Annotated in this window: 37 protein-coding genes (2 of these 37 cut by a window edge); 18 read left to right on the top strand and 19 right to left on the bottom strand. The window is 70.2% G+C overall.

The annotated features are described in order from the left end of the window. The 7 genes from WMF12_RS15355 to WMF12_RS15325 all read right to left on the bottom strand — a co-directional run. Window positions 1-8,544, bottom strand: the 5' portion of a protein-coding gene (locus tag WMF12_RS15355; RefSeq protein ID WP_437872290.1) for a tetratricopeptide repeat protein. The gene continues 2,985 nt to the left of window position 1, outside the view; the window shows 8,544 of its 11,529 coding nt (coding positions 1-8,544); its start codon is at window positions 8,542-8,544; its stop codon lies off the left edge, out of view. Between the two features lie 76 nt (window positions 8,545-8,620). Next, window positions 8,621-9,529 (bottom strand): tetratricopeptide repeat protein, encoded by a 909-nt coding sequence (locus WMF12_RS15350; RefSeq protein ID WP_437552778.1) that lies wholly within the window; start codon window positions 9,527-9,529, stop codon window positions 8,621-8,623. A gap of 592 nt (window positions 9,530-10,121) precedes the next feature. Beyond that, window positions 10,122-12,167 carry an AgmX/PglI C-terminal domain-containing protein gene (locus WMF12_RS15345; protein WP_437552777.1) on the bottom strand — a complete coding sequence of 682 codons (2,046 nt, stop codon included), beginning with the start codon at window positions 12,165-12,167 and terminating at the stop codon, window positions 10,122-10,124. A gap of 90 nt (window positions 12,168-12,257) precedes the next feature. Next, entirely contained in the window at window positions 12,258-12,497 is a 240-nt protein-coding gene (locus WMF12_RS15340; protein ID WP_157906686.1) for a hypothetical protein, read from the bottom strand. Window positions 12,498-13,023: 526 nt separating this feature from the next. Then, entirely contained in the window at window positions 13,024-14,505 is a 1,482-nt protein-coding gene (locus WMF12_RS15335) for a tetratricopeptide repeat protein (RefSeq protein WP_437872289.1), read from the bottom strand. Window positions 14,506-14,516: 11 nt separating this feature from the next. After that, window positions 14,517-18,398 carry a tetratricopeptide repeat protein gene (locus WMF12_RS15330; RefSeq protein WP_437872288.1) on the bottom strand — a complete coding sequence of 1,294 codons (3,882 nt, stop codon included), beginning with the start codon at window positions 18,396-18,398 and terminating at the stop codon, window positions 14,517-14,519. Between the two features lie 91 nt (window positions 18,399-18,489). After that, the gene (locus WMF12_RS15325; protein WP_437872287.1) at window positions 18,490-20,136 is read right to left on the bottom strand and encodes a tetratricopeptide repeat protein; all 1,647 of its coding nucleotides are present in this window, start codon (window positions 20,134-20,136) and stop codon (window positions 18,490-18,492) included. Between the two features lie 670 nt (window positions 20,137-20,806). On the opposite strand from WMF12_RS15325, the gene WMF12_RS15320 reads away from it, so the two are divergent. Both WMF12_RS15320 and WMF12_RS15315 read left to right on the top strand, forming a co-directional pair. Then, a complete protein-coding gene (locus WMF12_RS15320; RefSeq protein ID WP_437872286.1) occupies window positions 20,807-21,652 on the top strand; it encodes a hypothetical protein in 846 nt (281 codons plus the stop codon). A 7-nt stretch (window positions 21,653-21,659) separates the two neighbouring features. Continuing rightward, window positions 21,660-22,217, top strand: coding sequence for a YraN family protein (locus tag WMF12_RS15315; protein ID WP_437872285.1), 558 nt, complete (start codon window positions 21,660-21,662; stop codon window positions 22,215-22,217). Between the two features lie 154 nt (window positions 22,218-22,371). Here the strand turns inward: WMF12_RS15315 and WMF12_RS15310 are convergent, their stop codons facing one another. After that, window positions 22,372-23,241, bottom strand: coding sequence for a HAMP domain-containing protein (locus tag WMF12_RS15310; RefSeq protein ID WP_437872284.1), 870 nt, complete (start codon window positions 23,239-23,241; stop codon window positions 22,372-22,374). A gap of 76 nt (window positions 23,242-23,317) precedes the next feature. After that, window positions 23,318-24,103, bottom strand: coding sequence for a HEAT repeat domain-containing protein (locus WMF12_RS15305; protein ID WP_437872283.1), 786 nt, complete (start codon window positions 24,101-24,103; stop codon window positions 23,318-23,320). A 467-nt stretch (window positions 24,104-24,570) separates the two neighbouring features. Between WMF12_RS15305 and WMF12_RS15300 the strand changes: the two genes are divergently transcribed. The 9 genes from WMF12_RS15300 (at window position 24,571) to WMF12_RS15260 (ending at window position 36,116) form a co-directional block, all read left to right on the top strand. After that, a complete protein-coding gene (locus tag WMF12_RS15300; protein WP_437872282.1) occupies window positions 24,571-26,349 on the top strand; it encodes a carboxypeptidase regulatory-like domain-containing protein in 1,779 nt (592 codons plus the stop codon). A gap of 145 nt (window positions 26,350-26,494) precedes the next feature. Continuing rightward, on the top strand, window positions 26,495-27,853 hold the full coding sequence (gene ftsY, locus WMF12_RS15295) for a signal recognition particle-docking protein FtsY (protein ID WP_437872281.1): 1,359 nt from the start codon (window positions 26,495-26,497) through the stop codon (window positions 27,851-27,853). A gap of 424 nt (window positions 27,854-28,277) precedes the next feature. Continuing rightward, window positions 28,278-29,204: an outer membrane beta-barrel domain-containing protein gene (locus WMF12_RS15290; RefSeq protein WP_437746390.1), complete on the top strand. Its 927-nt coding sequence runs from the start codon at window positions 28,278-28,280 to the stop codon at window positions 29,202-29,204. Between the two features lie 73 nt (window positions 29,205-29,277). Then, window positions 29,278-30,156, top strand: coding sequence for a hypothetical protein (locus tag WMF12_RS15285; protein ID WP_437872280.1), 879 nt, complete (start codon window positions 29,278-29,280; stop codon window positions 30,154-30,156). A gap of 272 nt (window positions 30,157-30,428) precedes the next feature. After that, window positions 30,429-31,190 (top strand): HEAT repeat domain-containing protein, encoded by a 762-nt coding sequence (locus tag WMF12_RS15280; RefSeq protein WP_437552765.1) that lies wholly within the window; start codon window positions 30,429-30,431, stop codon window positions 31,188-31,190. 242 nt (window positions 31,191-31,432) lie between these two features. After that, window positions 31,433-33,094 carry a hypothetical protein gene (locus WMF12_RS15275; protein ID WP_437872279.1) on the top strand — a complete coding sequence of 554 codons (1,662 nt, stop codon included), beginning with the start codon at window positions 31,433-31,435 and terminating at the stop codon, window positions 33,092-33,094. An 11-nt stretch (window positions 33,095-33,105) separates the two neighbouring features. Next, window positions 33,106-34,554 carry a cytochrome c3 family protein gene (locus tag WMF12_RS15270; RefSeq protein WP_437872278.1) on the top strand — a complete coding sequence of 483 codons (1,449 nt, stop codon included), beginning with the start codon at window positions 33,106-33,108 and terminating at the stop codon, window positions 34,552-34,554. Between the two features lie 108 nt (window positions 34,555-34,662). Then, window positions 34,663-34,917 carry a hypothetical protein gene (locus tag WMF12_RS15265; protein WP_437746386.1) on the top strand — a complete coding sequence of 85 codons (255 nt, stop codon included), beginning with the start codon at window positions 34,663-34,665 and terminating at the stop codon, window positions 34,915-34,917. 77 nt (window positions 34,918-34,994) lie between these two features. Continuing rightward, window positions 34,995-36,116 (top strand): hypothetical protein, encoded by a 1,122-nt coding sequence (locus WMF12_RS15260; RefSeq protein ID WP_437872277.1) that lies wholly within the window; start codon window positions 34,995-34,997, stop codon window positions 36,114-36,116. 16 nt (window positions 36,117-36,132) lie between these two features. Here the strand turns inward: WMF12_RS15260 and WMF12_RS15255 are convergent, their stop codons facing one another. Beyond that, window positions 36,133-37,029 (bottom strand): diguanylate cyclase, encoded by an 897-nt coding sequence (locus tag WMF12_RS15255; RefSeq protein WP_437872276.1) that lies wholly within the window; start codon window positions 37,027-37,029, stop codon window positions 36,133-36,135. A 77-nt stretch (window positions 37,030-37,106) separates the two neighbouring features. On the opposite strand from WMF12_RS15255, the gene WMF12_RS15250 reads away from it, so the two are divergent. Both WMF12_RS15250 and WMF12_RS15245 read left to right on the top strand, forming a co-directional pair. Continuing rightward, window positions 37,107-37,874 (top strand): DUF3105 domain-containing protein, encoded by a 768-nt coding sequence (locus WMF12_RS15250; RefSeq protein WP_437872275.1) that lies wholly within the window; start codon window positions 37,107-37,109, stop codon window positions 37,872-37,874. A 41-nt stretch (window positions 37,875-37,915) separates the two neighbouring features. Further along, the gene (locus WMF12_RS15245) at window positions 37,916-42,445 is read left to right on the top strand and encodes a sigma 54-interacting transcriptional regulator (protein ID WP_437872274.1); all 4,530 of its coding nucleotides are present in this window, start codon (window positions 37,916-37,918) and stop codon (window positions 42,443-42,445) included. A gap of 16 nt (window positions 42,446-42,461) precedes the next feature. Here WMF12_RS15245 and WMF12_RS15240 read toward each other — a convergent pair whose 3' ends face one another. From WMF12_RS15240 to WMF12_RS15210, 7 genes are all read right to left on the bottom strand, one after another. Continuing rightward, window positions 42,462-43,196, bottom strand: a complete 735-nt coding sequence (locus WMF12_RS15240) for an SCO family protein (protein WP_437872273.1) — start codon at window positions 43,194-43,196, stop codon at window positions 42,462-42,464. Window positions 43,197-43,248: 52 nt separating this feature from the next. Continuing rightward, window positions 43,249-44,247: a heme o synthase gene (cyoE, locus tag WMF12_RS15235; RefSeq protein WP_437873855.1), complete on the bottom strand. Its 999-nt coding sequence runs from the start codon at window positions 44,245-44,247 to the stop codon at window positions 43,249-43,251. A gap of 364 nt (window positions 44,248-44,611) precedes the next feature. Further along, a complete protein-coding gene (locus WMF12_RS15230) occupies window positions 44,612-45,502 on the bottom strand; it encodes a carboxypeptidase regulatory-like domain-containing protein (RefSeq protein ID WP_437872272.1) in 891 nt (296 codons plus the stop codon). A 196-nt stretch (window positions 45,503-45,698) separates the two neighbouring features. Continuing rightward, the gene (locus WMF12_RS15225; protein WP_437746379.1) at window positions 45,699-46,916 is read right to left on the bottom strand and encodes a hypothetical protein; all 1,218 of its coding nucleotides are present in this window, start codon (window positions 46,914-46,916) and stop codon (window positions 45,699-45,701) included. 19 nt (window positions 46,917-46,935) lie between these two features. Beyond that, a complete protein-coding gene (locus tag WMF12_RS15220; RefSeq protein WP_012235526.1) occupies window positions 46,936-47,439 on the bottom strand; it encodes a T3SS (YopN, CesT) and YbjN peptide-binding chaperone 1 in 504 nt (167 codons plus the stop codon). Between the two features lie 44 nt (window positions 47,440-47,483). Beyond that, the gene (locus WMF12_RS15215; RefSeq protein ID WP_437872271.1) at window positions 47,484-49,247 is read right to left on the bottom strand and encodes a hypothetical protein; all 1,764 of its coding nucleotides are present in this window, start codon (window positions 49,245-49,247) and stop codon (window positions 47,484-47,486) included. Window positions 49,248-49,578: 331 nt separating this feature from the next. After that, on the bottom strand, window positions 49,579-50,424 hold the full coding sequence (locus WMF12_RS15210; protein WP_437746377.1) for an SDR family NAD(P)-dependent oxidoreductase: 846 nt from the start codon (window positions 50,422-50,424) through the stop codon (window positions 49,579-49,581). Between the two features lie 264 nt (window positions 50,425-50,688). Here WMF12_RS15210 and WMF12_RS15205 point away from each other — a divergent pair, with 264 nt between their 5' ends. Beyond that, window positions 50,689-51,459: a J domain-containing protein gene (locus WMF12_RS15205; RefSeq protein WP_437872270.1), complete on the top strand. Its 771-nt coding sequence runs from the start codon at window positions 50,689-50,691 to the stop codon at window positions 51,457-51,459. A gap of 4 nt (window positions 51,460-51,463) precedes the next feature. On the opposite strand, the gene WMF12_RS15200 is transcribed toward WMF12_RS15205, so the two are convergent. Together WMF12_RS15200 and WMF12_RS15195 are read right to left on the bottom strand one after the other, a co-directional pair. Further along, window positions 51,464-52,198, bottom strand: coding sequence for an OAM dimerization domain-containing protein (locus tag WMF12_RS15200; protein WP_437746375.1), 735 nt, complete (start codon window positions 52,196-52,198; stop codon window positions 51,464-51,466). A 307-nt stretch (window positions 52,199-52,505) separates the two neighbouring features. Next, window positions 52,506-54,050 carry a lysine 5,6-aminomutase subunit alpha gene (locus WMF12_RS15195; protein ID WP_437746374.1) on the bottom strand — a complete coding sequence of 515 codons (1,545 nt, stop codon included), beginning with the start codon at window positions 54,048-54,050 and terminating at the stop codon, window positions 52,506-52,508. Window positions 54,051-54,272: 222 nt separating this feature from the next. Here WMF12_RS15195 and WMF12_RS15190 point away from each other — a divergent pair, with 222 nt between their 5' ends. The 4 genes from WMF12_RS15190 to WMF12_RS15175 all read left to right on the top strand — a co-directional run. Continuing rightward, window positions 54,273-54,869, top strand: coding sequence for an FxsA family protein (locus WMF12_RS15190; protein ID WP_437872269.1), 597 nt, complete (start codon window positions 54,273-54,275; stop codon window positions 54,867-54,869). Window positions 54,870-55,344: 475 nt separating this feature from the next. Beyond that, window positions 55,345-55,863, top strand: a complete 519-nt coding sequence (locus WMF12_RS15185) for an NUDIX hydrolase (protein ID WP_437872268.1) — start codon at window positions 55,345-55,347, stop codon at window positions 55,861-55,863. Between the two features lie 408 nt (window positions 55,864-56,271). Next, a complete protein-coding gene (locus WMF12_RS15180; protein ID WP_437299912.1) occupies window positions 56,272-56,964 on the top strand; it encodes an oxidoreductase in 693 nt (230 codons plus the stop codon). A 93-nt stretch (window positions 56,965-57,057) separates the two neighbouring features. Further along, window positions 57,058-57,671: the 5' end (the start) of a RecQ family ATP-dependent DNA helicase gene (locus WMF12_RS15175; protein WP_437872267.1), read on the top strand. It continues 1,561 nt past the right edge of the window; 614 of the gene's 2,175 nt are visible here — the first part of the coding sequence; its start codon is at window positions 57,058-57,060; its stop codon lies off the right edge, out of view.

The following is a 57,671-nucleotide window of genomic DNA, read 5'->3' as shown; positions in this document are numbered from 1 at the left end:
CACGAGATCGGGCCACTGGTGCGTCGCCGTGTAGACGCGCTCGAGCCCCCGCATCGCGAGGAGGTTCGAGGCGTCGATGTCCAGCACCTCGCGGTAGACCGCGCCGGCCTTCTCGATCAGGCCGAGCTTGGACTCGTAGAGGCCGGCCGTGCGCAGCTTCACGGCCGCGACGACGTCGGACTCGTTCACGGCCCGCGCCTTGCGGAGCAGGACGTCGACGAGATCGTTCGACTGATCGCGATCCGTGTAGATCCGCTCCAGCGCCTCGAGGGCCGGCAGGTGCAGCGGATCCACGTCGAGGGCGCGCCGGTAGAAGCTGAGCCCCTGCTCGACCTCGCCCATGTGCTTCTCGAGGACCTCGCCGAGCTCGGTCAGGACCTCCTTCCGATCGACGTCGGTGACCGCGACGTTGAGGGCGCTCGTCAGCATCTGCCCCTGCTGCTGCCACTGGCCGGTCTTCTTGAAGAAGTTCGCCATCTGGCGCAGCACGGCGACGTTGTTCGGGTCGTGCGCGAGGATCTGCTGGTAGTACGGCTGGGCGTACTCGGGGTGACCGAGGTCCTCCGCGTACCACTTGGCGAGGCGCAGGCAGAGCGTGATCTTCTGGAGCGGGGCCGTCTGCTGCTGCAGCCACCCGTTCACCGTCTGCACGAGCTCGGGCCAGCGGTTCGTCGCCTGCGCCATGCGCTCGAGGTAGCGGACCGTGTCCATGTCGGAGAAGTCCATCTCGAACGCCGTGAGCAGCGCGTCGAAGGCCTGCGGCTTGTCCTCGAGCTGCTCCTCGAAGACCCGGGCCACCTTGCGGAGGATGTCGGTCTTGTCGGAGACCTCCTCGCGCGACTCGAGCCGCGCGAGGTAGAGCTCGATGAGCGGCTCGCTCCGCCGGGCCGCGTCGTGGAGCTCCTCGAGCGCCGCGAAGGCCTGGTCGTGCGTCGGCTCGAGCTCCAGGACCTTCTCGTACGCGAGCGTGCCCCGGTCCTTCTCCTCGACCTGGTGCTCCCAGATCTGCGCCACCTCGAGGTACTCGCGCACCTTGTCCGCCGGCGACTCGTAGGCCGCCGCCCGGCCCATCTTCACGTCGATGACCTCGACCCAGCGCCCCTCGGCCCGGAGCAGGTTCTCCAGGGCGGCCATCGCCTCGAAGTCCTTCGGGTCGACCTCGAGCAGCTTCCTCCAGGCGTCGATGGCGTCGTACGCCTGCCCGAGGACGTGCTGGTAGGTCGTCCCGAGCTCGCGGTACAGCGCGATCACGTTCTCGGCCGGCAGCACGTCCCGCGCCCGATCCACCGTCTGGTGGAGAGAGCTCACGATCTGCTCGGGCTCGTTGCGCAGCCGCCAGATCGCCGCGATGGCGTAGAGCGCCTCGAGGTTCGCGTAGTCGATGTCGAGGACGCGCTGGTAGTCGTCGAGCGACGAGTCGTCGCGGCCGAGCTGCTCGTGGAACAGCTTGGCGCGGCGGAGCAGCACCGCGACGCGCGACTCGTCGTCGATCGCGATGTCGTAATGCCGCTCGAGGACGTCGCAGAGCTCGGACCACTGCCCCACGCGCTCATAGAGGTTGGACAGCGCCCCGAGCGCCTCCGGATCCTCGCCCCGGAGGTCGAGGACGCGCTTCCAGGTCTCGACCGCGCCCTGTACGTCGTTCAGCCGATCGGCGAGCAGGTGCGCCATCTTGGCGCGGATGTCGGCCTCCTGGCTGTCGCCCATCGCGTTCTCGAGCTCCCGCTCCAGCACGACCTTGAGCTGGGTCCAGGCCCCCTTGGCCGTGTAGATGCGCTCGAGGGCGCTGATCGCCTGCTCGTTCGTCGTCTCGAGCTCGTCGAAGATGCGCCGGAACGCGCGGATGGCGTCGTCGAGCTGACCGAGCCGCTCCTCGTACGTCTGCCCGAGCCGGAGGTACAGGTCGACGAGCTCCGGGCGATCCTCGGTCGCGCGCACCCGCTGCTCGAGCACGCTCGCGAGCTCCGGGTACTGCTCGAGCTGCGTGTAGATCCGATCGAGGTTCGAGAGCGCCTCGGCCTCGAGCGGCTCGATGCCGAGCACGTACCGGTACGTCTCCTCGGCCTTGGCGACGTCGCTGAGGTCGGTCTCGAAGACCCGCGCGAGCCGCTTGCCGATGCCGGTCTGGACGTCCTTGTCGCTGTGGATGCCCAGCACGTCGGCGTACGCGTTGGCGAGCATCTCCCAGCCGCCGTCGACCGAGCCGGCGAGCCGCTCGACCTCCTCGAGCGTCTTCTCGTCGCCCGGGTACTCCTTCAACGCCCGCATGAAGACGGCGAGGGCCCCGTCCGGCGAGATGAGGCGCTCCTCCTGGAGCTCCCCCAGCCGGTAGTACATCGCCTGCCGCTCCTGCGCCTCGGTGAGGTGGGTGAGCTCCGCCTCGAGCACCCCGCCGAGCTTCTCCCACTCCGCCGCCGCCTGGTAGAGCGGCTCCAGGATGGCGCCGATCTCGATCTGCTTGATCCCGGCCGCGAAGAGCCCCTCGAGGGCCTCGAGCGTGGGCGAGTGCTCGGGCGCCGCCGTGAGCACCTCGCGGTACGCCCCGATGGCCGCGGGCAGGTCGTTGAGACGCGTTTGATAGACCACGCCGAGCCGGTACTTGAACTCGAGGATCTCGTCCGGCGGCTGCGCGATCTCCGACTCGCGCGACAGGATGGTGACGAGATCGCCCCACCGCTCGGTCGCGGTGAACAGGCGATCGAGCGACGCGATCGCGGTCTGGTTCTCCGGCTCGACCTCGAGCACGCGCCGGTAGCGCGCGACGGCGCTGTCGATGTCGTCGAGCTGCGTCTCGAAGATCTGCGCGAGCCGAAGCCCGAGCTCCACGAAGCGCGCCGGCTCCTCGCCGAGCCGGCCGAGCTCGGTGTCGTACAGCGCGGCCACCTGCGGCCAGCGGTTCACCATCATCGCGAGCCGCTCCAGGTTCGAGAGCGACTCCTCGTTGCCGATATCGCACGTCACCGCCCGCGCGTACGTCTCGAACGCGGTGACGTGGTCGCTCAGCATCTCCTCCGAGAGGCGCGCGATGCGGTGGAGCAGATCGACCCTCTCGTACGGGTCCTCGGCCACCTTGACCCGGACCTCGAGCACGCTGATCAGCTTCTGCCACTCGCCGGACGCGTCGTAGATCGGCTCGAGCACCAGCGCGGCGCCGAGCGGCTCGCGGCTGCCGTCCTTGATCTGCTCGAGCGCCCGCAGCGTCGGCTCGTGATCGGGCATCTGCTGCAAGAGATCGCGGTAGAGCTCGATCGCGCGGGACACGTCGTCGAGGTGCTTCTCGTAGAGCTCCGCGATCCGGTACTGGTAGCTGATGCCCTCCGCCGGATCCGCGGTGATCTCCGCCTCGTGCTGGAGCACGCTGAGCAGCTCGAGCCAGTTCTGCGACGTCTGGTAGAGCACGTCGAGCCGCCCGAGCGCCTGGAGATCGTCCGGATCGATCTCGAGCACGCGCTGGTACGTGTCGATCGCGCTCGCGACGTTGCCGAGCTCGCGCTCGTACACCGCGCCGATCTGGTAGTAGATGCGCTTCTTCTCGTTCGAATCGAGGACGAGATCGGCCTTCTTCGCGTAGACCGAGAGGAGCTCCTGCCAGCGTGAGAGGCTGAGGTAGAGCTTCGTCAGCGCGTCGATCGCCCGCAGATCCTCGGCGTCGAGCTCGAGCACCTTGCCATAGACGGCGATGGCCTGATCGTGCCGCTCGAGCACCTCCTCCTCGAGGCTCGCGGCCTGGAAGAGGGCGAGCTTCTTCTCGCTCAGGTCGTCGAGGATGTCCGCCTTCTGCTGGAGGATCTGCGACAGCTCGTTGTAGCGCTCCGAGGTCCTGAACAGCCGCTCGAGCGACTCGGCGGCGTGCAGGTTGCGCGGATCGATCTCGAGCACGCGCCGGTAGTGCCCGACGGCGCTGTCCATGTCGCCGAGGTCTCCCTCGTAGATCCGAGCGCTCATCGTGTAGAGCGAGCTCGCGAGCTCCGCGTCGGTCTGCTGCGCCGCCAGCGTCTCGAACACGCGCGCCAGGTCGGCGAAGCGACCGGTCGCGCGCGCGAGCCGGTCGAGCCCCTCCTGCGTCGACTCCGAGGCCGGATCCTGGCTCAGCGCCCGCGCGTAGGTGTCGAAGGCTGAGCTGAGGTCGCTGCCCGCGTCCTCGTAGAGCACGGCGATCTGGTGGAGCAGCTCGACGCGACGGGTCACGTCGTCGCTGCGCCGCACCTGCACCTCGTGCACCCCGATGAGCTTCTGGAAGTCGCCCGACTGGCGGTACAGCGGCTCGAGGATCTCCGCGATCGCGAGCTCGTGCTCGGCGACCTTCCCGAGGCGCTCGAGCGCCCCGAGCGCCTCGACGTTGGTCGGCTCGCGCTCGAGCACCTGCCGGTAGATGTCGATCGCCGAGTCGACGAGCCGCATCCGCGACTCCCGCAGCGCGGCGAGCCGGAGCATCAGCCGGATCTGCGCCTCCTCCTCGACCGCGATGCCGAGCTGCGCCTCGAGGTTGTCCGCCAGCTCTTCCCACATGCCCTGGCGGCTGAAGAGCCCGTCGAGCGCCGCAAGCGCCACCAGGCTCGTGTTGTCGATGGAGAGGACCTCGCGGTACGCGGCGATCGCCTCCTCCGGCTGCCCGAGCCGCTGCTCGTAGACCTCGGCCATCTGCGCATAGAGGCCCTCGCGCTCGGACGGCTCGTGCACGAGCTCGATGCGGCGCCGGTAGACGCCGATGAGATCGCCCCAGCGCTCGGTGCGCCGGTAGAGCTCGTCCATCGCCTCCAGCGCCTCCGAGTCGGCGGGATCGATCGAGAGCACGCGGAGGTAGCCGTTCGCCGCCTCCTCGACCTTTCCGAGCCGCTCGTGGATGCTACCGAGGCGCATCCAGTATTCGCGGCTCAGCCGCGCGTCGCTCAGCGAATCGGCGATCTCGCTGAAGATGACGTCGAGCCTGTCCCAGGCGCCCGCCTGCGCGGCGAGCGACTCGAGCTCCGCCCGCGTCTCGGCGTGCGACGGGTCGTCCTTGAGCGCCCGCGACTGCGCGTCGAACGCGCGGCCCAGGTCGCTCAGGCTCTCGGCCGCCGTCCGCGCCACCTTCCGGAGCAGCGCGACGCGGGTCGCCGTGTCGCCCTCGGCCGCGGCGAGGATCTCCAGCGCCTGGATCAGCTTCTCCCAGTCGCCGCGCCCCTCGTAGATCTCCTGCAGGATGGCCGCCGCCTCGGCCCGCAGGGACTCGTTCGAGAGCAGCGCCTCGAGCGCGAGGCGCGCCGCGTCGTTGCCCGGATCGAGGATCAGGATTTCCTTGTAGTTCTCGAGCGCTCCGGCCGCATCGTTCAGGTGCTTCTCGAGGGTGCTCCCGAGCCGGAACTTGAGGTCGATGAGCGCCTGCTCGTCGAGCGGAGAGTCGATCCGCTTGCGGAGCACGTCGACGTAGGACTCCCAGTCCTGCTGCTCGCGGTAGAGCTTGTCGAGCGCCGCGAGCGCCTGCGGGTCCGTCGGCTCGTCGTCGAGCACCTGGCGGTACGTCCCGATCGCCTGCGCCGCGTCGCGCAGCTCCCCTTCGTAGAGCTCCGCGATCGCGTAGAGGATCTGCTTGCGCTCCTCCGGCTCGGTGACGATGCCGAGCTTCTTCTCGTAGATGCCGAGCAGCTCGCCGAACCGGCCCGTCTCGCGGTAGAGCCGCTCCAGCGCGCCGATCGCGGCCTGGTTCTCGCCGTCCGCCTCGTACACGGCGCGGAACTGCGAGAGCGCCTCGTCGATGCGCTTCACCTCGTCGAGCAACACCCGCCCGAGCCGGAGCCGGAGATCGACCCCGAGCGCGATGTCCCCCTCGCCCTCGGCGCGCGCGATCGCCGACGAGTAGGCCTGGATCAGGGCGTCCCACCCCTCCGTCGAGCGCGCGGCGCGCTCGACGTCATCGATGCACTGCTCGTCCTGCGGGGCGATCTGGAAGGCCGAGAGGTAACGCTCGAACGCCCGCTGCGGCTCCTTGAGGCGCGTCTCGTAGAGCGCCGCGACCTGCCGGTAGAGGTCGAGCCGGGAGACGTCGTCCTGGTCGTGCGAGAGCTTCACCTCGATGGCGCCGGCGAGCCCCTTCGGGTTGTTCGCCTGCGTGTAGATCGGGATGAGCGCCTCGGCCGCGGCGAGGTGCGAGCCGTCGATCGAGAGCACCTTCTCGTAGGCGCGCGCGGCGCGATCCGCCTTCTGCTTCTGGACCATCCAGAGCTCGGCGATCTTGACCAGCAGGCTGATCTTGGCCGCGTCGTCGGTCTCCTTGGCCTCCTGCGACTCGAGGACCCGGATGAACTCGTCCCACTTGCCGCTCTCGGCGTAGAACACCTCGAGGTCATCCCAGCGCTGCAGCTGGAGGTACGCCTTCTTGAGCGCCTCCTGGGCCTTGCGGTCCTGGGGGTTCAGCGCGATCACCTCTTGCCAGGCCTTGACGGCCGCCTCGTCGTCCTTGAGGCGCTCGCCGTAGAGCTGCGCGAGCTTGCTGAGGAGCGCGAGCTTCTGGGTGCTGTCGAAGGTCGTGTCGACCTGCTTCTGCAGCACCCTCGCGAACGCCTGGTAGTCCTTGTTCTTCTCGTAGAGCCCGGCCAGCGCGTTCAGCGCCTCGGGGTTCTCCGGGTCGTTCGCGAGGACCTCGTCCCAGAGCTCGATGCAGAAGTCGACCTTCTTCACCCGCTCCGACGCGAGCTTCGCGATCTCGAGGTACTTCGCGGCGCGATCGCCGCCCTCCGGGAGCGCCGCGGCCTCGCGGCGGAGCAGCCCGATGAGCTTCTCCCAGTCGCGCCGCTTCTCGTAGCTCTGGCGGAGGAAGTCGATCGCCTGCGCGTGCTCGCCGTCGATCGCGAGGATCGCCTCGTAGCACTTCACCGCCTCGGCCGCGTTCGAGAACTTGCCCGAGTAGAGCTCCGCCGCCTTCGCGTAGTTGTCGATCTTCTCGGCAGGATCCGAGACCGCCTCGGCGATCTCGATCAGCGTCTTGACGTACTCGTTGTACCGCTTGGCCTGCTCCTGCTTCTGGGCCTTGGCCTTGAGCTCCTCGACGCGGCCCGCGACCTCCGCGCCGGGAGGCGGCGGCGCTGTCGGCCGCCGGCCGACCTCCGAATCCGCAGGCCTGCTCTCGGCGGGAGCCCGCGCGGGAGGCGGCGGCGCGATGTCGGCCACCGAGGATCTCGCGTCGCGCTCGTCCACCGACGAGGCGTCCACAGGAGCGCTCGCGGGCGCGCTCGCCCTGCCGCTCACCGGGGCCGGCGCGCTCACCGGGGCTGGCGTGCTGAGCGGGGCCGGCGCGCTGACGGGCGCAGGCGCGCTCGTGGGAAGCGGCGTGGCGTCCGCAGGCGCGACGGCCACGGGCGCAGGCGCGGCCGGCGCGACGACGACAGGTGCGGGCGCGACGACAACGGGCGCGGGCGCGGCAGCAGCCGGGGGAGGCGCGGACGGCGCGACAGGAGCGGCCGTGAGGCGCTCGCCGATCTGCGCTTCGAACGCGCTCACGCTCGGGTGCGTCGGGGCGACCGCCGAGAGCCTCTCGAACCAGCTCCTGGCCCGGATGAGGTTGCCGAGCTGGCGCCAGGCGATGCCGCCCGCCTGCGCGATCATGTACGGGGAGCTGCCGTTCTGGTTGGCAGCGCTCTCCGCCAGCGACGCGACGCGCTCCCAGTTGCCCTCCTTCGTCCCCCAGAGCTCGCGCAGGTAGGCGAACGCAGCCTCGTTCGAGGGGTCGAACCGGAGCGATTCCTCGAGGAGCTTCGATCCGATCTCGACGTTCTGGTGCCGCGTGGCCCAGCGGACGCCGAATTTGAACGCCGCCTCTCCGCGCGCCACGCCGGCGCGCGCGTCGAGGATGCGTCGCTGCGTCTCCACGATCGCCTGCGGCCGCTCCGCCTCGACGAGGAGCCCCTCGAACATCGTCGCGGCCTGCTTGTCGGAAGGCGCCGTCTCGTACGCCCTCCGGAGCAGGTCCTCGAGCTGACCGCGATCGAAGCGCTTCGCGAGGCGCGCCGCGCGGAGCAGCAGCCGCTTGCGCTCGTCGGTGCTCGCGGCCGCGTCGGCCGCATCCACCAGCTCCGCCATGCGCGCCGACCACGACGACTGATCGACCTGCATGTCGAAGAGGCAGGCCCGCGCCTCCTCGCTCGTCCCGCCGGACGCGGCGAGGCCTTTCGCGTACATCTCCGTCGCGCGCTCGAAATCGCCCGCGTCGCAGAGCACGTCGCCGAGCTCCACGCGAAGCTCGGCGGCCGCGGTACCCTCGGGGGCGTTCCTCAGCTCGAGCTCCAGGAGCTTCTGGACCATGTTGGTCTTGCCGAGGTCCCAGTAGATGGAACGAGCCGACTCCAGCGCCTCTAACAGCGCTGGATTCAGCTTGTAGGCGTCCTGGAAGTGCTTCAGCGCCTTGACGGCCTGAAGGAACTTCTCCTCGAGCAGCCGCCCGAGCTTCAGGTGATATGCCGCCTTCCGGGTCGCGTCCCCTTCGGCCGCAATCCCCTTCTCGAGCTCCTCGACGAGCCCTTGCCAGTCATGAACCGACTCGAGATGATTGAGACGCTGCGCAAGATCCATTGATTATCGACCCTCGGCCCCGACCTTCGAACGAATTGAAACGCTTACGTGCCCCGTGCCGCGCGCGGCATCACGGCTATTGACCGCCGAGCCGCGCGACGAGCGTGTTCGCCGTCTCGCACTCGGTCTTGAAGCTCGCCGCCTTCGATCCCTTGCAGGCGCGCGTGGTGAACCCCTTGAGCATCTGGATTGCCTCCTGCTTGCGCGGCGGATCCAGGGTCGCGTAGGTGCTCCCTAGACTCCAGAGAATCTGCACCGACTCGGGACCATCCGTGGGCGCCACCGCCTTGGCGGCCTCGAGCTCGGACACCATCTCCGCCGTGGACCCCCGGTCCTGGTAGACCGACGCGAGCAGGCTGTGGACGCCGAAGAGGTACTTGTCCCCCGGCTTCGCGAACGACTTCGCCTCCTTGAGCACCTGCTCGGCCTCCTTCGTGTACCCGAGACGGGTGTACAGGTCGGCGAGCGCCGCGTAGTAGCGGATTTCGTTCGGATTGTGCTCGATCGCCTTGGTGAGGTTCTCGAGCGCCTTCTGCTCGTCGTCCGTCCAGAGGTAGACGTTCCCGAGCTGGGAGTAGCAATCCGCGAAGTTGGGGTCGTTCTCGATACACTTCTGGTACGGCTCTTTGGCCTCTTCGTACGAGATCGTCTTTTTCTTCGCTTGCTGCTCGAGCGCCCACCCCCGTTCGAACCAGTAGTTGGCGAACTTCGGGGCGATCTGCGTGGCGCGAGCCAGCGTCGATGCGACCTTGTCCCACGACTCCGACTTCTTGTGTGCCATCGCCAGCTTGAAGAAGATGCGGTGGTTGTTCGGGTCGAGCTTGGTCGCCTGCTCGTACTTGTTGGCCGCACCGTCGGGGTTGACGGCGACCTCCTTGTCGGCCTGATTCGCCAGGATGACGGCCTCCTGGCGGTGTCGGCTGCAGCCCAGGCCTGCCGCGCTCGCCGCGACCAGGCCAACCATCAAGAATGCCCCAAGCTTCATCTCGCTCACCTTTCGAATGGCCCCGGCATCGCCGGCCTCTGAGTGACCTGGGCGTCGCGTCGCCCCTCTTCAAAACGTCCCGGAGTCGGCTGCGCCGCTCCTTCAGCGTCCCGGAGCCGGCTGCGCCGCTCCGTCCCCAATCCCGGAGACGGCTGCGCCGCTCCTTCCAGCGTCCCGGAGTCGGCTGCGCCGCTCCGTCCCCAATCCCGGAGTCGGCTGCGCCGCTCCTTCCAGCGTCCCGGAGACGGCTGCGCCGCTCCGTCAGCAATCTAGGAGACGGGCTGCCCCGCTCCGTGTGGCACCGTCACAAGCGTCCCGAGGTGGCGCGCGTTGAACCTCGCGCGGCGACGCGAGAATAGGCGGAGGCAACCGCGGAAGTCCAGGGCTTCAAACCCCGCGCATGCGCCTCGCTGCAGCGCCTTCACGCGGGGCCCCCGCCCTACCCCGCGCGACGGACGCCGAGCTGGCCACCCCACAGCGCTCGCCGCAGACCCCTGGCCGCGCCTGGCGCCGGCCGCATCCAGCGCTGAAACGGAAAACGCCCCGCACTTCGCGTGCGGGGCGTTCGCTCGAACCGAGCGGCGAGGCGGGCTCAGCCGCCGGGGCTGAGCATGATCGGGTAGACGACGGTGACGATACCGCCCTCGGGCTGCGGGAACGACAGGCCGTAGAACGCCCGAACGACGCAGGAAACCACGCCGTTATCGGGCAGATCCGAACCGCCGTTACCCACGTTGGAGACCGCGCCGTCGCGCCCGATGACGAAGCGCACCGCGACACGGCCCTGGAGATTCGGGTTGTTCCTGAGCCCGTTCTCGTAGCAGAGCCGGAATCGACCGAAGTTCTGGCGGACGATACGCTGGATGACCTCGGGGGGCAGACGGCCGCTCACGCTGGTAGCACCCATGCGCACCTGCGGCGGCTTGGTGCGATGCGACCCTCCGAGGCGGCCATGGCCGGAGCCGAAGCCCTGGCCGGTGCCGGTGCCGGCGCCGTGCCCGATGGTGCCGATCGAGCCGAGGCCGATGCCCTCGCCGCGCCCGCCGCCGCCCTCGCCGATGCCGGAGAGGCCGAGGCCGCCAGCGCCGAACGAGTCGCCGATCTGATCGCCCCACATGTTGCCGCGGGCGCTCAGCGGATCGTTCCCGAGCGAATCGTCGCGTCCCCACGGCGCGGTCGGCGCGTTCGGATCGCCGCCGGCGCCGGCGTTCAGCAGCCCGATCATGCCGAACTCCGCGGCGTCGCGGAGCGCGGCCTGGCGGGCGATGTGCGGATCCGGGTTGTCGGCGGGCCCCTGGACGCCGTAGCGGTTGCCGGTGGCCTTGGTGTTCGGGTTACCCATTGAACCCTCCTCACCCTTGGCGCGTGTACCGGTGCCGCCCTCCTTGTTGTCCGCCGCGTTGTCGGCGACCTGCTCGGTCTCCTTCTCCTCCATCTCCTTCTCGGCGGCCGCCGCGAGGTACTGCTGGATGAGGAACTGCTGGTCAGCGGAGATCCCGTCCTCGCCCGTATCGCCGAGGGGCGGCATGAAGAAGGCCATCGCCGCGAGCAGCCCGAGGTGAACCGCCATCGAGAGGCCCGTGTACAGCAGGCTCTGCGTGTCCAGCTGGAGGTGGCCGGCCACGACCTTGCCTGCGTTCACGGCGGACACCTGGAAGACGATGCCGTCGAGCTCGACCTTCGCCTTCCCGCCCGACGGAAGCGCCATCTGATAGGCGCCAGAGAGCTCGGAACACGGCTGCGTGAGGCCCTGATCGATCGCCTGCTGCACCGTCATCTTCGGCCTACCCGGGATCTCGATGGTGCCGGTCGCGCGGGGCAGGAGCACCACGGAGACCGAGCCGGAGCGATCCGCGAGGATGATGGGCGCCCGCGTCGTGCCAAGCTTCTCCGAGGGGATGAAGTAGTCGCACTTGAAGTTCTTCCCCGCCTCCTCACCCACGTAGAAGGAGCGCGGCGGCGTGAGGTGCTCGACGTGGAGCACCGCGGCATCCCACAGAATCATGACCTCGACCGAGGCCGCCGGGACCTCGGTTTCGTCGCTCGGCACGTCCGGCCCGTTCTTCACGAGCGTGTACGTGTAGGAGCCCTCGGGCGCGTCCGGGGGCACCTCGTCGACGGCCGGCGCCGACTGCGCGAACGGGTTGTTGTAGGAGAACGGGTCCGCGCCGCCCGCGGAGGCCGCGGCAAACGGGTTCCCAGGCGGCGCGGCCGCGAACGGATTCCCGGGCGCCGCAGCGCCGAACGGGCTCCCACCAGGCGCTGCCGCAAACGGGTTGGCGGGAACCGGCTTCGCAGGGCCCGCGGCCGCGGCGACCGCCACCGGCTCCGCGCGCTCCAGCATGATCTTCGTGCCGCCGATCTGGAGCTGATCGCCTGGGCTGATCTTGCACTTGTTGACGCGCGCCCCGTTCACCATCGTGCCCGGCTCGTTGCCGAGATCGATGAGCGTGATGTCCTGCGGGGAGGCGACCTCGATGACCGCGTGCATGCGCGAGGCAAGCTCGTCATCGACACGCAGATGGCTCTTCGCGTCCTTGCCTACCTTGACGATATCCTGGGTGATCGTCTCCCGGCGGACGAGCGCCTCGTTTTGGTAGAGCGCAAATGTGAGAGCGACCCTTTGCTTGCCTTCCATCTCCGCCAGCCTTCCCTATGCGCCGCGCGGCGCACGCCCCCAGCACCGGGGGGTAAATCGATAGGGCAGGTGCCAAACCTGCCCGTCACATCAGAGGTTCTCGACCGACTTGAGCATCTCCGGAACGAACGAGGTGCGGGGCCTGATCAGCGTCGTCCGGACAGGGCCGGGCCGCACACGGATGGTGGCGTCGTTGGGGCCGAACCCGCCGGCGTTCAGCGGATCGTCCGAGAACTCGTACCCGTACCCCTCGTCCTTCTTCCCACCACCAGGAGCCGCTCCCTGCGCGAACGCCGATGAGGCGACCACGCTCGTAAGAACGGCAGCCACGACTCCCGCACCCAATCGGGTCAACCCTCTCATTCCAGCCTCCTCACAATGTTTCGACTCGGTTACAGTGCCATTGTACCGCCTTCCGCGGCGGCCGGTCAACCAGCTTCGCATGCTATCGAGGCGTCGGAGAGCACGACCCACACACGCCTCGACAACCGATTCTACCCAAGGTTCCCAGAGAGCTGCGACGAAGACGAAAAGAGCGAGCCCCCTTCTCCTTGATGCAGCTTCGTGCAGCGAGAGAAGGGGGCTCCAGGTGCCGTTGTCTGTCGCACCGCCACGCGGTCCGCCCCGCCCGTCGAGCTCGCCCGGAATACTACCGTATCCCTCGCGCACCCTCGTTGCGACCCGGACCGAGCGGGACGTCCGCTGTGGCGGGGCACATCTTCGTGCGCGACGGGCTCATCCGCGTCGTTCGGCTCGCTGCGGCGTACCTTGTACGCCTCACTTGCCTGCCTAGCGGCTGAGCCCGTGTCACACGAACCTGCACCCCGCCATCGACAGCGCGCAGGACGAGGCTCCGCTACTGGGCAGGAGCCGGGGCCGGGGTCGTCGCTTCGCCCCCTTCGCCCTCGCTCCCGGCAGCTGCCTCCTGCTCGGCTTCCTTCGTCTTCATGTCGGCCTCGGCCGCCTTCCGCTCGGCCTCGGTCTGCTTGTTGAAGGCGATGATCTGGTCGATCTCGCTCATACGCTCCTTCGACCGCTTCACCGCGTCGGCGAACTCGGTGCTAGCGCCCGCCTTCTGGATGAACTGACCGAACAGCCCCTTCGCCGACATGAGGGCGCCCTCGGCCCCCTTGCCGCCCGACTTCGCCTTGTACTCCTGGGTCAGGATCGCCTCGTTATAGTAGGTCTCGGCGCGCTCGGGGGCGACCTTCTTGGCGGCGTCGAGCTCAGCGCTGGCGGCCGCCACCATGCTGTCGAAGTTCGCGTCATCGATCTGACCGCGCAGGGCGAGCGCGAGGCCCAGATGAGCGTCGTAGTCGTTCGGACGCATCTTCAGGGCCGCGCGGTACGCCTCGTCCGCCTGCTGGAACCCGCGGAACTGGAGGTTCACCGCCGCGTAGTTCATCTGCGCCTCGTAGAAGGTCGGATCGAGCCTCCTCGCGAGGTTGAACTCCTGCACGGCGCCGTTCAGGTTCGCGAGCTCGACCTGGATCATCCCCGCGGTGTTGTGGATCGGCGCGTAGTTGGGGTTCTTGCGGATGGCCTGGGAGCAGACCAGCGCCGCGAGCTCCAGCGCCTGGGTGTCGACCTTCTTCTGCTTGCTGACGTTGGTCGCGACCGCCTTGCCCGTCTTCCTGCCCGCCTTCTGCTTCGCCGTCTCCAGGTAGTAGATCGCGAGCTGGTTGAACGCGGGCATGAAGGCGTCATCGACGGCCAGCGCGCTCTGGATGTACCGCTTCGCGCGCTGGAAGTCGTTGGGGCCATCGTTGTCCGCGACCTGGTTGCCGCGCTTCATGTACAGGAGCGCGAGGTGCACGAGCGCCTCGACGTTCTTGTACTGAGCATCGACGACGGCGGCCTGGCGCATCTCGCTGATCGCCGCGTCGAGGTTCCTCTCGCCCGACTCCGCCAGGTTGTAGAGCGCCACCTGGACCCGCGCGGGGTGGAACTTCGGATTCTTCTGAAGCGCTTGCGTGAAGTACTTCTTCGCCTCCGAGTCCTTCTTGCAACGCTGGTACGCGAGCCCCGCGTTGTAGATGGCCTCGGCGAACGTCGTGTCCCCTTGCTCGTCCGCCGCGTCCAGGAACAGCTGGGCCGTCGAGCTGCAAGTCGCCTCGGACCAGTCCCCAGCCTTGTCGTGCTGGACCATGGTGTCCATGGCGGTCTTGAACTTGTTGGCCGCCTCGACCGACACGGCCTGACCCTTGCTGTCCGTGATCGTCTTGCCCGTCGTCGGGTCCTTCGCCCCGTGAGCCGTACCGCCGGTGCTGCCGCCGCCACAACCCGTCGCGGCCAGAAGGAGCACCGCAACCGCTGCCAATGAGGTGATGCTTCTCATGTTTCGCTCCATCACTTCCTGGGTCGGGTCGTGGCCCGATCGAGCGCCGAGCCTTCCTTGGACGCACCAGCCGCCGCCGGCGCCGCCTTCTTGTCCTCGCCCGCCTTCTTGTCCTCGCCCGCCTTCTTGTCCTCGCCCTCTTCCTTGTCCTTGCTCGCAGCCGGCTTGTCGGTTGCGGTCAGCGCTTCTCGGAAGGGGGTCCCGTCGAGGTTCAGCGGCGCAGGGCGTTCGCTCATGCCGGAGTTGACCCGCGACGGCGAGCCGCGGAATTCGTCGATGAGGTGGTACTCGGCGCCGTAGTTCTTCGACAGCCACACCTCGCAGGTACGGGAGTAGTCGTCGAAGTACTGGTACTTCACGGACAGGTCGAGGCAGGTCTTGAACGCGCCCTTCGCCATCTGCTTCTGCGGCTCGCTCGCCTCGTCGAGGCGTGAGTAGTACTCACCCCGGATCTCGTCGTACGAGACGTCGGTGCCCGGGACCATGCCGTGCCCCTTCCATTCCTTCGGGATGGGCGCGGCCCGGAACTCGGCGACGAACTTGCCCCACATCTGACCGACGCGCGCGCCGGCCGCGATGACCCACTTCGGCGGAGGCGTCGGCTCCAGCTTGAGGATCTTCTGGTACTCGACGTCGGCCGCCTCGATCGCCGGGCGCTTCTTCTTCACCCAGTCGGCGACCTTGGTGTTGATGTGCTTGAGGACGTCCTCGCGGTTCCCGGAGCCCTTGTACTCGGGGAACTTGATCTTATCGACGTCCTTCCGCTTCTGCTCGGCGAAGTGGAAGTAGGCCTCGCCGACCGCGGTCAGCACCTTGCCGAGCCGGCGCAGCTTCTCCGGCTCCTCGCCGCCGATCGCGTCGAGCTTCTTGAGCGCGGCCGCAGGGTCCTTCCAGTAGCCGCGGACCTTGTTGTACTCGCCGTTCGCCGGGGTCACGCTCTTCGTCTGCAGCAGGACGCGCGCGTACATCGCGTGCGCCTGCACCTGAACGTCGAACGTCGCGTTGCGATCGATCTGCGGCATCGCCGTCGACAGCCGCCGGCGCGCCTGATCCCAGTCCTCGCGATCGATGTAGTGCGCGCCGATCGCGAACGCGATCTGCGCCGTCTGCGCCGGCTTCGCCTTGCCGTAGTTCTTGTTGAAGAGGTCGGCGTCCTTGATCGCCTGGTCCTCCTGACCGAGGCCGAGCCGCAGCACGACCGCGTCCTGGAGCGCCTCGGCGGCCTTCTCCCCCTTCGGGTTCTCGCGGGCGTAGCGCTCGTACCAGTTCGCCGCCTCGTCGTAGACCGCGATCGCCTGGTAGTTGCCGCCGATCTCGTAGATCGACGTCTTCGCCAGCTCGGTGTTGTGGAGGTTGTACCGCGGATCGAGCAGGATCTTGCGGGCCGAGATCGACTTGGCGATGAGGCGGGCGGCCTGGAACGCCTTCGCGGCGTTGTAGAGGACCTCCTCGCTCTTCTCGCACGCGGGCTGCTTCGCCTCGCAGGCGGCCTCGCCGTACTTCTTCCACATATCCATGTAGGCGACGGCGGCCTTCTCATAGTTCTTGAGGGCCTCGACGCCACCGGCCGCGTCAGCAGCCTCGACGAGCTTCTGCGCGCGCAGGCGCTCGATGTCGCGCTGGATGCGGATCAGGATGCCGCACTGCTCGGCGTTCTCCTTCTCCTTGCCGCCCTTGCAGTAGAGATCGATGAACTTGGGCACATCCGCGGCCATGTCGTCGTAACAAGACGGACGCGGCGGGTCCATGTTCGCGCCGAGGACGTTGAGCGACTCGAGGTAGAGCTGCGACGCGTAGATGCCGACTTCCTTGTCGGCGTGGTTCAGCGCCACGTCGCGGAACGCGAGCGCGGCCTCCTCCCAGTGCTGCGCCTCGAAGTACGTGCGGCCGCGCGCGTACTTCACCTCGACGTACTGCTCCTGGGCCTCCTTGTCGTTCGCCGCGGGCTTGATGTAGCAGACGTACCGGTTGAAGGCGGTGATCATGCCCTTCTGGCTGTCACTGAAGTCCTTCGGCTGGAACTTCGCCTTCTCCGCCTTCTTGTCGCCCTTCTTGCCCGTCCCGCCGTCGGGGAGGTTGCCGGACCCCTTCAAGTGGGAGCCGTCCTTGTGGGTCTCGGTGTAGATGTTCTGGTAGCAGAGCACCGAGGCGTACGCGGCCTCAGCCGCCTGCGGGCCGTTCGGATCCTCGGCCACGACCGAGTCGAACGCGGGACCGCACTTGGCCCAGTCCTTCTGGAAGTACAGAAGGTCGGCCATCGCGTACTTGATCTTGAAGATGTTCGGCCAGTCCTCCTTCAGGATGCGGGGGAACTCGAACTTGGCGAACTGCTCCTGCTTGAAGTTGTTGACGACCTTGTCGTAGAGCTGCGCGGCGAGCTGCATCGTCTTCTTGTCGCCGGTGCCGCGCACGCCGCCCGAGCCCACCGCCTCGAGGTGCCAGGCCATCGCCGTCTCGGTCAGCAGACCGGCGGTGATGTTCGAGCACTTCAGCTTGGCGTCCGCCGGGTGCCCCTCGCCCTGGAACTTGTTGTGGACGTCGAGCTGGCGCCCGAGCTCGCCCATGATCTGGTCCTTGTTGCCAGACTTCATGGCGAGCGTCGCCTCCGCGATGTGCCCCTGGTAGACGCAGTACCTCGGGCCCCGATCGCGGGTCATCAGGTCGGTGTAGAGCTCGATGCCCTCCTTGTAGTGACCGGTGTCGAGGTAGTTCTGCCCGAGGTCGTCCATCATCTTGAACGTCTTCTCGGAGCTGCCGCCCGTGTCGCCGCTGAGCGGCCGGAGGAAGTCGTGCGACTTGCGCGGGTCGCCCGCGAGCGCGTAGACGGGGATGATGTCGCGCCGCGCCGAGACCGCGAGCTGCGCCGCGTTCGGCATCTGCTGGAACTGCTGCCCGTACTCGATCGTCTTCTTGAACTCGCTGATGGCGCGGGCGAAGTCGCCCTTGTTCCAGTAGACGTACCCGAGCTTGTAGTGGGCGTAGCCCCAGACCTTGTTCTCGGGCGGCGGGTACTGGGTGACCTTGACGTACGACTGCTCCGCCAGGTCCCACTTGGACGGGTCGCCCTGCGCCTCGTTGAAGAAGAGCTCACCGAAGGCGAGGTACGCGTTCGGGATGTACTTCGAGTTCGGCCAGTTCTTGATGAGCTCGAAGTAGACCTTGCGAGCGTCCTCGAGCTGCTGGGCCTGCTCGTACTCATAGGCGAGGTAGTAAAGGACCTCGTCCGTGCAGCCCGTGCTCTTCGCGGGGTCGGCCGCGTTGGTGCTCTGGCAGTACTTCGGATACTGCGTCTTCAGGTCCGTGTAGTACTTGATCGCCTGCTTTCGCGCGAGGGCGAGGATCTTGTCGGCCTTGGCGATCTCGGTCCGGAGTCCGGCGACCGCCTTCGGGTTCTTCCGCTTGGCCTCGTCCGCCTTGATCTGCCCCTCGGTCTTGTCGCGGAACGCCGCCGACTCGAGCTCGACGTAGCCCTCGGCGAGGCGCCGCATCAGCTTCGGCCGGTCCGGCGCGTTCTTCGGCGTCGAGGAGTACAGGCCCTCGAGCCCCTGGATCTCCGTCACGAGCAGGCTCCTCACCTTCGGGGCGAGGCGATTGCGCCGCTCGTCGCGCTGCGCCGAGGCCTGTGACGCGGTCGGATTGGCCGGCTTCGTCAAGTCCTCGCGCTTCTTCAGCTGGATCCCCTGCGGGGCTGACTTGAAGCTGACCTGCGGCTTCTTGCCCGCCGACACCTGGAGCTTGCCGCCCGGACAGGCGGCGATCGCATCCTTCGCCGGCTGCGTGATGCACGCGTCGGCCGCCGACGCGGGGCTCGTTGTGACCGCGCACGCCGCCACGGCCAACGTACCCGCCGCCGCGCGGAGCGCATGCAGTACACCGAACTTCGACTGCTTCATCTCCATCTCCGTCCCTCCGCCACGGACCCCCGTGAGGAAGCGCTGCCTGCCCCGCGACCTCTGGCCGCGGGGCCAACCATGATGAAATCGCTCACTTGCTGCACTTCGACGTCACGACCTGCCGGTAGAAGCCGAGCTCGTCGCGCCAGTATTCGCCGTCGAACGGCCAGAGCACGTGCTCGTCGTCGGGCTTGACGACGCCGTACGTGAGCGCGTCCTCCTTCGACAGCTGGCCGCTGACGACCTGCTGATCGAGCTTGTTCCTCTCGGCCGCGGTGATGTCGATGAGGATCTTCGACGAGTCGCGGAGGTGCTCGTTGAGCTCGTCGAGGTTGCGCTGGTAGCGCTCCCGGCCGAGCGTGCCGGCGTTCCGGATCGCGAGGCTCCTCGCGAACTCGAGCGCGTCGGTCACGTCGCTGCCGACCGGAGAGTTGCGGAAGTTGGCGGGCGCCTTCTTGAACCGATCCGCCTCCTCATCGAGGATGCGCACGTACTCCATGTTGCGGCGGAGCTGGCGGTCGGAGAGCGCGTTCTCGACGATCGGCCGGACCCTCGGCGGGATGTCGCCCTTGCCGGCGCCCACGTCCTTCAGGAACTGGAAGAAGCGCTCCTCGTTCCCCTCCCCCTGGTACCGCACCAGGATCGACTCGAGGTCCTTCTTGATCGGCTCGTACTTCTTCTTCATCTTCGCGACGATCGTGGTCGCGTCGCCGTACTGGCAGATCGTGAACGAGACGACGGCCTTCAGGATGTCGGCCTCGGGATAGAACGAGTTCGGGAAGTAGGGCGACTCGATCGTGTGGATGTTGCCGAGCGCCTGCGGGTACAGCCCGGCCATGAAGTACGCCCAGGACTGCTCGAAGAGGCTGTCCAGCCAGTACTCGCTCGCGACGTCGACGCGGTTCCAGTACTTGACGGCGGCCGAGAGCTTCGCGGCGTCGATCGTCGGAACGTTGTTGTCGTCGAGGCGGACGGAGGCCGAGTAGTAGGTGCGCGCCATCGAGAGGAACGCGAGGTCGCGCATGCGCGCCTCGTCCTCGAGGCCCTCGACGCCCTCGTCGATCGCCTGGACGATGCGCTGGAACGACTTGACAGCCGGCACCGACTTGCGCAGCTGCACGTACGAGATGCCGCTGAAGAACTGGGCCTGGACGTAGTACTTGCTGTTCGGGTCGACCTTGGCGAAGAGGCTGATGGCCTCCTCGTAGTTCCGGTTCCGGTACTTGTAGCGGCCGAGCAGGTAGTTGAGCTGCCAGTAGAGGTCGCGCTGCTGGGGGTTGTTGAACCGCGCGATCTGCTCGGTCTTGTACTTGCCGACGCGCTCGATGATGTCCGCCGGCTCCGGGAGCTGCGTCGCGAGCTTGGACAGCCAGAGCAGCGTCTCGTTGAACTTGAGGTGGTTCGGCTTGTCGGCGATCTGCGAGAAGATCGCATAGCTCGCCTGGTAGAACTGCAGGCGGTAGAGCGCGATCGCGAGGTGGTACTGGGCGATCTGCTTGTTGCCATCGTCATCGCCGGTGTCGCCGTCGACGACGCGCTTCAGCTGCCGCGCGGCGTCGCTCCACCGCTCGCTGTCGAAGAGCCGCTTGCCCTGCGCCGCCTCCTCCGTCATCTGGCCCGCGGTCACGGGGCCCGCATCCTCGTCGGCGCTGACCTCTTTGCTGGGCTTCTTCTCGCCCTTGGCGTCCGCCTTTTCAGCCGCGACGGGCTTACCTTTGCCGGGCTGCGCATGCCCCACGGCGGGGGATAGCAACAGGGCAGAAGCTACAAGGCAGATACTCGCCACCCGGTTCCGCATCGTCGTTCCTCGCTTTCGGCGACGTAAAGATCGTGGCCCCTTCGCCCCGTTCGCGGCTCCACACACGGAGAACGCGCGCCGTAGACCCCCGAGGCAGCTCGGTCAGGAACCAAAAAGTTCAATGAGAATCAACGGATACTTGCGTGTGGCGGGGGATGGTAGGATTGTGGCGCGCAGCTTGTCAAGCGATGCCGGGCGAGGGGGCCCCTCTTGCATTCCCGTCCTGAGACACCGGGCGCCGGGTCGACCTTGGGGTTGCGCACTGCGTAGGAGTCGACGGTGGAATTATCGAACGGAGGCGCGCTCGCTTCCTTAAGTGCGATCGTCGCGCGGTCGCCGCACTGTTGCCGCCCAGGCGGCAGCCTGACCGTCCGCTGCCAAGGGACCAGCGCGCTCAGGGTCGAACGCCTCGCACCGGCGGCGCCCGCCCACCTCGGCGACGTGGACGGGCGCGCCCCATCCGGCTGTTGACGCTCGAGGCGCGCTTCGTCTAGGGTCCAACCGCTGACGTTGTGCCTTTGAGCACCTCGACTTGAGCGTTTTCTTGCCTCCCGTCCGCGCGCCTCTGCCGAAGCGGTGGCGCGCACCGCCGCCGAAGGAGCACGTTCTGATGACCCGTTCCATTCTGTCCGGCCTGCTCGGCCTGCTCAGCGTCGTCGCAATGGCGAGCCTGCCCTCCGCGTGCGAGAGCGGCGGCGTCGGCGACCCGTGTCTGCCTGAAGATGAGTACGATCCGCAGTTCGCTGGCTTCAAGGTGACGGAAGAGAACATCGAATCGCGATCCTTCCAGTGCCAGACGCGGATCTGCCTGGTGAACCACTTCCAGGGGCGCGTGAGCTGCCCGCTCGGCCAGGAGGCGCTTCCGGCCTGCACGCCCGAGTGCAGCAAGTGCGTGCAGTCGGGGACGTACGCGCCCGACTGCGAACCGACGAGGCCGGACGGCGGAAAGAGCCAGTGCCTCAGCGGCGTCTGCGACCCCGCGGGCGCCTTCTGTCGCTGCAACGGCGACCCGGACTGCCCCGGCGACGGCTGGAAGTGCGAGGATGGCGTCTGCAATCTCTACCTCTGCCACGACAACTTCAAGGGCTGCCAGGACCCGACCAAGTCGGCAGCGGAGAACGAAGGCCTGTCCTGCTGCGTGCCAGGGACCGACGACCAGCCCGTCGCGTCGCCCGTGTGCGGCCAGTGCGCCGCCAACTCGAACCGGAACGCGCAGCAGGCGGTGTACTGCTCGTGCCGGTGCGGCGTGGCCGACGGCGAGCCGGACGACCCGAACTTCAACTTCTGCGAGTGCCCGCAGGGCTTCACCTGCTCGGAGATCCGGCCGAACGTCGGCCTCGGGGACCCGAACATCACCGGCAAGTACTGCATCAAGCAGAACACGGGGTTCGAGAACGAGGGGGCCTGCGGCGACGTGCAGGGCCGCGCCAACTCGGACCAGTGCGAAGGCTTCTAGGCGTCGGGTGACCGGCCGTCGCGGTTCGCGAAGCCCTCGCCCGACGACGGCCGATCTGTCCGGCACCTCCCTCTCCCTCCCTCCCAGCGACGATTCGGGCTCACACGACGGCCGTCCGCCCGGGCGCGCCGCCACGCGCAGCGCGCCGGCGGCTTCGGCGACGAGCCGGACCGCGTTCGGGCCCGCTGGCGCTCCGGCGGCCGACGCGCGGCGAGCGCTCGGTGCGCGCGCGGAGGACGCGGTCGTCGCTCACCTCGCCGCGCAGGGCGTGGAGATCGTCGCGCGCAACGCGCGTGTGGGGCGGCTGGAGATCGACGTGGTCGCGCGCGACGGCCCCGTCATCGTGATCATCGAGGTGCGGACGCGCGGCGCCGGCTCGTACGTCCGCGCCCTCGACAGCATCGACGCGAGCAAGCGCGCCCGCGTGCGGCGAGCGGGCGAGCGGCTCTGGCGCGCCACGTTCTCGCGCGTGCGCGGCGTGGAGCGGATGCGCTTCGACGCCGCGTCCGTGACGTTCCTCCCGAGCGGAGAAGCGATCGTCGAGATCATCAAGGCCGCCTTCTAGCGCGGTGCTCGCGCGGCGACGGTAGGGCCCGAGGGACCCGCCTGGCGACGGCGAGGCCGTGCGGGAGCGCGCGGCCTGATGTCTTCTTATTTTTGGCTTGATCTCGGGAGGGATTCGGACAGCGCGTACGTCGTTCGACCGCGCGCGGGGTCGATCACGCGTCGAGCTGCTCCTGCATCTCGCTGCGGAGTCGCTTCAGCTGGGAGAGGCCCTCGGGGTCGATCTCCATCGTCCCCTTCTGGGCGCGCGCCCCCGCCTCGAGCTTCTCGAGGATCGCATCCATCTTCGCGATCTTGCCCTGCTGGCGCGCCCTCAGGTCCTCGACCATCTTCTCGAACGCCTCGAAGAAGTGCTGGAGCTCGTCGCCCTTCCGGAGCTTCTCGCGCACGATCAGCTTGCCCTCGCCGACCTGACGGAGCAGCCGCTTCATCTTGAAGATCGGCCCGGCGATCTTGTGCGTGAAGACGATGCCCGCGATGCCGACGCCGAGGACGAGCAACGACAGGAGCGCGACGATGAGGCGGAGCAGCATCTGCTGGTTGTTCGCTACGTCGGCGGCCTGCCGCTCGAGCGCCTCCGCCCGCTGCTGCAGCGTGGCAGCGTCGCGCTCGAGCCGCGACTGCTCGTCCTTGAGCTTGCTCTCGTCGCGCTGCGCCGCCTCGCCGAACGTCTTCGCGAGCTCGGGGTCGTCCTTGTACTCCTTCGCGATGTTCATCGCGACGACCTCGCTGACCCGACGGCTCTGGACGAGCACCTCCTGGCCGCGCTTGACGGTCTCCTGACCCTGACGGACGGTCTCCTGCCCCTGCTGCACGGCGCTGCGGCTCTGCTCGATGATCTTCGAGCTCGCGTTCCAGAGGAGGATCCCGAGCGCCACGGAGAGCGCAAGGCTGATCCCCACGAGGAACCCCGTGTATTTCAGCTGGAAGTTCTGGTCGAGCAGGTAGTTCCGCGCGCTCCGCTGGTAGCGCGCTCTGACCTCCGGCGCGGAGGTCTGCGGGGCCGTGCTGGAAGCGTCGCTCATGGGATCCTCGAAGCTGGCTGGGGATGACAAGGGTCGTGATGCACTGGAAAAGCCAATATCGAGCAGCGAAGGTGCGTCACAGCGAGGCGACGACCTTGTGGAAGGTCTCGACCGCGTTCTCGACGCACATCTTCATCAGGATGTTCTCGCTCTGGACGTCTTTCTTCGGGGTGCCGCTCTGCGTGAGCTTCGGCGCGAACTCACCCTGGAGCGACTTGGACGGATAGGTCCACATGCTGACGCGGACCACCTGGGTGAGGTTGCCGCCCTGGTACACGGCGGGCTCGACCGTGGCGAGGAGATAGAAGCCCTTCAGCTTCTTGCCGTTCAGAATCTTCTTGCCTTGCGCCACCGTCTCGCCCTTGGGGGCCACCGCGTAGCCGGCCTTCGCGAGGATCTTCGACTGTATCGCGGCGCGCACGAGCGGCTCGATCTCGGACTCGGGGCGGCCGCTCTTGTTCGTGATCTCGATGGCGACGTAGTACTTCGTGTCCGCGCCCGGAGGCGGCGGCGCCGCCGAGCCGCCCCCGCCGCCGGCGGACAGCGCCGCGATCGACTTCTGCATCTGCGACTTGACGGCCGGCGTCTGCTCGCGCCCCTCGGCGCGCTCCAGGCACGCGAGCCCCGCGGTCTTGCCGAGCTTGCCGAGCGCCGCGGCCGCCGCGACCTTGACGGACGCGTTGCTGTCCGTGAGCGCGTCGCAGAGCGGCCTCGTGGCGGCGTCGTCTCCCGACGCGCCGAGCGCGAGCGCCGCTTGCGTGCGGACGCGATAGTCCTCGTTGGTCCTGAGCTGGTCGGCGAGGTAGCTCGTGCGCTGATCCGCGTAAAGCCTCGTGGGTATCAGCGAGAGTACAAGCGTCACAACCAGCAACACGAGCACTGAAAAGGGCCGACGCATTCCACGTCCGACGATACACGAGCGCATCGCCGCAGTGGCGATCGGATCAGCGGGTCTACACCCGAAAATTGGTGCGCACACGCTCGCACTTTTGCCTTGCATTCGCTCGCTCCTCGCTGCGACCAGACTGGACGGTTTGACGCGGCCTGCCCGCGGCGCTTCAACGCGTGAACCATGTTGGGCTCACGGCGAACACGGCTTCACCATCCGCTTATCTACCCACCCGCTGCCGCCATCGATCCGACGCGCTGCCGCGAGCTCGCGTGCACGTCCGCTCACGTCCGCTTACGTCCGCACTCGCCGCTTGCTCGCTCGCGCCGGGCGAGCGCGAGCTCGGCACGGCTTCGGATCGGCTTCCCCTTGCCCGTGCCGCGTCGGCGTGACGGATAATGCGCGACCATGACGAGGAGCTCGCCGGAGGCCTTCGGGAGATGCGCGGACTGAGACGATGCCTGCCGTGGGCGCTCCTCGCGGCCACGGCGCTCGCGGCGGCGCCCGCGGCGCACGCGCAGACGCAAGGTGCGCCGCTCCGCATCCATGTGCGCGGAAGCGCGCAGATCGAGGCGGTCGCATGGACCGAGCCCGACGGGTTCGTCGTGCGCGGAAGCGTGCTCGACGACGCGCGGAGCGCTATCGCGGAGGCGCCGCTCTCCATCGATGCCCTCACGAGCGCCGGCGCCCCCGCGGTCCTGCCGGCGGTCGACGGGTGCGCGGCCGACGGCGCGGCGCGCGCCCGCGAGCCCCGCCCCTCGCAAGGCGGCTACGTGATCGCGACAGACGAGCGCGGCGGGTTCTGCCTCCGCGGGCGCGCGCCGCTCGCGGACGCCACGCTGCGCATCCGGTTCGCAGGGGGAAAGCTCTACGACGCGGTCGAGGCGAAGATCCCGCTCGAGGCGCACGCGGCCCCGCTCGCGCCGGTGATCCTCCGGTTCGATCCGCCGGTCGACGCGGTCGATCTCGATCGCCCGACGGTGAACGTCACCGTGGCGCTCCGGCTCGATCGCAGCGGCGCGCGCGGCGTCGGGAGCGGCGCGCCGTTCGAGCGCGAACGCCTCCCGGTCGTGCTCGAGGACGAGCGCGGCGCGCGGCTCGCGGAGGCTCCGACCGGCGGCGACGGCCGCGCGCGCTTCGAGCTCCCGACCGAGCGCCTCGACGGCGCCGGCCAGGGCGTGCTGCGCGCGCGCTTCGATGGAACCGCCACGCTCGCGAAGGCGAGCGTCAGCCAGAGCGTCGTCCGGTACGCGCAGGTCACGCTCGATCTGTCGCATCCTGTCGAGCCGGCGCGCGCGGAGGACGGCGTGCCGATCGACGTCGAGGTGCGCTCGTCCCGCGGCCCGGTCGAGGGCGGCGTGGTCGAGGCGCTGCGCGCGGGCGAGCCGGTCGGGGCGGCCACCGTGACCGGCGGCAAGGCGCGGGTGATCGCCGCGTTCACCGCCGAGCGAGAGGGGACGGTCCCGATCTCGCTCCGCTACGTGCCCGCGTCTCCGTGGTGGATCCCCGGCGCGGAGCTCGCGATCGACGTGCCCGTCGCGGGCCCAGGGGCGTGGCGGCAGATCGCGCTCGGCGCCGCCGTCCTCGCCATCGCGGGCTGGGTGCTCGGCGGCTGGCGGCGGGCGCCGAAGCGCGCCGCAACAACGCGCGCGGGCGACGAGCGGCCCGTCGCGCCGCCCGGCCGCGCCGGCGTGCGCGTCATGGGACCGCTCGAGGGCGCGACCGGCTGGCGTGGCGCCGTCGCCGACGCGCATGACGGAACGCCCATCGCGCGCGCCGAGCTCGTGATCGTCGTCCCCGCCTTCGACGGCAGCGGCGTCATCGCCCGCGCGCTGACCGACGACGTCGGCGAGTTCTCGATCGAGGCGCCGTACCGGAGCGACGCGAGGCTCGTGGTCCGCGCGCCGATGCACAGCAGCCATGAGCAGGCGCTCCCGTCGCCGAGCAAGCTGGGCATCGCGCTGGTCACGCGGCGCCGCGCCGTCCTCGATCGCCTCGTCCGCTGGGCGCGGCGCCAGGGAGCCCCCTTCGAGGGGCCGCCGGAGCCGACGCCCGGGCACGTGCGCCGGGTGGCGAGCAGGGTTCAGCAGCGCGAGGTCGAGCTCTGGGCGAACCGGATCGAGCACGCCGCCTTCGGTCCCGATCCCGTGGACGAGCGGATCGAGCAGGACCTCGGGGCGTCGGAGCCCAAGCCGGGCGCCTCGCCGCTGGCCCCGTGAGCCAGGCGCACGGGGCCCGCGGAGCGCCGGCCCCGTCGCCGCGCCGATCTGCCGTTTCGCTGGCCGGATCGCGCCCCCGCGCGACCGCACGTTGACGTATGGGGTGCGTCCCATATAGTCGGCTCCCTCGCCGGAGAACGCCAACGTGGAAATCGCCCTAATTATCGTCGGCCTCGTCGTGGTGGCGGCGATCGTCTACTTCGTCACGAAGAAGGCGCCGCCACCGGAGATCGCAGCGCCCCCCGAACCGAAGAAGCTCCAGGAGAAGGCGAAGCAGCCCTCCGAGAAGCCGGCGGACAAGCCGACCGAGAAGCCGCGTGCCCCGAAGAAGCCTCCGGCGGAGGAAGCTCCTCCGGCGAAGGCGAAGGAGCCCGCGCCGCAGGAGGAGCCGCCCGCGGCGGCGCCCGCCCCTGTCGAGGCGCCCGTCGCGCCGCCGCCCGCCATCGAGCCGGCGGCGACCGCGGTCACGGAGGCGCCCATCGCGCCCGCGATCGAGGCGCCGGCCGTCAAGCCGGCCGCCAGGCCAGCGCGGGAGACCGCGCCTCCGGCCGCGCGCAAGCGCGACATCGAGGGGCTCCGCAAAGGCCTCACGAAGGTGCGGGAGAGCGAGGGGTTCTTCGGCCGGCTGAAGGCGCTGTTCGCCGGCAAGAAGGAGATCGATCCCAACGTCGTCGAGCAGATCGAAGAGGTGCTGCTCACCTCGGACGTCGGCGTGAAGACGACAGAGCTCCTCCTCGACGAAATCCGGTCGGCGCTCAGCAGGAACGAGCTCGCCGACACCGACAAGGTCTGGGACGCGCTGCGCGAGCACGCGAAGCGGATCCTGCGCGTCGGCGCCGGCGGCGGGCTGCCGCTGAAGGCGCAGCCCACCGTGGTGATGGTGGTCGGCGTGAACGGCGTGGGAAAGACGACCACGATCGGCAAGCTCGCGACGCAGCTCAAGGCCGAGGGCCGGACGGTGGTGCTCGCGGCGGGCGACACGTTCCGGGCAGCGGCGGTGCAGCAGCTCAACGTCTGGGGCAAGCGCGTCGGCTGCGAGGTCGTGCGCGGCAAGGACGGCGCGAACCCCGGCGCGGTGATCTTCGACGCGATCCAGAAGGCGAAGGACACCGGCGCCGACGTCGTGCTCGCCGACACGGCCGGCAGGCTGCACACGAAGACGAACCTCATGGAGGAGCTGTCCCGGGTCGCGCGCACCATGAACAAGGCGCTCGAGGGTGCGCCTCACGAGACGCTGCTCGTGCTCGACGCGACGAACGGCCAGAACGCCATGCAGCAGGCCGCGCTCTTCAAGGAGGCGCTGCCGATCACCGGCATCGTGCTGACGAAGCTCGACGGCACCGCCAAGGGCGGCGTCATCCTCGGCATCTGCGCCGAGCATGGGCTGCCCGTCCGGTACGTCGGCATCGGCGAGCGCGCGGAAGACCTCCGCGAGTTCGAGTCCGACGAGTTCGTTGAGGCGATGCTCGGCCGCGCCAGCGGCTCCGAAGACGCGGCCGCCTGACGCGCGGTCCGCGGCGTGAGCGTCGGCGGCGCTCGATCTCTCCTCACCACCCAATCGCGCGGCTCGACACCGGTCCAACCAACGGGCGATGGCTCCGATGTCTCAGCACGCCGCGCCTCTGCCGCTGAACCCGTCAGGCGTCACCATCGTCGCGCCCTCGGCGCCAGCACACCGGCGATCCGAGCCCGCGGTGATTGTGCAGCGAGTCTGCCGCTCGCCGCGTGTCCACCCGCCGGGCCCCCTCTGCGAAGCCGCCGGTCGTCCGTGGCAAAAGGATTTGGTTGTTGATCCTTTTATTTTCGACGTGATATAGTCCGTCGGGCTTGGCGGTTGACCGAATTATTTAATGAATTCGAGTAGTTAGGAAGCTGTACTACCTGGGCGATCGATCGCTCGCATCGCACGGACTTTGGAAGGGATGGCGATGAACCAGGCTCGCGTGGGGCTTCTCGTTGCGGCTGCGCTGGTCGCGATGCCGCTTACGGCGTTGGCTCAGCCAAAAGAGCAACCCAAGGAAATCAACCTCGACGAGCCAGAGACTCCTGCCGAGGGCACGGAGCCGGTGGAGGCGCCTGCGGCCCCTGGCGAGGGCGGCGAGACGACAGGGCTTGGGGACATCTGTGCGATCGACCCGACGGCGTGTCCCACGATCAATTTGGAGAAGGAGGCCGCGAAGGATCTCAAGAACGAGACCTACGCGGTGCAGCAGATCTACGCGCTGCGCTACCACCGCTTCGAGGTGAACCCGTACTTCGGGCTGACGATGAACGATCAGTTCGTCGGCCACAACGGGCCGGGGCTCGCGGTCAACTGGTACCTCACCAACGTCCTCGCGATCGGGGTCAACGGCAACTGGTACGGTGCCCTCAACACGCCGTCGGACTTCAACTTCCAGACGAGCAGGGCGGCGCGTATCGGCGAGCCGATCACCGAGTATCAGTGGAACGCGAATGCGAACTTCACGTACGTCCCCGCGTACGGCAAATTCGCCGGGTTCAGCGACTTCATCTTCCACTACGACTTCTTCGTGCTGGGCGGTGTCGGCGCGATCTCGACGAGGCCCATGGCCGTCGTCGATCCCGACAACCGCACCTTCGACTGGAAGCCGAAGCTCTCGTTTCACGTCGGCGGTGGCCTCCGCATCTTCTTCAACCGCTGGTTTGCGGCGATGTTCGAGGTCAGCGACTACATCTTCTTCGACGAGCTCGAGAACCCCAGCGTCGACACAAACAACCCTCAGGACAAGAGCACCTGGCTCGCCGAGGGGAAGAGCTTCACCAACAACGTACAGGCGCAGGTCGGGCTGTCGGTCTTCCTGCCGTTCTCCTGGGAATACCGGCTGCCGAAGTGAGGACTTTGGACGCGGGGACGCGCAGACGCCGAGCGCGAGACATAGGATGATTCAGCCAAAGACGGGGACAGGCATGATGCGTCGATTCGTCCAGAGCCTCTGCACCGTGGTGGCAGGGCTTACCGGCTGTGCACTTCTGATGACGGCTGCGCCCGCGGAGGCGCAGGAGATCCAGCTCACGGGCCCTCTGGCCGGCGCGCCGGCCGTGCGGAAGCTCCGGCTCCACCGTGACGGGCGGTTCGAGGTGGCTCCAGGCGCATCGTTCACGCTGCTGGACGAGTACCGGCGGACGATCATGCCGGGCCTGCGGCTCACCTACCACTTCACGGACTGGCTCGGCTTCGGCGCCTGGGGCGGGTACGGGTTTCAGTACAACACCGGGTTGACGGACGAGCTCCAGCGCGTCGCGATCGACGGGCGTAACTGCGACACCCAGCCGTTCACCAAGGCGTGCCAGCTGACCAGGGTCAACCTGACCAAGGGCGACCTGACGAAGGATCAGCTCGGACAGATCCAGTGGGTCGCAGCGCCACAGGTCACGGTCGTTCCCTTCCGCGGAAAGCTGGCGCTGTTCGCCGAGCTCTTCGTTGACACCGACGTGAGCTTCTTCGCGGGAGCCGCGGCGATCGGCGTGAAGGAGCGCAAGGAGTGCGGCACGACCAACCAGAACGCCTGCGCGGACACCTTCGGGCTCGAGAGCCGCATGGCCTTCGCGCCGACGTTCGGCCTCGGCTGGAACTTCTACCCGTCGGACTTCATCGGCTTCGGCGCGGAGTGGCGCGCCCTGCCGTTCGCATGGAATACTTCGGGCTTCGACAACCACGGGCTCGGAACGGACGAGGCGTTCCCTGACCGCAAGGTGGACGACAAAGACCGCGAATTCCACTTCACGAGCATGGTCACCGTGAGCCTGAGTATTCAACTCCCCACCGGCATCAAGACGACGGAGTAGACGGCTGCGCCGGCTCGCGGTGACCGAGCCGGTCCGCCCGGGGTAGCTCGGGCGGGAAGCACCCTCTGCAGGGAGCCACTCTAGCGGGGTGCAGGTTCGTGTGATACGGGCTCAGCCGCTAGGCAGGCGCGCGAGGCGTACGGGAGTACGCCGCAGCGAGCCGAACGACGCGGATGAGCCTGTAGCTCACGAAGATGCGCCCCGCTATAGATCCGGCGACGATCGCCGGGTAGCTCGGACCGGGCGGCGGGGACAGCCAGCAGAGGTCAGCGTTGGGTATTTTCGATTTTCTCCGCAAAAGCAATCCCCCTGCCGGGGGCGCCCCCTCCGACAAGAAGGTGGCCGGGCCTGCGAAGGTCGTCGCAGACAAGCGCGCTCAGACGTACGACCGCCTCGACGCCATCCAGTCGCTCGCCGCGATGAAGAGCGCGGATGCGGCGGCGGCGCTCCTCAGGCGCTTCACGTTCTCGATCGACCCCTCCATCACGGATCAAGAGGAGAAGGATCTGGCTTTCCGGGGGATCGTCGATGCGGGCAAGGACGCGGTGCCTGCCGTGGTCGAGTTCTGCATCAAGGCCGAGGCGCTCACCTGGCCGCTCAAGATCCTGCGGGCGCTGCTCGACGACACCGGGTACCGGACCGAGCTCGTCCAGCTGCTCGACCGCTTCGACACGGAGTATGCGCGCAACGTCGAGCCGAAGCAGCAGCTCATCATGGCGCTGGGCGACATCAAGGGCGACGACGTGCGGGTGGCGGTCGAGCGGTTCCTCGACGACGTCAACGAGACGGTCCGTTTCCACGCCGTGCAGACCATCTTTTCCCAGGGCGATGAGGCGAGCGTGCCAGCGCTGGTGAAGATGCTCGCGACCGAGGAATCGGTCCGGGTGAAGAACAAGGTCGCCGAGGGGCTGATGACCCGGGGCTGGACGGTGCCGGCCGAGCTGCGGAGCAGCGCGAGCCAGGCGCTCCAGGACTCGAACGGCTTCAGCGTGGGCTCGGACGGCAAGCTCCGGAAGGGCGCTGGATACAGCTGACCCGGCGCGCATCGTGACAAGTCCGTTCGTCCTGCGATCGGGTTGACAGCATCACCGCACGTGGACGAAACTCCACGCCATGCTTGTTCAGCCCTCGGCGGTAGCTGAGAGCGAAGCCGCGCAGACCGGCCCGCACAAGACGAAAGCGAGCGCAGTCCGTGATTGAGCACCGCTCATGGATGGCGGAGCTTCCGTCACGACCTCGTCCCCGTCGCTCCAGCGCCGCGCGCCCAGGCACGCTCGTGGGGAGCGCCCGTCGCGTCCCCCTCCGTCGCCTCCCCCTGTCACGCGCGCTGGCCGCGGCGTGCCTGCTGCCTTGCGCGCTCGCCGCGCGCAGCGCGGCCGCAGCCGACTTCGAGGTCGAGTCGACGACCGGCGTCCAGGCCTACGAGGTCGCGGGCCCCTGGGGCGACACGAACATCGAGCGGCGGCGGCTCCTTCAGACGCTGGGGCTCGCCGTCTACAACCTGCAGGGCGACTCCGCCCCAGGCGAGGCCGACTACTCGGCGACCGTGCGGCTCCGGCTCGACGCGGACTTCGGGATGAATGGCCACCTCGACGGCGCGCAGCGGGGCGGCGAGACCGACTACAGCGTCGATGGCGGCTCGCGCTACATCCCGGGGCTGCGCGAGGCGCCCCTCGATCTGATGTACGCGTACGTCGAAGGGCGGAACGTCGCCAGCGGGTGGCTCGGCTTCCGGGTCGGCCGCCAGTACGTGAGCGACGTGCTCGGGTGGTGGTCGTTCGACGGCGCGCTCGTCCGGGTGACGACGCCCTACTACGTTCAACTCGAGGCGTACGGCGGGCTCGAGCAGCGCGGCGGCCTGCCGCTCTCCACATCGCGCTTCGAGCAGCAGGGGATCTGGCGCGGCAGCCACCGGGGATTCGGTGACGACCGGACTCAACCCGGGAGCGCAGCCGATTTCCCGTCGTATCAGGAGGCCGATCTGGCGCCGGCGTTCGGCGTCGCGCTCGAGAGCGCCGGCCCGAACTACATCCACGGTCGCCTGACCTACCGCCGCGTTTACAACCTGGGAACCTCTGTCACCCAGCAGTTCCCGGATCCGGACGGAGGCGTCCGGACGTCCGATGGGTCGCGCATCTCGCAGGATCGCCTCGGGTACGCCGCCAACATCAGCAAGCCGGATCTCGGTGGCATCAAGGGCGGAGTGACCTACGACTTCTACAACCAGCTCGTCGGCTCGTTCTACGGCGGCCTGGAGGTGTACGCCGGGAGCCGCGTCACGCTGGGGGCGGACGTCGACTACTTCGTTCCGACGTTCGACGCTGACTCGATCTGGAACTGGTTCACCCACGATCCCATCACCACGATCACCGGACGGGCGGCGGTGGACATCACCCGCGAGATCGATGTCGCGGCCTGGGGCGGCACGCGGATGTGGATCGCCGAAGGCAACCCGGAGGAGTTCGGCGCTGGCCAGTGCGAGGCGGTGGAGCGACCAGGCTGCGTCGGCGCGACGTCGCTCGATCCGAATGACGGCGATCTCCGCGACTACGCGCGCGACGAGAAGAACCGCGCCGCGACGATCTCGACCGATGTGCTCGCGAACCTCGCGGGCCGCTACCGCACGCGCACGACGTCGGTCGAGCTCCGCGGGATGCTGCAGACGGGGGAGCGCGGGCGGCGGACGGGGGCCGATCTCGCGGGAGAGAAGCGGCTGAGCGGGCAGCGCTACGCGCTCGGAGCGCGGATGTCGCTGTACAACTGGGAGGATCCGCTCAGGCCGGACCGGGGCGCGACGTCGTTCGGATATGTCCTCGGGGCCGGGTATCGGCCGGGCGAGGCCGCGGATTTCAAGATCGAGTGGGAGCACGACATGAACCGGCTTGTGGGCCAGCGCTTCCGGGTCGTCGGCCTCGTGAACCTGCGGGTGGCGCCGTGAGCGAGGATCGCATGGACGCAAGACAGGACGGACGCCGCCGCGCTCGGCGAGACGAGGCGAGGTTCGTCCCTGGGTGGGTCGCGATCGTCGCATGCCTGGGCGCGCTGGCGCTCGCGATCGTGGGCCCCGAGGCGGCTGCCCAGCCGAAGCCGCCGGCGGCAGCGGGAGACGACGGCGCCGAGGCGGCAGATGATGACGCGGAGGAAGGTGACGCCGAGGGAGAGGCGCCCGCCAAGGCGCCGCGCGGCGGGTACACGTCGGGCCTCCACCCGATGCCCGCCGACGCGGAGGTGCCGCTGGCGTGGATGCCGCCTGGGACGAGCGCGACCCCGGTCCCGAGCGACGAGATCTACCCCCCGCAGACGCTGACGATCCGGTTCAACCACAAGAAGCACGTCAAGGGGCTCAAGCAGACGTGCAAATCGTGCCACGGCGCGGCCTACACGAGCGGCGCGGTGACGGACCGGCTGCTGCCGAAGCCGAGCGAGACGTGCGACAACTGTCATGATGTCGATCACTCCGACCTCACCCAGGTGAAGGCGGGGACGAACGAGAACGGACAGTGTGTGTACTGCCATATCGGGGAGAACGCTGGCAGCGACGGAAAGGTGGCGCCGCTCGTGCTGCCGCACGCGAACCTCCGCTTCCCTCATGCGAAGCACGTGAGCCGGAACATCAAGTGCAGCCAGTGCCACGGCCGCGTCGACCGGATCGAGCTCGCTACCCGAGATCAGCTGCCGCGCATGGCCGGCTGCTTCACGTGCCACAACATGAGCGGCGCGGCCCAGGGTGAGGCGAAGAGCGACTGCGACGTCTGCCACCTGACGCGCCCCGACGGGCGGCTCGTGACCGCGTTCGCCACGGGCGATCTGCTGCCGCCTGCGTGGCTGCACAGCGCGGGGCACACGCCCGACTGGCTCGAGCGGCACAAGCAGGTCGCCGCGAACGACAGCGCCTTCTGCGGGTCATGCCACAGCGCGAACTACTGCACCGACTGCCACGACGGGAAGATCCGTCCGCGCAACGTCCACCCGAACGACTTCCTCTCGATGCACCCGCAAGCGGCCCGGCAGGACAATCCTCGCTGCGTGAGCTGCCATCAGGAGCAGACGTTCTGTGCGGACTGTCACCGGCGGACGGGCGTGGCGCGCGACGCGCCGAGCGCAGCGCGGCCTGCGGGGCGCCGCTTCCATCCCCCGCCGGCGGAGTGGACCACAGCGCCGCGCAGCGCGAAGCACCACGCCTGGGAAGCCGAGCGAAACCTGAATGCGTGCGTTTCCTGCCACACCGAGCGGGACTGCGCGACCTGCCACGCGACGCGCGGGGCGTCAGGCGGGCAAGGGCTGAACCCGCACCCGCTCGGGTTCGAGAGCAAGTGCAAGACGGCGTTCTCCCGGAACCCGCGTCCGTGCCTGGTGTGCCATCAGTCGAGCGACAGGTTCGTGCAGCGGTGCCAATGAAAAGTCAAAATCCGTCAGTATATTCCTTGCCCTGGCCTTCCGGCGACGGGTATAGCGAAGTGCGCGCGGCTTCCCTAACGATCGCCGCGAACGCCAAGGAGAACGGGCGTGAAGGAGCTGATCAAGTACCTGATCGACAACCTCTATCTCGATTTCCAGGGGGAAATCACGCTGGAGACAGTGCGGGGCTTCCTCCGCGAGGACGACGGACGGGATGCACGCCAACTTTTGTCGAAGCTCATCGAGGAGAAAGGGGTAGACGACATGCTGATCACGCTGGCCGACTGTCTCAAGGAGCACATTCAGTCCGGGGTAAACGAGAAGGTCGTCCGCGAGCAGCTCTCGCTCTACTCCGAGAGCTGAGCACGCTAGCTCGCGCGACGCGCCTCGCCCCCCTCCCCCTCTGCCTGCAGGCGGCCCTCGCGACGGCCGGCTGCGACGTGGGGGAGGCCACGCTCCAGCCGATCGACGCCCCTCCTGTCCAGCTGATCGAGGCGCGCGCCACGACCAGCCTCGACCAGAACTACCAGCCCGTCCGCACCGCGCTCGATCCCGCCGGCACGACCGAGGTCCTGTCGACCGCGAGCTTCGTGCTGAAGTTCGATCGTTACCTGCTGCCGAGCTCGGTGAGCGCCACGGTCGGTGCCGAATCCGTGTGTGTCTCGGGCGATCTGGCCACGGTCCAGACCTACGCGGACTGCGTCAATCCGATCGCCCTGGCGCCCACGTACAACCCTGTCCAGCGCGAGGTCATCTTCCGCCAGATCGAGGGCATGCCGGGCCTGGTTCCCGGGACCCGGTATGCGCTGACGGTCTTCAAGCCGGCGGACGAGGCTGCGCTGTCCGGCATCCGCGCGTTCGACGGCGCGTCCCTCGGCGGCAACACGCGCATCGAGTTCTCCGTCGCGGCGACGAACCCGCCTCAGGCGATGCCGGAGCGCCCGCCGAGCGGCGACTTCTACTGCCAGCGAGACCTCGAGTGCGTCGCGGAGATGTGCGCGGACGATCCGGTGTGCAGCGTCTGCGTGAAGGGGGCCGCGTACTTCCTCTCCACCTGCGTGGGGTGCCACTTCGACGGAAGCGCCGCCGCAGGGCTGAACCTGAACCTGGGGGGGCCGATGTTCAACCGGATCGATGCGCTCCTCGACACCGCCATCGGGCGCACCGCGCACCAGACCCAGATGGGCGAGAAGGCGCACATGGGGGAGGCATCCCCGGAGCGCTTCGGCAGGGCCATGCCGCTCATCGATCCGGGAAACCCGGGGAACAGCTACCTGCTCTACAAGATCCTCATCGGGCAGAGCGCGTCCGACCCCTCCTTGTCCGCCGATGCGGCGGAGAAGCTCCGCCAGGAGACCGAGCGGCTGCAGGCGGCGTTCGTGGTGGGGATGCCGATGCCTCCCCCGCCTTCAAACCCCGTGTTCTGGTTTCACCCCCAGAACCCCGAGACGCCGGACGATCCGGACGTCACGCCGTACGTGGACGGCATCGATATCCTGTCCGCGTGGATCCTCAACGGCGCCGCGCCGCGAGACTGCTCCGCCCCGGTTGCCTCGCCCTGACGGCGCCTGCGCGCCGTCACATCACGCGATTCCGCCCGGCCTTCTTCGCACGATAGAGCCGCTCGTCGGCGCGGCGGTAGAGCTCCATCGGCGAGACTGGCGCGTCCGGCGTGACGCCGGCGACCCCGAAGCTCGCGGTGACGGCGACCTCGCCGTCCTCGAAGCGGAACGGCGTGCGCTCCACGAGCGCGCGCAGCTTCTCGGCGACCAGACGGGCGCTGTCGAGGGCGATCTCCGGCACGAGCAGGGCGAACTCCTCCCCGCCGACGCGCGCGAGGATGTCGTCGCGGCGGACGTTCGCAGCGGCGAGCGCGGCCATCTGGCGGAGCACGGCGTCGCCCGTGAGGTGCCCGCGGGTGTCGTTGATGTTCTTGAAGTGATCGATGTCGAACATGATGAGCGCGAGGTGGCGATGGTAGCGACAAGCCCGCGATACCTCGCGCTCCAGCGCGACCTCGAAGGAGCGCTTGTTGTGGACCTGCGTCAGACCGTCGAAGGTCATCAGCCGGTAGATCTCCTCGTGATACGAGAGCTCGACGTTCCCACCCTGGATGAACTTGAAGATCGTCCGGCCGATCTTCACCTGGTCACCGTCCTTGAGGGCGCGCTCATCGACGGAGACGTCGTTCACGTAGGTGCCATTGGTCGAGCCGAGATCGCGGACAACGTAGCTCATCCCCGTCCAGGAGATGCGCGCATGACGCCGGCTCACCGCGTCGTCGTCGAGCGGGATATCGGTCTGTATCGCGCGCCCACACTCGATCGCCCCGGTCCCTAGCGCGATGCGGCGTCCGAGCTCGGTGCCGTAGATCACCACCAGGCACGCGGTGCCCGGCGCCACCGGCAGCACCGGCGGGGCGATCGCGGTGCAGGTGACGAGCGTCTGCCGATGATCGTTCTCTTGCTTCGCCACGCTAGGGGACCCAAGTACACCAGAGCCGACGTGCCAGGGCAACGCGCGTCGCGCGTCGGACATGGTAGGCTTCGGCCATGAAACACTGCGGTTTCGCGCAGATGTGTGTCGCTGCCACGATGGTCGCCGGGCTCGCCGTTCCGCTGAGCGGGTGTGGCACGAGCTCGCCCCCGATCGACGAGGGCGACGCCGCGCCCGCGCCGCAACAACCCGAGACCGTCACGAGCTTTCCGGATGCTCCGCCGCTCCCGGGCGAGACCGAGTGCAAGGTCGTCGTCAAGACGGGGATCCCCGTCACGTCGGCGCAACACGTGGCCACGTGCGCGCCTGTCCAGTACGCGACCAACCCGCCGAGCGGCGGAGATCACTGGGGCCTGTGGGCCGAGTACAAGCGCTTCGAGTCCGAGGTCCCGCGCGAGATGTACGTCCACAACCTCGAGCACGGCGCGATCGTCCTCGCGTACCGGTGCGCTCCGTCCGGCTGCGCAGAGGTGAAGGCGGTGCTGGACGAGGTGCGGGCCGAGGCCGCCTCCGATCCGAAGTGCCTCCTGGTGCCGGGAGGGCCGGAGGCGCGGCTCGTGATGACGCCCGACAGCGCGCTGGACACCCCGGTCGCGGCCGCGGCCTGGGGCGCGACGTACACCGCGACGTGCCTCGACAAAACGTCGCTCGCGCGCTTCGTGGCGGACCACTACGGCATGGGCCCGGAAGACACGTGCAGCGACGCGGGGGCCGTCGATATCGATCTGCCAGATGGCGGCGCGCCGATCTGCGGCGAGGGGTCAGGCGGCGGCGGCGGCGGAGGCGGGGCAGGCGCGGCGGGGGGCGCTCCGCCGGATCCGTAACCGGGTTGACAGGTGGCTCCTCGCCCGGGAGCATTCCGGGGATGAGCGAGCCGTCGACCGTGACACCTCGGTTGGCAGAGCGCTTCCGGCTGCTGGACGTCGCGGGGTCCGGCGGGTCGGCCGAGGTCTGGAGGGCCGTCGATCAGGAGCGCGGCGGCGTGGTGGCGCTCAAGATCGAGCCGCGCGAGCGCGGAGCGTCCGCGGCGCAGCGCGCCTCCGTGCGGCGGGTGCTCGGCCGCGAGGCGCTGCACGCGGCGCTGGCGCTCTCGCCGCGGCTGCCGGAGCTCGTCGACGTCGGCTGGCTCGCGGCGCCGTCTGGCGTCGCGCGCGTCGCGCGCGTCGAGGGCGCCCCCGGCGAGGAGGGGCGCGCGTTCGTTGCGATGCGCTGGATCGAAGGGCGAGCCGTCGCCGACGCCCTGCGCGGGCTGCCCCCTGGCGAGCGCGCGGCGCTCGCGCTCGCCGCCGCGCGCGACGCGGGCGAGGCGCTCGCCGACCTGCATGGCATCGGCCTGGCGCACGGAGATCTCAAGCCGGAGAACCTGATCCTGACGCCGGAGGGGCGGATCGCGGTGATCGACCTGGGGCTCGCCTGCTCGATCCACGAGACGTCCGTGGACGGGGCGACGCTGCGGTACATCGCGCGCGGGGACGCGGAGCTCGGAGACGCGCGGGCGAGGGATCTGCTCGCGCTGGGGACGCTGCTCGCCGAGATCGCCTTCCCCGGCGTGGCGGACGCGGACGATCCCATCGGAGCGGCGCGGGCCGCGGCGGCCGCGGAGAGCGCGGCCGGGCCGCCGATCGACGCGATCTGCCGGGCGCTCCTCTCCCCCTCACCCGCGGCGCGCCCGTCGTCCGCGTGGGTCACCGAGTCGGCCCGCGCCGCGATCGCCGGCGCGCAGCGCGCGCGGCCCTCGTTCGCCTCGCCCCCCGCGGGGCGCGCCGGCCGCGATGCGGGGGCGCCCGGCGCAGAGCGCGATCGAGAGGACCGCGACGCGCGCCGCGTGCGCGCCGCCTACCTGCGCCTGCGGCGACACGAGCTCGAGGCGGCGCTCGGGGTGCGCGACGATGTCGCCCCCTGGCTCGTGGACGCGTTCGCGGTGGTCGAGCGGGTGCGCGCGCTCTCCGGCGCGTCGCTCCGCGCGGGCGACGGCGCGGCGCGCGTGGGCCCGCCGCAGAGCGACGCGGCGTGGCTGGGGCGGCTCGGGCCGGACCGCGTCGCGCGGTGGCTCACCGCGCTCGCGGGGACGAGCGCGGCGGCGTGGCCGATGGGGCCGCTCGCGTCTGCGCCGGAGAGGGCGCTCGCGGACGCGCTCGTCGCGCTCGCGCGGCAGGTCCCGCCGCGCGCCTGGACGTTCGCGGACGTCGAGGCGGCCGTGCTGGGAACCCCGGGGAGCGGCGCGCGGCGGCGGGCGAGCGCGGCGCCGAAGGACCGCGGAGCGGCCGAGGGCGCCGCCGAAGCGCACGCCATCGGCGCGGCGGAGGCGGCGGCGCTGGCGCTCGCGATCGCGCGTGTGCCGCCAGATCCGCTCGCGCTCGAGGCGATCGAGCAGCGCGACGACGCGCCGGCCAGCCTGGTCGTCGCGGCGGCCAACGCGCTCCGGCTGCACGGCGACGCCGGGCGCGCGCGGAGCCTGATGCTGCGCTCGTGCGTGCGAGGCGCAACGGAGGCCGCGGCGCTCGCGGCCGAGGTGCTGCGGCGCGCCGGCGATCGCGCCCTCGCGGAGGAGCGCGCGCGCGCCGCGATCGACGCCGGCGCGGACCCGGAGGGGCGCGCGCGCGCGGTGCTCGCGCGCGTCGCGATCGACGCGGGGGCGCTGGAGGCGGCCGACGCGCTTGCCGGGGAGGCGGTCACGGCGCCGCTCTGCGAGGTGCGCGCGTTGCTCGCCGTGCTGCGCGGCGACACCGCGCGGGCGCTGTCGGAGGTGGCGCGCGGCGAGGCGCTCGCGAGCTCCGTGGAGGAGCTGGCGCGGATGGCCGCCGTGCGCGGCTACGCGTGGCACGCGAGCGATCCGGAGCGCGCGCACGCGTCGTTCAGCGCCGCCGTCGACTACGCCGTCCGCGCCGGCGCGGTGGTCGAGGAGGCGACCTACCGGACCGGCGAGGCCGCGGCGGCGGTGGATCTCGGCGATCTCGACGGCGCGATCGCGACCTCGACCCGCGCGGCGCTGCTCTGGGAGCACCTCGGCCGGCCGGCGCAGGGCGCCCGGGCGCTGCTCGCCTGCGCCGCCGCCTACGCCACCGCGGGCCTGGTGCACGAGACCTGCCGGACCGCCGAGGACGCCATCGCACGGGCCCGCGACGCGGGCGACGCGAAGGCGGAGGCCTACGCGCTCTGGGCCATCGCCGACGTGGTCGCCGCGCGGGGCGACGGCGTCGTAAGCGCGGACGTCGGATCGCACGTCGACCCGCGCGCGGCGGCGGCGCGCGCGGCGGCGCTCGTCGCCGGAGGCTCCGCGGACGACACGCTCCGGGCGGCCGCGCGGCTCCTCCGCCACGGCGCGGGCGAGCTCGATGGAGCCCGCGTCGAGGAGCTCGACGAGCTCGCGAACGGCCCGGAGCCCGGGGCGGCCTCGCGGCTCGACTGGTGGGGTGCGCGCGCCGCGATCGCGCTCGCCGCGGACGACGTCGGCGCCACGATCGCGCTCGCCGCGGACGACGTCAGCGCCGCGCTCGCCGCGGACGACGCGCCGCGCGGCCCGGCGGGCGCGTCGGCGTGGCGCGGCCGCAGCGACCGCGTCCTCCCAGCGATCGCCGCGCTCGCGGGCGCCCGCGCCCCGATCGCGGCGCGCGGCCCGGCGCTGGCCGCGGCGCACGCGCTGGCCGTCAGGGCCGGGCAGACGGACGTCGCGCACCGGGTGCTCGCGGCGCTCGCCGACGCCGCGCGCGAGCTCTGTGGGCGCACCGCGGGCGCAGGCTCGGCGGGCGCCTCCGCTGCCTCACCAGGGGCGTCGGCGCTCTCCGGCGCGGTTCGGTCGCTCCCGTGGGTGGTCCGCGCGCGGGCGATGCCGGAGAGCGGGCTTCGGCCCGAGCAGGCGCGCGATCTGGAGGCCCTCGTCGGCGCGCTCGGCGAGCGCGAGCGGCTCGCGCCGCTGCTCGACCGGGTCGTCGACGCGCTCGTGCTCTGGACGGGGGTCGAGCGGGGGCTCCTGCTTTTGCGCGCCCCGAACGGGCGCCTCGTCCCGCGGGCCGCGCGCAACCTGGCGCGCTCGCGCCTCGGCGCGGAGCAGCTCGCGCTGTCGGAGACGCTCGCGCGCCGCGCCCTGGAGGCGCGCGAGCCGGTGGTCGCGGTCGACGCGGCGGGGGAGCTGCCGAGCGTGCACCACAGCGTGCACGCGCTGAAGCTGCGGAGCGTGCTGGCCGTCCCGCTCGTGGCGCGCGGCGAGGCGCTCGGCGTCGTCTACCTCGACGACCGCGTGCGCCGCGGCGCGTTCGGCGCGCAGGAGCTGCGGTGGGCGCGTGCCATCGCGTCGGTCGCGGCGCTGGCGATCTCCGACGCGCGCGCGCAGGTCGAGCTGCGCCGCGCCGCGCGCCGCGCGGAGCGCGCCTCGTCGCGCCTCGCCGAGGAGCTCGCGCGGCGCGAGGCGGAGCTCGACGCCGCGGCGCTCGAGCTCGCCAGGGCGCGCGGCGGCCGCGACACGCGCTACCGGTACGACGCCATCATCGGCGAGAGCGATCCGCTGCGCGCGATGCTGCGCCTCGTCGATCGGGTGACCGCCTCCGAGGTGCCGGTGCTCGTATGCGGCGAGTCCGGCAGCGGCAAGGAGCTCGTGGCGCGGGCCATCCACCACAACGGCCCGCGCGCCGCGCACGCGTTCGTGAGCGAGAACTGCGGCGCGATCCCCGAAGGGCTCCTCGAGTCGGCGCTCTTCGGGCACGTGCGCGGCGCGTTCACGGGCGCGGATCGCCCGCGCGCCGGGCTCTTCGAGGTGGCCGATCGGGGCACGCTGTTCCTCGACGAGATCGGCGAGATGAGCCTCGCGATGCAGACGAAGCTGCTGCGGGTCATCGAGGACGGCCTCGTGAGGCCGATCGGCTCGGAGCGGGCGCGCAAGGTCGACGTGCGCGTCATCGCCGCGACCCACCGGGATCTGGAGGCGCTCGTCCGGGCCCGCGCATTCCGGGAGGATCTGCTCTACAGGCTGAACATCATCACGATCCGGGTGCCGCCGCTGCGCGAGCGCGCGACGGACGTGCCGCTCATCGTCCAGCACTTCGTCGAGAAGCACAGCCGCGGCCCGGTCCGGGTCACGCGCGGGGCCATGGAGCGGCTCTCGGCCTGCGCGTGGCCGGGCAACGTGCGCCAGCTGGAGAACGAGATCCGGCGGGCGATCGTGCTCTGCGACGGGACCATCGATCGGGAGCACCTCTCACCGGAGATCGCGCACGGCGGCACCGCGACGCCCCGCGAGCTCGGCCTCAACGTCCGAGCGAGGATCGACGCGCTGGAGACGGAGCTCGTGCGCGACGCGCTCGAGCGCACGCGCGGGAACCAGACGCAGGCCGCCAAGCTGCTGGGCCTGTCCAGGTTCGGCCTTCAGAAGATGATCAAGCGGCTCTCCATCGAGGCGTGAGGAGGGCCCGAGCGGGTCACCTCGACTTCACGAGGGCGCCCGCGTCGCGCAGGACCGCGTCGATCCCGTCGTCGTTCGCCTCGTAGTAGCCGCGGATCACGCCCTGCTGGTCGACCAGCACGAGGCGCTCGCCATGGAAGATGCTGAAGAGGCCAGGGCTCGACTCCTTCTTGCCCATGGCGATCTTGAAGCCGTCGAGGACCGTCGATTCTATCTGATCGAGGGGGCCTGTCAGGAACGTCCAGCGCTCGAGCGGGAGCCGCTGCGACGCCGTGTAGGCCGCGAGCACCGCCGGGGTGTCGTTCTCCGGATCGACGGTGAATGTCACGAGATGGAGCGCGTCACCGAGATCGCGGCCTCGGCGCTCGATCTCGCTCATGCGCTGCGTGAGCTTGGGACAGACGGTCGGGCAGGTCGTGAAGATGAAGTCCGCGATCCACACGCGGCCCCGGAGCTGCTCCAGCCCGAACCGCGCGCCCCGCTGATCCGTGAGCTCGAAGGCGGGCAGAGGGATGCGGATCGCGGGCGTCTCCGCGGCCTGACCGTGGAGCGCGCGCCCGGCGATCCCGATGGTGACGAGCACCACGAGCCCGACCAGCGCGAGGAGCGCGGCCCAGAACACCGGTGTGCCCACGAGCCCGCCGCGCCGGGGCCTCCCCATGTCGCCGCGGTCGGACGGAAATGATTGGCCGGTCGGCTCCGCAGGCGGCAGAGCGCCGCTCGCGTGGCGCGTGGGCTCCGTTGAGACCATCCGGTGACGCTTAAGGGCCTGTCGCCAGCGAGTCAAGGCGACGAGGCGCCGCTCAGGCGCCGATCATCAGCGCAGCGAAGAGGAGCACCAGGTAAACCATGGAGGCGAAGAAGACCTGACGCGCCCAGCGAGCGCCGGTGCCCGCGCGGAGACCGTAGACGCCGAGCCCGAAGAACGCGCCGCCGAGGAGGACCGCGGCGCCGAGGTAGACAGGGCCCGCCACGCCGAACGGGACGAACAGCACCGAGGACAGCACGAGCAGCGCGAGGTAGCCGACGATGTGGCGCCGTGTCGTGAGATCGCCCTTCTCGAGCGGCAGCACCTTGAGCCCCGCGCGCTGGTACTCGTCCTGACGGAAGAGCGATATCGCGAGGAAATGCGGGATCTGCCAGAGGAACATGACAGCGAAGAGCAGGAAGCCGGGCGCGTCGATCTGCCCTGTGACGCTCGTCCACCCGAGCAGCGGCGGGATGGCGCCGGGGATCGCGCCGATCGGCAGCGACAGCGTCGTCCTGCGCTTGAGCGGGGTATAGACGAGGACGTAGCTGAGCAGCGCCGCCGCGGCGAGCACGCCCGTGGTCGCGTTCACCCCGACGAGCAGCACCGGAATCGAGGCGGCCGAGAGCGCGATCCCGAACCAGAGCGCCAGCTCCGGCGAAAGCCGCCGCGCCGGCAAGGGACGGCTCCGCGTCCGCTCCATCAGCAGATCGGTGTCGCGCTCGATGTACATGTTGAGCGCGTTGGCGCCGGACACGACGAGCACCGTCCCCAGCAACGCCAGCGCAAGCTGCGCCGGCGGCACCGCCGCGCGCTCGATCGCGGCCTCTCCCGCCAGTCCGGCGCGGAGATAACGGCTCGCGACCCACATGCCGCCGAGCATCGTCGCGACCACCATCCTCGTGATGCGCGGCTTGGTGAGGCTCACGAGATCGGCCGCTCCCTTGAGCAGCGAGCGCGCGCTCGTGGGGACCGCACAGCCGCCGCCCTCGGACGGCTCGGCCTGGCGAACGTAAGGGACCGGGGCGCGCTCGGCGGCCTGCTCGACGCTCATGGTCACGCGCGCACCTCGCTGCTGTGCCCGGCGCCCGCGCCGCGCGCTCGCGCGACATCCCCGAGGATCCCTGGTCTCGGGACAGCTACACTGAAAAACGACGTCATCACCGGAGCGCGGGAGGCGGGAGAAAACAGCATCGGGGCCGGGAGACTAGCGCGCACAACACGGCTCGGGGAGTCGAGTTCGTCAGTTGTCGCCCGCCTCCCTTTAGGGCACGAGTCGCCTTGCGGCAACCGTCGTGGCGTGCTCATCCGTTCTTTGCGCGTCGAGCGAGCCTGGAAAGGTCGCTCCACCGCGCAGCTCGCCGCCAGCCGGGCGGTCGGGGGCGGGTCGACGCCTGCTGCAGGCGCTGCCATGGATCTCACCAAAGGCCCTTGAGCTCGTCCTTGTTTTCCGCCGGCTCAGGCTCGGTGCCGGTGTACGTGAACGCGACCTGGGCGGGCTTGTCGTCCGCGACCGTGACGTCGGTCGTCTTCAGGCCATGGTGGGGGTGCCACGCCTCGAGCTTGTACTTGCCGGCAGGGACCTTCTCGATCGTGAACGAGCCGTCATCGCCGCTCACGGCGAAGAACGGGTGATCCGTCACCACGACAAAGCCGCGCATCCACGGGTGGACGTCGCAGGTGAGCTTGATGATGCCGTCCTTCCACGCCTTCGTGAGCGGCGCGGCGCCCCCCGGCTGCGCCTGGTTGAACAGCGTCTCAGAGCCCTTGTAGGTGTGCACGTTGTGCAGCGTCCGGTCGCTGTTCTTGATGTCGACCTGCTGCTCGGAGACCACGCCCTGGATGCGCGGCACATACATGCAGTCCTGCTGGTCGACCACCGCGTGCGCGTCGGGCGCCTTCCAGCTGCCCGGCACGCCTCCGACCGCGATGCGGACGAAGGTGTCCTTGAGCTTGCCATCGTTGACGACAACAGCGTTGTACAGGACATCTTTGTCCTGGCAGACCGGGGCGTCCTTGCGCGCGGTGGGGACCTTCATCTCGACCGGCTTGCCGGTGAACCTGACGACCCCCTTGATGATCCCCTTGCCCGCGGGGGCAGCCGGGGCGGCCTCCTGCGCCGTGGCCTTCGGCGCTTCAGACCCCTGCGGGGCCGCGGCGGGCTTCTCGACCGAGGCCACCGGGGGCGCCGCCGTGGTGGCGGTCGCGGCCGTGCCGCCGCTGGGCCTCGAGGGCTCCTCGGGGCACCCTGCGAGCGCCAGCGCGGTGAGCGCGAGAGCAGAGAGCGAGGCGAGATCGCGACGATGCATGAGGACTCTCCCGCGCCCGCGGCGCGCCACGCGAGCCTGGTTCGCGCCCCTCCGAGCCTGACCTGGCCTCTTTAAGGAGGGACCGTCTGGACCGGGCGGCGGCTCCCCCCGCGTCCTTCTGGCGAGCAGCGGGTGGCATGCCACGCGCTGTTCTTCCGCACAGCGAGGGCGTGCTTAACGAGTGTCGTCGCTCGCGTCAACCTGACGCGCCGCCGGTGATGTCCGGTTTCCCGGCGCCCGGGAGCGAGCTCGAGGTGCGCTCGCGCTCGTTCGCGAGCATGGCCGCCCAGAAGCCGCGCTCGTCGCGGGCAACGAGCGCGATGCAGAGGGCGGCGATCACCAGCGACAGCGCGCCGAGCGGCACCTCCGGGGCGCTGCCCGCGACGAGCAGCAACGCGAGCGCGCCGCCCAGCGCCGGCAGCCGCGGCGGGGCGACGATCGCGAGCGCGACGACCACCACCGAGAGGGCGGCGACGAAGAGCTGCATCGAGAGCGGCACGACCGGAGCGGGGCGGGTGAGCAGCCGGTCGAGCGCGCGGCGGAAGAGCGCCTCGACGATGGATGCGTCGTCGGCGGCGCCCGCGAGCGCCGCCCGCGTGGCGAACAGCGCCGACGCGAGTGCCACCAGCGAGAGCGGGCTCACGAGGCGCGGCCGCGGCGGCTCGGCGTCACGCGGCCGCGCCTCGCGGCCCGCGCCGAGCGCCACCGTCGCCGCGAGGACGGCCAGCGCATCGAGCGCGAACGCGGCGGTCGCGACAGAGCTCGTCGCGCCGGCGAGCGCCTTCGAGCCGCGGTCGTTCGCCCAGACGGCCAGGAGGACGCCGGCGAGCCGCACGAGCGCGGAGGCGCCGACGAGCCCGAGCGCGGCCGCGACCGGCCGCACGAACGGGACGCGGAGCGCCTCCCACGCGCTGCCGAGCGCGAGGATCGCGGCGCTCACGCCGATGAGCGCGGCGGACAGATCGGGCACGCGCTGCACGGTCGCGTGCAGCACGACCAGGATGACGAAGCTGCCCGCGACGATCGCGCCGATCCGCAGCGCGTACGGGACGCGGCTCCGCACGACCGCGCTGATCAGCGCCATCGCGACCACGATGGCGCCGATCGCGAAGAGCTGCGAGGCGCCGGCGCCGGCGAGCTCGATCGTGTGGACAGCGCGCTCGATGCCCACCGCCAGGCCGACCATCGCCGGCGCGACCATGCGGCCGAGGATCATCGCGAGCAGGGCGAGGACGGCGAGCGGCCGGATGAGAGCGAGCACAGGCAGGCCGGCGAGCGGAGGCCGCCCGGCGGCGGAGGACCGGCGCTCTGCGGGCGGAGGCTCGCCGCCCTCCTCGCGACGGGGCGAGGCAGCGGTGTCCGGCGCGGCGGAGGGAGGAGGGCCTTTGGGTGGGAGATCGATGGTGAGGAGCATGAAGAACAGCGCCCGTCGCTCAGCCCTTGTCCCAGGCGCGGGGGGCTTCGAGATCCGTGAAGACCGCGGCGGTCGCCGAGGCGTCGATCAGGTCCTGCATCCGCTGGCCGCCGGCCTCCTCGACGATGCGATCGTCGTACTCGTCCGCGAGCACGGACAGATCCCGGAGGGCGACCAGGATCTCGTCGGCGTCGAGCGTCTCGCCGCCGAGGAGCGTGTGGACGATGACCACACACGAGCCCTGCGCGACGTAACCGAAGGCGCCGAAGCGGATGCGCGCGTTCAGGCGGAGCAGCTTCATCGCGAGGTCCGGCGTCATCTCGACGCCGCGGGCGAGCTGCGCGACGAGCCGCACGAGCGCGCGATCGGGCGCCCAGGGAAGGACATGAAGGTAGACGTACGCGGTCCCCTGGCGAACGACGTAGAACTGCGGCTCGACTCGGGTGAACGCCGGGGAATCCGCGAGCGCCGCCTCGATGCGCGCGTTGGTCACTCGAACGGCCTCGTCGGAATCCTTCGGCATGACGCGGAGAATACATCGCCGCGGTCCCGGTGCAGAGCCGGGACCTAACGCCTGAGCGGAAGCAGCGGACCTGGCGGCGCTGGCGCCCCCTCGTCGCCCGGGACGGGGCGCGGCCCCTTGCGCACAGGCGCCGGCTCGATCGGGGCGGCGCCGGAGGGCGCCTTCAGCAGGAACGGGCGGGCGTTGCGGGTCGAGCACGCGTCGTACGGATCCCGGTGGAACTCCCAGTGAAGGTACACGTTGCCGTCCGGCGAGACGATCGCGTCCGGCGCCTTGCCGAACGGCGACGCGCGGTGCACCGAGTTCAGCGCGACGATGTCGAAGGCCGTCATCCCGCTCGGCCTCGTGACCCCGAGACGCACGACGCTGCCGCTGTCCTTGTTCAGGACGATCTCCACGTGCGTGACCCGGTTCTGGTTGAACGCGTGCCCGGAGGGCAAGCTCTCGAGCGACGCCAGGAACTCCTCCGCGAAGATCGGGTGGAGCCGGTTGTGGATCATGTTGATGTACGTCGCGAACGGCACCCGCGCGGCGTTGAGCGAGGTCTGGTTGCCGGGCTTGACCGAGGGATCGTAGTTCTCGATCGCGGCACGCCATTTCTTCCACTTGTCCGTCGTCTCCCACGAGCCCCGGTGCGCGCTCCTGCGGGAGGCGCCGTCCGAGGCCCGCTCCGCCCTGAGCTTCTCGTTGCCGACGGCCGCCTGCACGCCGGCCATGTCCAGGTTGAGGTTGGCCCCGCCGGGGAGCCCCGGCGCACCGAGGCCGATCGAGCCGACACGGACCGGGCTCTGGTAGGGCTGCGGCGTCGCCTTCTTGCCGGCCACGCGGCTCTTGCCGTCGCCGCCCGGGTTCGCCGGATTGAGGGTATAGCCGCCGCGCGCGCCGTCGATCACCTCGGGCGACGCCGGGCCGGAGCCGCCCGCGGCGCCCTTCTCCGGCGGCGGAAGCGCGGGAGAGGCTTGCGCGACGCGAGCGCCGCCGCTCGCGCCCGGCACGCTCGGGGGGGACGCCGCCCGGGAGGCCTGCGCTGCCTGCGCCGGCGACGCCGGGCTGTGGTGCTCCGCGCTCTCGCTCTCGGGGTTCCCCTCGCCGGGCGCGTGCTGCTCGTTGCCGGCGCGCTCCTCGCTGTGGCCGCTGTGATCGTGGTCGCTGTCGCCGCCCCTGTCCGTCGGCGCCTTCGGCCCCGACGGCGTCCCGGGCGTCGGCTCGGGATCGTCCTGATCCTTCGAGCGGATCTGCGCCATGGTCTCCTCGTCGACCTTGTTGGCGTCGTCCGCGATCCGGTTCGCCTCGGGGTTGTCCTGCTGGTCCTTCTGGACGTGCTGGCGGACGGCGATCCGTTGATCCGCCGGCGGCAGCGGCGGCGGCGGCGCCGGCTGGACCGGTACGATCTTGGCCACCTCTTCCTTGGGCGGCTCAGGCTTTGGCGGCGCGGGCGGAGGCGCCTTCGCCTGGCGCGGTGGCTCAGCCTTTGGCGGCTTCCGCGGCGGGATCGTCGCCGCCTTGGTCGGCTCGGGCTTCGGCTGCTGCGGATCGGGCGTCGCGTCCTTGTCCGGCTCGCTGTCCGACGGTCGCTCGGGCGGCGCGAGCGGGGCGGGGGGCGGCGTGAGCGCCGCGCCGTCGGTCAGGATCTCGAACGTCGTGTCACCCGGCCGGAGGCCATCCCTCACCGCGTGGACCATCTGGCGGAGCTGGGCGCGATCCTCGATGACCTGCGCCACCTCGACGGCGCCGCCGCCGCCCGCCATGTGCGCCACGATCGCCGCGCAGATCCACAGGGCGAGCGGGATGTGGGCGTCACGCGACACGGCGCTCAACGCCTCCGCGCTGCAGAGGCCGCACCGCGCGACATGGCGCAGGCGTAACAGCAGCGAAAGACGGTCACCGGTGGCACCTCCAGACTCCGCGTGAACGACCTGCTCGAACAGTGCGCCGATGCGCCAAACGTACCCCGGAAGCGGTTCGAACCTAGCATCCAGGGATCAGCGCAGCAACGGTCGGCTCGCGCGCAGCCACATCGTCCGCGCCGCGCCGCGCGTGCGACGCGGTCCGCGGGAAGCAGCCCAGGGCGGGCGCGCCGGCGCCCCGGCCGCGCCCGCCCTCGGCGAGCCGCCCTGCGCCGTCGCGCCGGCGCCACGATCAGAGCTTGATGATCGCGTCCCAGTGATCCGCGATCTCCTGCGCCGTCCAGACGCCGCCCTCGTCCTTGAACTTCCCGGGGCTCTGGACGACCTTGTAAATGTACATCTGCGCACCGGCGACGGCGAGGACGTTGCCGGTCTTGTCGGCGCACAGGTCGGACGCGAGGAACAGCGCCGCAGGCGCCACGTGCGCCGGCGTCAGCGTGTCACCCGCCGATTGGAACATGGGCAGATCCTCCGTCAACCGGGTCTTGGCGATGGGCGCGATCGCGTTGACGGTGATCCGTTGCTTCTGCAGCTCGATCGCGGCGGTGCGGGTGATGCCGTAGATGCCGGCCTTGGCAGCCGCGTAGTTGGCCTGCCCGAAGTTGCCGAGCATCCCGGAGACGCTCGTTGTGTTGACGATCCGCCCTCCCCCGCCCTGCGCGACCATCTGCTTCGCAGCGGCCTGCGTGCAAAGGAACGTCCCCTTCAGGTGAACGGCGATGACGGCGTCCCACATGCCCTCATCCATCTTGAGGAGCGTCTTGTCGCGGACGATTCCCGCGTTGTTCACCAGGATGTCGACCCGGCCGAACGCATCGACAGCGGTCTTCACGATCTTCGCCGCGCCCTCGGGGGTCGCCACGCTGTCGAAGCTCGGCGCGGCCTGCCCGCCCGCGGCCTTGATCTCCTCCGCGACCTGCGCCGCCATCGCGTCGCTCGAGCCCGATCCGTCGCGCGTCCCGCCGAGGTCGTTGACGACGACCTTCGCGCCCTCCCGGGCGAACAGCAGCGCTTCCTCGCGGCCGATCCCGCCGCCGGCTCCCGTGATGATCGCGACCTTTCCGTCGAGCAAGCCCATCGCAGATTCCTCCTGATCCGCGCGCCGGCGCGGTGCGCCGTGCCGTTTTCGCGCGGAGCTTCGCACGGCGGGCCTCGGCCCGGGCACACATTCGTGCGCGCAGGCGCGCGCAACGCAATCGAGCGAGGGCCGAGCGAGCGCCGAGCGAGCGCCGAGCGACGGGGCGCGCGAGCGGGCCCGTCCGACCAGGGCGACGGCCGCTTGCCCGAGCGCCCGCGCCGCTTCTTTGGCCGATCGAGCGCGGCAGTGATAACGCCGCCTTCGATGCAACTGCCCAGCCGCCTTTCCACGTCGACCCTGGGAGACCTGCTCGGCGCGCTGCACCGCGAGAAGACCACCGGGCTCCTGGAGCTCTGCGAGCTCCGGACGCCGAGCGGCTCGACGGTGCCGGGCCGCCAGCACCGGATCCAGCTCTTCTCCGGCCTCGTCACGGCCGTCGAGACGCCGCTCCGGGTGCCCCGCCTCGGCGAGATCCTCGCGAAGGAGGGCTCCGCGCCCGAGCCGTCGATCCAGCGGCTCGCCGCGCTCGTCGCCGCGCACCGAGGGCGCCGGACCGGCGAGGTGCTCGTGGCAGCGGGGCTCATCCCGGCGACCGCGGTCGACCGCGCGCTCCGGATCCAGCTCCGCGCGCGCCTCGAGGCGCTCTTCAGCATCGAGGAGGCGACCATCTGCTTCCACACGGCGAGGCCCCTCGCCGGGTCGCTGCGGCAGACCGGCCCGCTCCCGCCGAGCGATTTCCTCCACGGCCGCCCGCGCGCGCGGGATCGGCAGCGGCGCGCCGGCTCGTCGGCGCGCGCCGCGCACAGCGGGCCGGCGGGCGCGCCGCCGCGCGCCGCTCGGGCGGACGAGCCGCGCCGCCGGGCGCTCGACGTGCTGGGCCTGCGCGAGGGCGCGACCGAGGCCGAGATCCGCCGCGCATTCCGCCGCCTGGCCGCGTCCCTGCACCCCGACCGCGCCGCGCACGCCGGCGACGGCGCCCAGCGCACCGCGCGGTTCGCCGAGCTCTCGGCCGCCTACCACCTGCTCGTCGCCTGACCGCCTACGCCCGGCCCACGAGGCGCTCGATCAGGAACGACGCCACAGTGATCGGCTTGGTGCCCGGGCCGAAGCCAGCGTCGAAGCCGAGCTCGACGGCCAGGTTGTGATCGATGCGCGGGCCGCCGAGCAGCAGGATCACCTTGTCCCGGAAGCCCTGGCGCGTCGCCAGGTCGACGAGCGCCGCCGCGTTCTCCTTGTGGCAGTTCCGCTGGGTGATCACCTGCGAGACCAGGATCGCGTCCGCGCCGAGCGCCTTGGCCTTCTCGCAGAGCTCGGCGTTCTCGACCTGCGCGCCGAGGTTGTGGGCGTCGAAGCACTTGAAGCTCTCGAGCCCCTTCTCGCCGGCAAACCCCTTGTAGTTCAGGATCGCGTCGATGCCGACCGTGTGCGCGTCGCTGCCGGTGCACGCCCCGACGACCACGATCTTCCGGCCGAGCTTCTTGGCCTGCGCCTCGATGTCGTCCCGCGTGAGCGGCTGAGCGGCGAGCTCCTGGACCTCGATGTCCGAGAGGTCGACCCCGTGCTGGGAGTGCCCGTAAACGACGAAATACGTGTGCTCCCGGCTGGCCTGCTCCATCGCCGTGACCAGCGGCTCGCGCAGGCCGTGCGACTCGGCAAAGCGCTTCGCCGCCTCGCGCGCGCGGTCGCCCGGCAGGACGCGGAGCGTGAACGACATCTGGACCATCCCGTCCCCCTCTCGGTCGCCATACGCACGCAGGATGTTTCGCAGTGTCATGCTCACCTCTGTCTACAGCCAGGGGGCCGAAAGAGCCCATCCATCGTTGACAGTATCGCCATGCGGCGCCGCGCGGCCAGCGCGATCGAGGGGGCGAGAGCGCGTATCTTCCACACTTCCACGCTTCCACGCTTCCACGCTTCCACGCTTCAGCCATGCTTCGGCGCACAGAAGATGCCAAGTCAGGAAGAATGTCTTCCGGCGCGCTGACGCTCCGGCCGTCTCGGAGGTTGTCCTGGGAATCCCGTCCTTCGCGGCGCGCCCGAAGCCCGAAGGCCCTCGACCGGGACGGCGCAGCAGGCCGGGGCTACGACCGCTCCAGGACCTCGAGGATCGGGTTCAGGTACTCCGGGTGGCGCGCGACGACCCCCGAGTACCCCTTCCCCCCGGTGCGCGTGCGCTTGACGTCGCCGAACGCGCCGCGCCCGATGGCGTCCCAGACGGTCTCCTGCTCGACCTCCCGCAGCAGCTCGTGCGCCTTGTCGAGGACCTCGCGGGCGCGCCGCTCGACGATGCCGCCCGGCTTCCACTGGATCTCGTCGCCGAGGTGCCGCGCCGCGGTGAAGATGTAGCGGGCGCTCTTCAGCGAGAGATACCGGTCCATGAGGAGCGGTGTGTGGACCGCCTCGCTGAACATCCCGAGCAGCTCGATCGACTGGCCGGTCGTGATCCCGACCAGGTTGAACATCGCGTCGTGGACGTGGCTGTGGAAGATGTCGCCTGTCTTGAACTTGGTGGGCGGCATCCACTTGATCGGGTGCCGGTCGAAGATCTGCCGGACGAGCTGGGCCTGGGCGAGCTCGAAGAGGAGGCTGTCCTCGAGCCAGGGGTCGATCTCGAAGGCGTGGCCGAGGCCCATCTGCTCCTCGCGGAGGCCCGCGCGCCGCGCGAACGCCTCGTTGATGAACTGCGACGCGAGCACCGTATGGGCCTTCTCGACCGCGTCGGCGGTCGTGAGGTAGTTGTCCTCTCCCGTGTTGATGACGATGCCGCTCCTCGCGATGATCCTGCGGGAGAAATACTGATCGATGAACGTCCGCTGCATGTTGATGTCGCGGAACAGGATCCCGTACATCGCGTCGTTGAGCAGCATGTCGAGCCGCTCCACCGCCGCCATCCAGGCGATCTCGCTCATGCAGAGGCCGGACGAGTAGTTCGTCTGCGCGAGGTAGGTGCCGGTGTCGCGGGTCGCCTCGTCGGTGGCGCGGCGGATGATCCTGAAGTTCTCCTGGGTCGCGTACGTGCCGCCGTATCCCTCGGTGGTCGGCCCCTCCGGGACGTAGTCGAGGAGCGACTGGGCGGTCGCGCGGATCACGGCGACGATGTCGGCGCCAGCGAACCCGGCGGCCTTGGCCTGCACGGCGTCGTCGTAGATGTTGCCCGTCGCGACGATGACGTACTTGAGCGGCGCGACGCCGACCCGGTGCGCCGCCTTGTTGGCCTCGCGCTCGTCGCGGGCCCCGTCGATCCGGGCGATCGCCTCCCGCGTCGCGGCCTCGAGCGCGCCGCGCGCCTCGGCCGCGGAGGGCCCCGCGCCGAGGTCGGCCGCCTCGCTGAACGCCAGCATCTCCGCGGCCTCCTGCACGGAGCCGGCGCCCTCGTAGAGCGCCCGGCCGAGGTGGTACGCGACGCCGCGGCCGGCTTGCCCCGCCCTGTGGATGCGATCGACGAGCGCGTTCACGAGCGGCGTCCCCTCGGCGTCGGCGCCGACCACGCCGTAGGCGCGGGCGACGGTGCGCTCGACGCCGACCGTGGTGTGGCGGTCGATGAAGCGCTGCACCTCGTCGGCGATGTCGGCGGCAAACGCGCGGCACGCCTCCACCTTTTCCTGCTCCACGGGGACAGTCGTCATGGATTTCTCCGGGGCAAGCGCTCTTAGCGCACTCTCACCGCGGCCGGTACTCCGGCGCAGGAACCATGGCGGAGCATGGAACAGCCGGCCTCGCGGGACTCAGCGGCGGCCGATGACGGCGCGGCGCGGCGCGGCGCGCGATGACGGCGCTCGGCAGCGACGCCGGCGGCGGGCGGCCCCACGCGTGCGCGGCGCGGCGGGCGGCGCTAGACGACGGGGGTCATGGGCAAGCTCATCCTGCTCTTCACGGCGCTCCCGATCCTGGAGCTCTGGCTCCTCCTGTCGATCGGCGACGTCATCGGCTTCTGGCCTACCGTGGCGATCGCGCTCGGGACGGCGGTCCTCGGCGCAGCGCTCGCGAAGCGCGAGGGGCTCAAGGTGCTCGCCTCGTGGCGCGGCGCGATGGCCGCGGGGCGCGTCCCGGACGAGGGGCTCACGGGAGGGCTCCTCGTGCTCCTCGGGGCGGCCCTGCTCGTCACGCCGGGGGTGCTGACCGACGTGGCAGGGCTCCTGCTCCTGCTCCCGCCGGTGCGCCGCCGCATCGCGGCGGTGGTGCGGGAGCGGTTCGAGCGGCGGGTGGCCGCGGCGAGCGCCGCCGGCATCGGTGTTGGCGGCCCCGGCGACGGCGCGTTCTTCAGCATGAGGGTCATCGACCTGGGCGGCGGACCGTTCGGCGAGCGCGCCGAGGGGCGCGCTCGCGCGTCCCGCGGGCAACCGGCGTCATGGCAGGTCATCGACGTCGATGCGGAGGTGACCGAGGGCGCCGACGAGGATGAGGCCGGCGGGCCAGCGCGGACAACGCGACGGCTGCCCGGCTGACACCTCGATGTCATCGATGCCCCGGCGAACGCACGCGCGCTCGCGCTGCCCGGAGCACCAGCGACTCTCACCCACGACACCCGAACACCGGCGTCAGGAGCTCGACGAGACACGCGAGCGACGACGCAGGACAACGATTCACGTCCGAGCTGCACGACTGAAACGACAAAGAAACAGAGCGCATTGTAGGCTCATCAACGTCGTCGGCGCAGCCCGACATCCCAGGAGAAACGACATGAAGATCTGAACCTGTCCAACATGACGCAACAACGCACAACGACACCAACGCAGCAACCTCTATGAAAGATCCAACTCGAACCTCGATCCCATCGACCAGGCCGCGCCGCCCCGGCAGCAGCGCGAAGAACGACCCTGGCACGACGTCCAGCCCTGAACAGCGCCGACACGCTCGCCTGAACGCCCGGCGGGCGGTGCTCCAGCGGCCCCGCCGCACGCGCTCGCGGAGGGTGCCCAGATGAGGCTCATCAAGTCGATGGCCGGCTGGCTCCTCGGGTACGTCGATCCACGGGAGCCGCTCGGCAGCTCGCTCATCAACGCTCTTTCCCGGCTCCCCATCCACCTCGCCGCGGACGCCGTATGCCTCCGGAGGAACGCGGACTCTGGCGCCCTCGAGGTGCTCCTGACACAGCGCGGAGCGTCGGCGGCAGGCCCTGGAGAGTGGTGCTGCCCTGGCAGCGTCCTCTCGCCGGGCGAGCAGCCCGAGCACGTCCTCCACCGGGTCGGGATGACGATCTCCGACTTCACGTTCGTCGGCGACTACTTCTCGGCCGCCGCGCGCGGCTGGATGCTCTCCCGGGTCCATCAGGCGAAGCTCGCCGAGGTCCCGGCGACGGGCACCTGGTGGCCAGTCGAGCAGCTGCCGAACAACCTGGTACCCAAGCACCGGGAGCTGGTCATCCCGATGGCGGTCAAGGCCTTCCACGCCCAGCGCGCGAAGCGCTCGCAGAAGGTCGCCAGCGCGCCGCTCACGTGAGGACCCGCGCGGGGGCCCAGCGCCGCCGCGGCGCAGTCGACGGGCGCCCCGCTCAAGGCACATCTCGCACGCTCGCTTTGAGATGCGCCCGCGGGATCACAGGAGATGTGCGATCATCCCCCCTTCAGGGTACGGCCATCTCCAGAGCCAGCAGCTCGATGGAGCGCTGCGGTCGTCCGTCTATGCTGCTCCGGGCGAGCGCGGCGCGTGACTGGCGCCCGACTGTCCAAGGACAGAGCATGTAGCGCCCGGACACACCAGGAAAGGAAGCGTGGGGGGGGCCGCGCCGTCGGTCCGCGCGCGCCCTGCACGGCCGGCCGCTATGGTTCGCGCGCCGCTTGCGTTACGCTGCGTGGTACGGCTGTGGATCCCCGCGGCGGCGCTCTCCGCGGATGATTCCGCACGGACATGGAAGACATGACGGTCGACAAGACAGCTCTCATCGTGGGAGGAACGGGCCTCGTCGGCGGCCACTGCCTGCGCCTCCTCGTGCAACAGCCAGCGTACACGAAGGTCGTCGCCCTGCTCCGCCGCCCGGCCCCGATCGAGGATGCGCGGCTCTCGCAGCGCATCGTCGACTTCGACCGGCTCGAAGGCGCGGACTTCGCCGGCGTGAGCGACGTGTTCTGTGCGCTCGGGACGACGATCGCCAAGGCCGGCTCCGAAGAGGCCTTCTACGAGATCGATTATCGCTACCCCATCACCGTCGCCAGGCTCGCCGAGAAGGCCGGGGTGAAGCAGTTCGTCCTGGTCTCCTCCGTGGGCGCCGACCCGCGCTCGACCAGCTTCTACCTGCGCGTGAAGGGCGAGCTCGAGCAGGAGCTCTCGGCGGCGAGCTTCGCGGCGGTCCACGTCCTCAGGCCGAGCCTGCTCCTCGGCGAGCGGGGCGAGGTCAGGAAGGGCGAGGCCATCGGCGTCGCGGCGGCGCAGACGCTCCGGTTCACGATGAAGGGCGGCCTGCGCAGGTACCGGCCCATCGACGCGAGGACCGTCGCCGGCGCGATGGTCGCCGCCGCGCTCGACGGGCGCAGCGGTCGCCACGTCTATCACTTCGACGACATGGAAGCGCTCGCCAAGGGCATCGGCGTCGTCCAGGCCTGATCACCGCCATGGCGCCGCCACCCACCGGGCGACGCAAGCGCGCGAAAATGCTAGGGCTCTCGGCAGGCACGGCGCTCGCTCGATGACGCCGCCATGGTCCTCGCTGAACGCCCCTCGCCGATCGTGACCGAGCGCCTCGCCCCCTCCCCGCTGCGCCCGCCGGAGAGCCCGCCGCCGTCGCTCGACGCCGTGCTCGCGGAGCGGTTCGGCATCGCCGCGTTCCGGCCGTGGCAGCGCGAGGCGATCGAGGCCCTGCTCGGGGGCGCGGGGCGCGTCCTCGTGGTCGCCCCGACCGGCGGCGGCAAGTCGCTCTGTTACCAGCTCCCGGCCGTCGCCCTGGCCGGCACGGCGCTCGTCCTGAGCCCGCTCATCTCCCTGATGGAAGATCAGGTCCGCGCCCTCGAGGCGCGCGGCATCCCGGCGACGTTCATCGCGTCCAGCCTCGCGCGCGAGGAGAACGGCCGCCGCCTCGCCGCCCTCCGCCGCGGCGAGTACAAGCTCGTCTACGCCGCGCCCGAGCGCCTCGCCCTCGACGGGTTCCTCGAGGCGCTCGCCGCGAGCCGCCTCTCGCTCGTCGCCGTCGACGAGGCGCACTGCATCGTCCAGTGGGGGCACGACTTCCGGCCCGACTACCTGCGCATCGGCGCCGCGCTCGCGCGGCTCCGGCCGCCCCGGGTCCTCGCCTGCACCGCGACGGCGACCCCCGA

This window comes from Sorangium sp. So ce363 (assembly GCF_051520435.1).
In the GTDB taxonomy this organism is placed as follows: domain Bacteria; phylum Myxococcota_A; class Polyangia; order Polyangiales; family Polyangiaceae; genus Sorangium; species Sorangium cellulosum_B.
The sequence above is the reverse complement of the archived record's forward strand: the minus strand, read 5'-3'. Positions and strand labels throughout refer to the sequence as shown.

What these genes read in the sequence shown, in the direction of transcription:
- WMF12_RS15350 (WP_437552778.1), bottom strand. Translation starts at nt 9,529, where the DNA reads ATGAAGCTTGGGGCATTCTTGATGGTTGGCCTGGTCGCGGCGAGCGCG.
- WMF12_RS15345 (WP_437552777.1), bottom strand. Translation starts at nt 12,167, where the DNA reads ATGGAAGGCAAGCAAAGGGTCGCTCTCACATTTGCGCTCTACCAAAAC.
- WMF12_RS15335 (WP_437872289.1), bottom strand. Translation starts at nt 14,505, where the DNA reads ATGAGAAGCATCACCTCATTGGCAGCGGTTGCGGTGCTCCTTCTGGCC.
- WMF12_RS15330 (WP_437872288.1), bottom strand. Translation starts at nt 18,398, where the DNA reads ATGAAGCAGTCGAAGTTCGGTGTACTGCATGCGCTCCGCGCGGCGGCG.
- WMF12_RS15320 (WP_437872286.1), top strand. Translation starts at nt 20,807, where the DNA reads ATGACCCGTTCCATTCTGTCCGGCCTGCTCGGCCTGCTCAGCGTCGTC.
- WMF12_RS15310 (WP_437872284.1), bottom strand. Translation starts at nt 23,241, where the DNA reads ATGAGCGACGCTTCCAGCACGGCCCCGCAGACCTCCGCGCCGGAGGTC.
- WMF12_RS15300 (WP_437872282.1), top strand. Translation starts at nt 24,571, where the DNA reads ATGCGCGGACTGAGACGATGCCTGCCGTGGGCGCTCCTCGCGGCCACG.
- WMF12_RS15290 (WP_437746390.1), top strand. Translation starts at nt 28,278, where the DNA reads ATGAACCAGGCTCGCGTGGGGCTTCTCGTTGCGGCTGCGCTGGTCGCG.
- WMF12_RS15285 (WP_437872280.1), top strand. Translation starts at nt 29,278, where the DNA reads ATGATGCGTCGATTCGTCCAGAGCCTCTGCACCGTGGTGGCAGGGCTT.
- WMF12_RS15270 (WP_437872278.1), top strand. Translation starts at nt 33,106, where the DNA reads ATGGACGCAAGACAGGACGGACGCCGCCGCGCTCGGCGAGACGAGGCG.
- WMF12_RS15250 (WP_437872275.1), top strand. Translation starts at nt 37,107, where the DNA reads ATGAAACACTGCGGTTTCGCGCAGATGTGTGTCGCTGCCACGATGGTC.
- WMF12_RS15245 (WP_437872274.1), top strand. Translation starts at nt 37,916, where the DNA reads ATGAGCGAGCCGTCGACCGTGACACCTCGGTTGGCAGAGCGCTTCCGG.
- WMF12_RS15240 (WP_437872273.1), bottom strand. Translation starts at nt 43,196, where the DNA reads ATGGTCTCAACGGAGCCCACGCGCCACGCGAGCGGCGCTCTGCCGCCT.
- cyoE (WP_437873855.1), bottom strand. Translation starts at nt 44,247, where the DNA reads ATGAGCGTCGAGCAGGCCGCCGAGCGCGCCCCGGTCCCTTACGTTCGC.
- WMF12_RS15230 (WP_437872272.1), bottom strand. Translation starts at nt 45,502, where the DNA reads ATGCATCGTCGCGATCTCGCCTCGCTCTCTGCTCTCGCGCTCACCGCG.
- WMF12_RS15225 (WP_437746379.1), bottom strand. Translation starts at nt 46,916, where the DNA reads ATGCTCCTCACCATCGATCTCCCACCCAAAGGCCCTCCTCCCTCCGCC.
- WMF12_RS15220 (WP_012235526.1), bottom strand. Translation starts at nt 47,439, where the DNA reads ATGCCGAAGGATTCCGACGAGGCCGTTCGAGTGACCAACGCGCGCATC.
- WMF12_RS15210 (WP_437746377.1), bottom strand. Translation starts at nt 50,424, where the DNA reads ATGGGCTTGCTCGACGGAAAGGTCGCGATCATCACGGGAGCCGGCGGC.
- WMF12_RS15205 (WP_437872270.1), top strand. Translation starts at nt 50,689, where the DNA reads ATGCAACTGCCCAGCCGCCTTTCCACGTCGACCCTGGGAGACCTGCTC.
- WMF12_RS15200 (WP_437746375.1), bottom strand. Translation starts at nt 52,198, where the DNA reads ATGACACTGCGAAACATCCTGCGTGCGTATGGCGACCGAGAGGGGGAC.
- WMF12_RS15195 (WP_437746374.1), bottom strand. Translation starts at nt 54,050, where the DNA reads ATGACGACTGTCCCCGTGGAGCAGGAAAAGGTGGAGGCGTGCCGCGCG.
- WMF12_RS15190 (WP_437872269.1), top strand. Translation starts at nt 54,273, where the DNA reads ATGGGCAAGCTCATCCTGCTCTTCACGGCGCTCCCGATCCTGGAGCTC.
- WMF12_RS15185 (WP_437872268.1), top strand. Translation starts at nt 55,345, where the DNA reads ATGAGGCTCATCAAGTCGATGGCCGGCTGGCTCCTCGGGTACGTCGAT.
- WMF12_RS15180 (WP_437299912.1), top strand. Translation starts at nt 56,272, where the DNA reads ATGGAAGACATGACGGTCGACAAGACAGCTCTCATCGTGGGAGGAACG.